Annotated in this window: 50 protein-coding genes; 31 read left to right on the plus strand and 19 right to left on the minus strand. The window is 37.3% G+C overall.

What is annotated here, in order from left to right:
* The 4 genes from ACTBZY_RS19355 to ACTBZY_RS19370 form a co-directional block, all read left to right on the plus strand.
* A partial coding sequence (locus tag ACTBZY_RS19355; RefSeq protein WP_463048015.1) for a T9SS type A sorting domain-containing protein occupies positions 1-4,946 on the plus strand: 4,946 nt, incomplete at its 5' end.
* Positions 4,947-4,994: 48 nt separating this feature from the next.
* Positions 4,995-7,214: a SulP family inorganic anion transporter gene (locus tag ACTBZY_RS19360; protein ID WP_463048016.1), complete on the plus strand. Its 2,220-nt coding sequence runs from the start codon at positions 4,995-4,997 to the stop codon at positions 7,212-7,214.
* Between the two features lies 1 nt (position 7,215).
* On the plus strand, positions 7,216-7,437 hold the full coding sequence (locus ACTBZY_RS19365) for a hypothetical protein (protein WP_463048017.1): 222 nt from the start codon (positions 7,216-7,218) through the stop codon (positions 7,435-7,437).
* A gap of 8 nt (positions 7,438-7,445) precedes the next feature.
* A complete protein-coding gene (locus tag ACTBZY_RS19370; RefSeq protein WP_463048018.1) occupies positions 7,446-7,979 on the plus strand; it encodes an NADPH-dependent FMN reductase in 534 nt (177 codons plus the stop codon).
* On the opposite strand, the gene rfbC is transcribed toward ACTBZY_RS19370, so the two are convergent.
* From rfbC to ACTBZY_RS19395, 5 genes are read right to left on the minus strand one after another with little or no spacing between them, the layout of a single operon-like run.
* Positions 7,963-8,499 (minus strand): dTDP-4-dehydrorhamnose 3,5-epimerase, encoded by a 537-nt coding sequence (gene rfbC / locus ACTBZY_RS19375; RefSeq protein WP_463048019.1) that lies wholly within the window; start codon positions 8,497-8,499, stop codon positions 7,963-7,965. The two genes, ACTBZY_RS19370 and rfbC, sit on opposite strands and share 17 nt — an antisense overlap.
* Complete coding sequence (gene rfbG / locus ACTBZY_RS19380) at positions 8,496-9,578, minus strand: CDP-glucose 4,6-dehydratase (RefSeq protein ID WP_463048020.1); 1,083 nt, start codon at positions 9,576-9,578, stop codon at positions 8,496-8,498. Before rfbG ends, rfbC begins: the two co-directional genes overlap by 4 nt.
* On the minus strand, positions 9,578-10,525 hold the full coding sequence (locus tag ACTBZY_RS19385) for an NAD-dependent epimerase/dehydratase family protein (protein WP_463048021.1): 948 nt from the start codon (positions 10,523-10,525) through the stop codon (positions 9,578-9,580). The genes rfbG and ACTBZY_RS19385 overlap by 1 nt, the downstream gene beginning before the upstream one ends.
* Complete coding sequence (gene rfbF / locus ACTBZY_RS19390; RefSeq protein ID WP_463048022.1) at positions 10,516-11,289, minus strand: glucose-1-phosphate cytidylyltransferase; 774 nt, start codon at positions 11,287-11,289, stop codon at positions 10,516-10,518. Before rfbF ends, ACTBZY_RS19385 begins: the two co-directional genes overlap by 10 nt.
* Positions 11,286-12,269: a glycosyltransferase family 2 protein gene (locus ACTBZY_RS19395; RefSeq protein WP_463048023.1), complete on the minus strand. Its 984-nt coding sequence runs from the start codon at positions 12,267-12,269 to the stop codon at positions 11,286-11,288. Before ACTBZY_RS19395 ends, rfbF begins: the two co-directional genes overlap by 4 nt.
* Positions 12,270-12,514: 245 nt before the next feature.
* Between ACTBZY_RS19395 and ACTBZY_RS19400 the strand changes: the two genes are divergently transcribed.
* From ACTBZY_RS19400 to ACTBZY_RS19410, 3 genes are all read left to right on the plus strand, one after another.
* Entirely contained in the window at positions 12,515-12,922 is a 408-nt protein-coding gene (locus tag ACTBZY_RS19400; protein WP_463048024.1) for a hypothetical protein, read from the plus strand.
* A 258-nt stretch (positions 12,923-13,180) separates the two neighbouring features.
* Complete coding sequence (locus tag ACTBZY_RS19405; RefSeq protein ID WP_463048025.1) at positions 13,181-13,477, plus strand: type II toxin-antitoxin system HigB family toxin; 297 nt, start codon at positions 13,181-13,183, stop codon at positions 13,475-13,477.
* An 11-nt stretch (positions 13,478-13,488) separates the two neighbouring features.
* Positions 13,489-13,857, plus strand: a complete 369-nt coding sequence (locus ACTBZY_RS19410; RefSeq protein ID WP_463048026.1) for a helix-turn-helix domain-containing protein — start codon at positions 13,489-13,491, stop codon at positions 13,855-13,857.
* 90 nt (positions 13,858-13,947) lie between these two features.
* Here ACTBZY_RS19410 and ACTBZY_RS19415 read toward each other — a convergent pair whose 3' ends face one another.
* Positions 13,948-15,567 (minus strand): sulfatase family protein, encoded by a 1,620-nt coding sequence (locus ACTBZY_RS19415; protein ID WP_463048027.1) that lies wholly within the window; start codon positions 15,565-15,567, stop codon positions 13,948-13,950.
* Between the two features lie 134 nt (positions 15,568-15,701).
* Between ACTBZY_RS19415 and ACTBZY_RS19420 the strand changes: the two genes are divergently transcribed.
* The 4 genes from ACTBZY_RS19420 to ACTBZY_RS19435 all read left to right on the plus strand — a co-directional run bounded on the left by ACTBZY_RS19420 (position 15,702) and on the right by ACTBZY_RS19435 (position 18,999).
* Positions 15,702-16,526 (plus strand): ceramidase domain-containing protein, encoded by an 825-nt coding sequence (locus tag ACTBZY_RS19420; protein WP_463048028.1) that lies wholly within the window; start codon positions 15,702-15,704, stop codon positions 16,524-16,526.
* A 147-nt stretch (positions 16,527-16,673) separates the two neighbouring features.
* Positions 16,674-17,594 carry a mechanosensitive ion channel family protein gene (locus tag ACTBZY_RS19425; RefSeq protein ID WP_463048029.1) on the plus strand — a complete coding sequence of 307 codons (921 nt, stop codon included), beginning with the start codon at positions 16,674-16,676 and terminating at the stop codon, positions 17,592-17,594.
* Positions 17,595-17,734: 140 nt separating this feature from the next.
* Positions 17,735-18,154, plus strand: coding sequence for an SRPBCC domain-containing protein (locus ACTBZY_RS19430; protein WP_463048030.1), 420 nt, complete (start codon positions 17,735-17,737; stop codon positions 18,152-18,154).
* A gap of 5 nt (positions 18,155-18,159) precedes the next feature.
* Positions 18,160-18,999: a VOC family protein gene (locus ACTBZY_RS19435; RefSeq protein WP_463048031.1), complete on the plus strand. Its 840-nt coding sequence runs from the start codon at positions 18,160-18,162 to the stop codon at positions 18,997-18,999.
* On the opposite strand, the gene ACTBZY_RS19440 is transcribed toward ACTBZY_RS19435, so the two are convergent.
* Positions 18,996-19,565, minus strand: a complete 570-nt coding sequence (locus ACTBZY_RS19440) for a uracil-DNA glycosylase family protein (protein WP_463048032.1) — start codon at positions 19,563-19,565, stop codon at positions 18,996-18,998. The two genes, ACTBZY_RS19435 and ACTBZY_RS19440, sit on opposite strands and share 4 nt — an antisense overlap.
* 152 nt (positions 19,566-19,717) lie before the next feature.
* On the opposite strand from ACTBZY_RS19440, the gene ACTBZY_RS19445 reads away from it, so the two are divergent.
* From ACTBZY_RS19445 to tamL, 3 genes are read left to right on the plus strand one after another with little or no spacing between them, the layout of a single operon-like run.
* Positions 19,718-20,431 (plus strand): hypothetical protein, encoded by a 714-nt coding sequence (locus ACTBZY_RS19445; RefSeq protein WP_463048033.1) that lies wholly within the window; start codon positions 19,718-19,720, stop codon positions 20,429-20,431.
* A 5-nt stretch (positions 20,432-20,436) separates the two neighbouring features.
* Positions 20,437-25,338, plus strand: coding sequence for a translocation/assembly module TamB domain-containing protein (locus ACTBZY_RS19450; RefSeq protein ID WP_463048034.1), 4,902 nt, complete (start codon positions 20,437-20,439; stop codon positions 25,336-25,338).
* A complete protein-coding gene (gene tamL, locus ACTBZY_RS19455; protein WP_463048035.1) occupies positions 25,339-27,648 on the plus strand; it encodes a translocation and assembly module lipoprotein TamL in 2,310 nt (769 codons plus the stop codon).
* A gap of 57 nt (positions 27,649-27,705) precedes the next feature.
* Here tamL and ACTBZY_RS19460 read toward each other — a convergent pair whose 3' ends face one another.
* The 3 genes from ACTBZY_RS19460 to ACTBZY_RS19470 all read right to left on the minus strand — a co-directional run bounded on the left by ACTBZY_RS19460 (position 27,706) and on the right by ACTBZY_RS19470 (position 30,947).
* Positions 27,706-29,637, minus strand: a complete 1,932-nt coding sequence (locus ACTBZY_RS19460; RefSeq protein WP_463048036.1) for a M56 family metallopeptidase — start codon at positions 29,635-29,637, stop codon at positions 27,706-27,708.
* A gap of 69 nt (positions 29,638-29,706) precedes the next feature.
* Entirely contained in the window at positions 29,707-30,072 is a 366-nt protein-coding gene (locus ACTBZY_RS19465) for a BlaI/MecI/CopY family transcriptional regulator (protein WP_463048037.1), read from the minus strand.
* 251 nt (positions 30,073-30,323) lie between these two features.
* Complete coding sequence (locus ACTBZY_RS19470; protein WP_463048038.1) at positions 30,324-30,947, minus strand: YiiX/YebB-like N1pC/P60 family cysteine hydrolase; 624 nt, start codon at positions 30,945-30,947, stop codon at positions 30,324-30,326.
* Between the two features lie 65 nt (positions 30,948-31,012).
* Here ACTBZY_RS19470 and ACTBZY_RS19475 point away from each other — a divergent pair, with 65 nt between their 5' ends.
* Together ACTBZY_RS19475 and ACTBZY_RS19480 are read left to right on the plus strand one after the other, a co-directional pair.
* Entirely contained in the window at positions 31,013-31,339 is a 327-nt protein-coding gene (locus ACTBZY_RS19475; RefSeq protein WP_463048039.1) for a HesB/IscA family protein, read from the plus strand.
* A gap of 17 nt (positions 31,340-31,356) precedes the next feature.
* Complete coding sequence (locus tag ACTBZY_RS19480; RefSeq protein ID WP_463048040.1) at positions 31,357-31,557, plus strand: PspC domain-containing protein; 201 nt, start codon at positions 31,357-31,359, stop codon at positions 31,555-31,557.
* A 119-nt stretch (positions 31,558-31,676) separates the two neighbouring features.
* Here the strand turns inward: ACTBZY_RS19480 and ACTBZY_RS19485 are convergent, their stop codons facing one another.
* The 6 genes from ACTBZY_RS19485 to ACTBZY_RS19510 form a co-directional block, all read right to left on the minus strand.
* Positions 31,677-31,898 carry a PspC domain-containing protein gene (locus tag ACTBZY_RS19485; RefSeq protein ID WP_463048041.1) on the minus strand — a complete coding sequence of 74 codons (222 nt, stop codon included), beginning with the start codon at positions 31,896-31,898 and terminating at the stop codon, positions 31,677-31,679.
* Positions 31,899-32,092: 194 nt separating this feature from the next.
* On the minus strand, positions 32,093-33,130 hold the full coding sequence (locus ACTBZY_RS19490) for a DUF4056 domain-containing protein (RefSeq protein WP_463048042.1): 1,038 nt from the start codon (positions 33,128-33,130) through the stop codon (positions 32,093-32,095).
* Between the two features lie 119 nt (positions 33,131-33,249).
* On the minus strand, positions 33,250-33,801 hold the full coding sequence (locus tag ACTBZY_RS19495; protein ID WP_463048043.1) for a DinB family protein: 552 nt from the start codon (positions 33,799-33,801) through the stop codon (positions 33,250-33,252).
* Positions 33,802-33,892: 91 nt separating this feature from the next.
* Positions 33,893-35,164 carry a mandelate racemase/muconate lactonizing enzyme family protein gene (locus ACTBZY_RS19500; RefSeq protein WP_463048044.1) on the minus strand — a complete coding sequence of 424 codons (1,272 nt, stop codon included), beginning with the start codon at positions 35,162-35,164 and terminating at the stop codon, positions 33,893-33,895.
* Between the two features lie 91 nt (positions 35,165-35,255).
* A complete protein-coding gene (locus ACTBZY_RS19505; RefSeq protein ID WP_463048045.1) occupies positions 35,256-36,212 on the minus strand; it encodes an RraA family protein in 957 nt (318 codons plus the stop codon).
* A gap of 485 nt (positions 36,213-36,697) precedes the next feature.
* Positions 36,698-37,165 carry a TspO/MBR family protein gene (locus ACTBZY_RS19510; RefSeq protein WP_463048046.1) on the minus strand — a complete coding sequence of 156 codons (468 nt, stop codon included), beginning with the start codon at positions 37,163-37,165 and terminating at the stop codon, positions 36,698-36,700.
* A 154-nt stretch (positions 37,166-37,319) separates the two neighbouring features.
* Between ACTBZY_RS19510 and ACTBZY_RS19515 the strand changes: the two genes are divergently transcribed.
* The 5 genes from ACTBZY_RS19515 (at position 37,320) to ACTBZY_RS19535 (ending at position 42,701) form a co-directional block, all read left to right on the plus strand.
* On the plus strand, positions 37,320-38,114 hold the full coding sequence (locus tag ACTBZY_RS19515) for a UDP-2,3-diacylglucosamine diphosphatase (RefSeq protein WP_463048047.1): 795 nt from the start codon (positions 37,320-37,322) through the stop codon (positions 38,112-38,114).
* A 191-nt stretch (positions 38,115-38,305) separates the two neighbouring features.
* Positions 38,306-39,217, plus strand: coding sequence for an OmpA/MotB family protein (locus ACTBZY_RS19520; protein ID WP_463048048.1), 912 nt, complete (start codon positions 38,306-38,308; stop codon positions 39,215-39,217).
* 384 nt (positions 39,218-39,601) lie between these two features.
* Positions 39,602-40,294 (plus strand): response regulator transcription factor, encoded by a 693-nt coding sequence (locus ACTBZY_RS19525; protein ID WP_463048049.1) that lies wholly within the window; start codon positions 39,602-39,604, stop codon positions 40,292-40,294.
* Entirely contained in the window at positions 40,291-41,658 is a 1,368-nt protein-coding gene (locus tag ACTBZY_RS19530; RefSeq protein ID WP_463048050.1) for a sensor histidine kinase, read from the plus strand. Before ACTBZY_RS19525 ends, ACTBZY_RS19530 begins: the two co-directional genes overlap by 4 nt.
* A gap of 134 nt (positions 41,659-41,792) precedes the next feature.
* Positions 41,793-42,701 carry an OmpA/MotB family protein gene (locus ACTBZY_RS19535; RefSeq protein ID WP_463048051.1) on the plus strand — a complete coding sequence of 303 codons (909 nt, stop codon included), beginning with the start codon at positions 41,793-41,795 and terminating at the stop codon, positions 42,699-42,701.
* Between the two features lie 506 nt (positions 42,702-43,207).
* On the opposite strand, the gene ACTBZY_RS19540 is transcribed toward ACTBZY_RS19535, so the two are convergent.
* Positions 43,208-43,843, minus strand: a complete 636-nt coding sequence (locus ACTBZY_RS19540) for a DedA family protein (protein WP_463048052.1) — start codon at positions 43,841-43,843, stop codon at positions 43,208-43,210.
* Between the two features lie 86 nt (positions 43,844-43,929).
* Complete coding sequence (locus ACTBZY_RS19545; RefSeq protein ID WP_463048053.1) at positions 43,930-45,807, minus strand: ABC-F family ATP-binding cassette domain-containing protein; 1,878 nt, start codon at positions 45,805-45,807, stop codon at positions 43,930-43,932.
* A 192-nt stretch (positions 45,808-45,999) separates the two neighbouring features.
* Between ACTBZY_RS19545 and ACTBZY_RS19550 the strand changes: the two genes are divergently transcribed.
* From ACTBZY_RS19550 to ACTBZY_RS19575, 6 genes are all read left to right on the plus strand, one after another.
* On the plus strand, positions 46,000-47,100 hold the full coding sequence (locus tag ACTBZY_RS19550) for a Fic family protein (protein WP_463048054.1): 1,101 nt from the start codon (positions 46,000-46,002) through the stop codon (positions 47,098-47,100).
* Between the two features lie 260 nt (positions 47,101-47,360).
* Positions 47,361-47,798, plus strand: a complete 438-nt coding sequence (locus tag ACTBZY_RS19555; protein ID WP_463048064.1) for a toll/interleukin-1 receptor domain-containing protein — start codon at positions 47,361-47,363, stop codon at positions 47,796-47,798.
* 339 nt (positions 47,799-48,137) lie between these two features.
* On the plus strand, positions 48,138-48,260 hold the full coding sequence (locus tag ACTBZY_RS19560; RefSeq protein ID WP_463048055.1) for a hypothetical protein: 123 nt from the start codon (positions 48,138-48,140) through the stop codon (positions 48,258-48,260).
* 2 nt (positions 48,261-48,262) lie between these two features.
* Positions 48,263-48,634 (plus strand): hypothetical protein, encoded by a 372-nt coding sequence (locus ACTBZY_RS19565; RefSeq protein ID WP_463048056.1) that lies wholly within the window; start codon positions 48,263-48,265, stop codon positions 48,632-48,634.
* Positions 48,635-48,724: 90 nt separating this feature from the next.
* Positions 48,725-49,774 carry a DUF2452 domain-containing protein gene (locus ACTBZY_RS19570; RefSeq protein WP_463048057.1) on the plus strand — a complete coding sequence of 350 codons (1,050 nt, stop codon included), beginning with the start codon at positions 48,725-48,727 and terminating at the stop codon, positions 49,772-49,774.
* Between the two features lie 220 nt (positions 49,775-49,994).
* Positions 49,995-50,402: an OmpA family protein gene (locus ACTBZY_RS19575; RefSeq protein WP_463048058.1), complete on the plus strand. Its 408-nt coding sequence runs from the start codon at positions 49,995-49,997 to the stop codon at positions 50,400-50,402.
* A gap of 46 nt (positions 50,403-50,448) precedes the next feature.
* Here ACTBZY_RS19575 and ACTBZY_RS19580 read toward each other — a convergent pair whose 3' ends face one another.
* Positions 50,449-50,946 (minus strand): hypothetical protein, encoded by a 498-nt coding sequence (locus ACTBZY_RS19580; protein WP_463048059.1) that lies wholly within the window; start codon positions 50,944-50,946, stop codon positions 50,449-50,451.
* A 415-nt stretch (positions 50,947-51,361) separates the two neighbouring features.
* Here ACTBZY_RS19580 and ACTBZY_RS19585 point away from each other — a divergent pair, with 415 nt between their 5' ends.
* The 4 genes from ACTBZY_RS19585 to ACTBZY_RS19600 all read left to right on the plus strand — a co-directional run.
* A complete protein-coding gene (locus ACTBZY_RS19585; protein WP_463048060.1) occupies positions 51,362-52,033 on the plus strand; it encodes a DUF2461 domain-containing protein in 672 nt (223 codons plus the stop codon).
* Between the two features lie 208 nt (positions 52,034-52,241).
* Positions 52,242-53,354, plus strand: coding sequence for an efflux RND transporter periplasmic adaptor subunit (locus ACTBZY_RS19590; protein ID WP_463048061.1), 1,113 nt, complete (start codon positions 52,242-52,244; stop codon positions 53,352-53,354).
* A 6-nt stretch (positions 53,355-53,360) separates the two neighbouring features.
* Positions 53,361-56,549: an efflux RND transporter permease subunit gene (locus ACTBZY_RS19595; RefSeq protein ID WP_463048062.1), complete on the plus strand. Its 3,189-nt coding sequence runs from the start codon at positions 53,361-53,363 to the stop codon at positions 56,547-56,549.
* Positions 56,542-57,026 (plus strand): TolC family protein (locus ACTBZY_RS19600; RefSeq protein WP_463048063.1); only part of this gene is annotated, 485 nt, incomplete at its 3' end. The genes ACTBZY_RS19595 and ACTBZY_RS19600, both read left to right, overlap by 8 nt.

The raw sequence follows: 57,026 nt of genomic DNA on the forward strand, positions 1-57,026 counted from the left end.
GAGAAAGTATCAACGTTTCAGCCAAAGGTTGTTTAGGGAATTTACAATGGTTTGATGGTAGTTCAGATTCCTTGCGTGTTTTCAGTCCGGCAATCACAGGATATTTAGTAGCTAAATGTTCTATAACGGGTTGTTCTACAATAGCCAAAGATTCGGTAGAAATCACGGTACGTCCTGGCATTTCTGCTCCTATCATTACGGCTACTAAAACGGAGATCTGTTATGGTGATTCGGTGACACTTAATGTTACAGCTTGCTCAGGTGATATCCTGTGGAGTTCTGGTGAAAATACTATTAAAATTATAGTAAAACCGACTTCACTCGTGACTTATTCGGCTACTTGTTCGGCTAATTCTTGTACCAGTCCAGTTTCAAATACCATTGAGGTACAAGGTTATCCAGAATTGATAGCTGGGAGTGTTTCGCAGTCCACAGATGTGAATTGTGCTGGATTTAATCCGTCTACCATTTCAAATGCAACAAGTCCTTCGGGAGGAAAAGGAGTTTTAAGTATTTCTTGGGAGATGTCGGAGAATTGTTCCAATGGTAGTTCTTGGTCTGTGATTTCAGACGAGACGGGTTTAACTTATAACCCTTCTACCATTCAAAAAACAACCTGTTACCGAAGAAAGACAGTGGATGATTGTGGTGATATTGTTTATTCCAATATATCTACGATTCAAATTGCCGATGATCCCACTATAGCAGTAAGCTCATCTGAAACTAGCATTTGTTCCAATCAAAGTTTTACACTTACTGCAAATGTTTCAGGAGGCACGGGGGTATGTAATGTCATCTGGCAGCGGAATTTGAAGTCCTCGGCTTCGGGATCTTCTTTCTGGGAGGATATACCAGGAATAGCTTTGACTAACGTTATTTCAGGTGTAGAAAATACTGAGGCAACTAAAATCTCGGTTTATTATAGAGCTATTTATGATTGTGAACTGACCAATTGTAATAAAGCCACTTCAAATTCCCTAGAAATTAAGGTAGCACCCAGTATTGTGGTCAATGTGACTTCGGACAAGCTTGATATTTGTGAAGGAGAAAGTATCAACGTTTCAGCCAAAGGCTGCTTCGGGAACCTTCAATGGTTTGATGGTAGTTCAGATTCCTTGCGTGTTTTCAATCCAACGGTTTCAGGATACTTGGTGGCTACATGTTCCACAGAAGGCTGCGATGTTACGACCAAAGATTCGGTGGAAATCACGGTACGTCCTGGTATTTCTGCTCCTATCATTACGGCTACTAAAATGGAGATCTGTTATGGTGATTCGGTGACGCTTAATGTTACAGCTTGCTCAGGTGATATCCTGTGGCGTTCTGGTGAGAATACTGCTGAAATTATAGTAAAACCTACATCACGGGTGACTTATTCGGCTACTTGTACCACTAATTCTTGTACCAGTCCAGTTTCAAATACCATTGAGATACAAGGTTATCCAGAATTGTTCCCAGGAAGTATAGATATTAATAACGAGATAAACTGTGCAGGCTTTAATCCGAGTACTATAAGTAGTGAAAGCGACCCTTTTGGAGGGAAAGGAGTTTTAACTATCTCCTGGGAGATGTCTGAAAATTGTTCCGCTTTAAGTCCAACTTGGAGTGCAATTTCTGAGGAAACAGGCTTAACTTTTAACCCTTCTACCATTCAAAAAACGACTTGTTATAGAAGAAAAATATTGGATGAATGCGGTGCTGTGGTTTATTCGAATATCTCTACCATCCAAATTGTGGAGGATCCTTCTATAGAAGTAAGCTCTTCAGAAAACATCATTTGTGCTAATCAAAGTTTTACACTTACCGGCATTGTTTCAGGTGGTACTGGGGTATGTAATGTCATCTGGCAGCGGAATTTGAAGTCCTCGGCATCGGGTTCTTCTTTCTGGGAAGATATTTCTGGTTCATCATTGACCAACGTTATTTCAGGTGTAGAAAATACCGAGGCAACTACCATCACGGTTTATTATAGAGCTATTTATGACTGTGAGCTGACCAATTGTAATAAAGCCACTTCAGAGGCTTTTGAAATTCAAGTTTTACCTTCTTCTGAAGTAGAATTGAATATATCAGATTCTACAGTTTGTGTCGGAAATTCTGTTATGCTTAGAGCATCTAGTTGTGGAGGCATTTTAACTTGGTCTGACGGAGAAGAAGGGCTAACAAGAACCATTGAAGTTACAGTTTCAGCGTCTTATATCGCTACCTGCAGTAGTGCTTGTGGTAATTACACCGCTACGTCAAATATTAATGCCATCCCAGGATATGAACCGCCGGTTAACACTACGCCAATAAGTGCGATTCAACCCGATATGCTAACGTTTTCGGCAGTTGGAACTAATTTGAAATGGTATGCTTCGGCTACGGTTGATACCAGTTTGGTTTCTGCTCCTATAGAAACAGAAATTGGCGATTATACTTATTATGTAAGTCAGTCGAATAGTACCTGTGAAAGCCCAAGAATTGAAGTCAATGCTACAGTTTATAGCCCGTTAACTATTGTGAATCAACCCATGGACCAGTATGATTGTGAAGGGAACTCGGTCTACTTTTCTGTCGAGGCAATAGGAGCAGGGACAATATTTTATCAGTGGCAACGAAAACGACCGGGAGAAACACAGTTTACGGATTTGAAAGATGATGATGAAGGAATAAAGTATACATTGACTCCAAATCTGCGAGTATCTGCGGTAGGGGATAATGATAACCCTGTTTTATCTGAGTATAGATGTAGAATGAGCGATTCTCTGAGTTATATTCAAACTTATGAACGGGTCCTTTATGCAAATGTAATTGAAGGAACCTTGCCAAATATAGAAACCTGTGTTGGTACTGATTTCGAATTTCGCTTGTACGATTATGTAAGAACTACGGGCGATATTATGTCATTTCAATGGCAAATTAGAGATGATGTGATTGATAAGTGGATTGACATTTCTGATGATTTTAGAACGACTGGTTCAAAGAGCCCAAATATGACCATCAAAAATATCCAGATTTATGATACAAGAAAGTATAGGTGTAGCCTAGTCTTTAATACAGGAGGATTTGAGTGTACCGAAAATACGGATCAAACACTTCTTAAGGTTGGCACATACCCCAATAGGCCACCTGATTTATTGGAGGAGTACTGTCAAGGAAAAACCACAAAGACACTTTCTTTTAATGGAAAGCCGAATGACGAACTATGGTATATCGCCACCAATAAGGAGGCTGTAGGATTCAAAAAAGCCCCAAAACCAAGCTCTGATGAAGCTGGAACTTATGAATGGTGGTTTACCGAGATTTCAAAAGAGGATTGTGAAAGTCCAAAAGCGAAATACACAGTGATTATACACCCTAAACCAGAGGCACCTGCCAGTACCACACCACAGTTTGTGGACGAAGGGCAGACCTTGCTTTTTGACGCCAATGGTGAAAACTTGCACTGGTTTACTTCCAGAACAGGTAAGAAATTTGAAACACAAAATCCCTATTATACGGAGATCGACGAATATAAACACTATGTTTCTCAGTCGAGTGACTTTGCTTGCGAAAGTGATAGAACTTTAATTATCTCATTTATTCGGGGCACACTTGGCTTTAAAAAGGCATTGGAAGATAGAGCCGACTGTGAGGGAAACAGTGTGAGGTTCCCTGCTAATGGAAAAGGATTAGGAAGTTTAGTGTACCTATGGGAAAGGAAAGTGCCAGGAGATTCTTTGTTTAGAGAAATGGAAGGAGAGACAAGCAGCTCGCTTTTAGTCTCAAAAATTGGTTCGGCCGAGAATCCACATAAGACCCAGTTTAGGGTAAAAGTGAGTGATTCCACCGGCATAGAAACTTCAAACGCAGCTTATTTATTAGTCAATGAAATCAAAGGCAGCCTTAATGCTCAGTACTATTGTACGGATGATGTTTGGCGAGTAAACCTTGACAGCTTGGACATACAAGGACAGGTTAAAGAGTATCAACTCCAGGTACAGCCAGAAAGGTCTTGGGTGACTTTGGATACCATCTTTAGACTTGATTCTACACGGATATTGAGCTTTTATGATTTGAAAGAAAGTATCTTCTTGGACGCTGATTACCGAATAAGGATGGTTTTTGAAGCTGAAAATGGCGGAACTTGTGCTAGAAGTACGGAAGAGTTTAATTTCAAAACTGAGGTGAGACCTCTGAAACCTGAAAAATTAGTCATAGAAATTTGTCAATACTCCGAACTTGAGCTTCCGATTAAAGACTCATTAAATTTTATATGGTTTGAAAATCTTTCGGATACAACTTTGGAGTCTAATGTAAGTTTAGAGCATGCAGGTAAGTTTGAGTACTATTATGCTTATCAGGATTCCATAACGGGTTGTATTAGCCAAAAGGATACTTTTATCTTAGAAGTCCTCGCGGTTGATTCGCTTTCTCTCTTAAGTAATGAATTTACATTTTGTACGGAGGATACGGTCTCTCCAGTAGTGATTGATGACGTGTTGAAATATACATGGTATAAAGATGATGAGGTATTTAGCATTATTGGGGACAGTTTAATGATAGATAGAAAAGAGGCTAGTACAGAATCTTTTTGGTTTAAAGTAGAGTATCTTAGCCACTGTTTTAGCCCTCTAGAAAAAATCATAGTAAAGGTGGAACCTTGCGAAACAGAGAATATTCCCGAAGAATTGGGATATGAAAATGTTGCTTTCACGGATGCCGCGTCTAAAATCAGTTGTGAGAGTTATCCAAATCCATCAAAATCTGGAAAAGAAGTGTTTGTTTCAGCCGAAAACATGGAGTTCGAAGATGTTTTCATTTACGATAACCTCGGAGTATTGGTGTTTAAAGAGCATTGGACACAAAAAAATAGTCTTCAAAAAATTAATATAAATTCGGAATTGAGCGATGGGGTTTATATTTTAAGGATTCTTGGGGATAAAAGAAACTACTGTGAATGGAAAATGGTTGTGGCGAAATAAGAAGTTATACGGAACCTAAGAATAAGTAAAACCACTTAAATTTAATTTATGACTTTAAAAAACGTTTTTGGTGAAGGCTTTGCCAATAATATTTTTTCAGGCCTAGTAGTATCATTAATAGCTCTTCCTTTAGGTTTAGGGCTAGCTTTAGCTTCTGGAGCACCGCCCATTTCTGGAGTGGTGGCAGCAGTAGTCGGAGGGGTTCTTGTTTCTATCTTAGGCGGTTCCCATGTTACTATTACTGGACCAGGAAATGGTCTTGTGGTGGCAGTATTGGGGGCTATCACGGTGCTTGGTGAAGGTGATATGTATCAGGGTTACCTTTATACATTAGCGGCTGTTATCATTTCAGGAGGACTCATTACTCTTTTGGCCTTTGTTAATTTAGGTAAACTGTCAAACTTTTTCCCATCATCCGCTATTCAAGGTATGTTGGCGGCTATTGGCGTAATAATTTTAGCAAAGCAGTTCCATATTATGATTGGAAACTTAGAAGCGTCCGGTTCTCCACTAGCTTTATTGATTTCTATTCCAAGTGCCATTTTAGAAAGTATAAAGATGCCAGAGAGGCATCCAGCCGCTATTGCAGGTATTTGTTCTCTGTTAATAATGGTGTTCTATCCTAAAATAAGGAATAAATATTTTCAACTTATTCCTGCACCTATGTGGATTGTATTTTTATCCGTAGGTATTGCTTATTTCTATGCCAATAAATTAGGAATGGATAATCCCATTTCTGATGAGTATTTGGTAAGTATTCCGGATAACGTTTTTTCTCGCTTTCCGAAACCAGATTTTGGGAAAGTATTAAGCCCAGATTTCTTACTGGCAGTTTTTACCATTACTTTAATAGCCAGTATAGAGTCATTACTTTCTATTAAAGCGGTAGATAAATTGGATCCTCAAAGAAGGCGTTCCAATGTCAATAAGGACTTAAAAGCATTAGGAATTGCGACGGTAGTTTCTGGTTTTTTAGGTGGTTTGAATGTGGTGACAGTAATTGCAAGAAGCTCTGTTAATGTGAATAATAACGCTACCAATAGAAGCTCAAATTTCTTTCAGGCAGTTTTCTTAGTATTGTTTATTTGGCTTTTTAAGGATCAGTTAGAGAATATTCCATTTCCAGCTTTAGCGGCCATTTTGGTTTTCACAGGATTTAAGTTGGCTTCGCCTACAGTGCTTAAAAGAATGTCTGAAATCGGAAAGGAACAGGTGTTGATTTTTTCTGTAACAGTGATAGTTACATTAATGACCAGCCTCACCATCGGAATAGCTATTGGTATTTTTACAACGCTGTTGGTGCACGTTTTTTTAACTAGAAGTGTGAAGTTATTCTTTTTTAATATCAAGAATAATAATGTTAGCAAATATTTAGAGGAGGATGGAAAGCAGCATATTACGGTAAAACACTTCAGTACTTTTCTTAATTTTTATAGATTAAAGAATGTTTTGGATGCTATAAAGCCAGACGAAAGAGTGGTAGTAGATTTGCTAGAGTGTAATTTCGTAGACCACACTGTAATGGAAAATCTGTGGGATTATGAGCAAGTTTTTGACAAAAACGGCGGAGAGTTTGAGGTGATTGGTTTGGATTTGCATAATGCAGAGTCTAGCCATCCTTTTGCTTTAAGAAGAGCTTTGAAATTTGTGCCCTTTGTGAATGCTCCCGATATACAGACCAAACGTCAAAAAGAGATTGGGGCTTTTACGGAAAGTATGGGCTGGTATTTCAGTTCAGAAAATGATTATCATATGTACTTTCTGAGAGATTTTAATTATTTCAGAACCAGACAGGTGGATCATCTTTATAATAAAGCTCATGATCCGGACAAAGTCTTTAAACTCTTTGATGTAGAGTATTCTGAGGGTGCTTTTATTTTAGAAGAGCAGCTTCATGCCACCATGTTATTCATCAATACTAGAAATAGTATTCCAGCTTTTACATTAGATAAAGGCGATTTTTACGAAAGAATGCACTATCTAGGAGGGTACAAGGAAATTAAGTTTAAAACCTTCAGAGACTTCGCCAGAAGGTTTACTTTAAGGGGAGATAAACTTTTAGGTATCAGAAGGTTTTTTACAGATGAACTTATTCTTTTCTTTGAGAGTAATAGTTATTACCACATTGAGTCTAATGGAAAGGGTGGTCTTTTAATTATGGATAAAGAAAGACACAGTGGAGTGGGAGAGGTGAAAGCCTTAGTAGATTTTGGTATTAGGTTAGAAGCCATTATTAATAAATCTTTAGAGATAGAACTAAAAAAATAATATGTCATTCGATTTTAAGAAATATCACGTACGAGCCATGAATGCTGCCAATGACGCAGAAAAGGCAGTGATAAACGAGGAACTTAAAGCCTATTATGCCAGCTTGCCAGAAGAAGAAAAGGCTGTATTTAATGAAGCTTTACAAAAATTTTTAATCAAGGAAATGTCTTCTATTAAGTCTGTTTATGATGGGGTTAAGGCTGGAGAACCATCTGAAAATTAAGTTAGGGAATGAAAAGAGTTTTGGCTTTTGGGGCGAGTAGTAGTAAGTCGTCAATCAATAGAACTTTGGCTATATATGCCGCTAATGCCATCGAAAAAGTGGAGGTGGAGATTTTGGACTTGAATGATTTCGAGATGCCTATCTTTAGTGTGGATAGAGAAAAAGAAGATGGTATTCATCCGCTAGCCTATAAGTTTAAGGAGCATTTAAAAGGTGCAGATGGTATTCTGATATCATTTGCCGAACATAATGCTGCTTATTCTGCGGCATATAAGAACATTTACGACTGGGCTTCTAGAATAGAAAAGAGTTTTTTCTATGACAAGCCACTTTGTTTATTGGCTACATCTACAGGAGCTAGAGGTGGAGCTAGAGTTTTAGATATAGCGTTTAATGCCTATAGCTTCGCTAATAGGAACTTAGTGACAAAGTTTTCATTACCCTCTTTTAAAGAGAATTTTAAAGAAGGCGAAGGAATTGTAAATTCGGAATTAAAGGATAGTCTTTTTGCTGAGCTGGAAAAGTTTAGGGAAGCTCTTTGAAATCAGGATAAACAGCATCCCTTTCAGACATATCTGGGTTAACAAAAGGCCATTTGATATCAAAGAAAGGGTCGTTCCATCTTATCCCGGCTTCCTTTCCTGGACTATATAACGCTGAAACTAAATAAGCTATTTCGGTATTATCTGTCAATGTGCAAAAGCCATGAGCAAAGCCTTTCGGAATATAAACCTGAAAGGCATTATCTTCTGAAAGTTCTACTGCTACATGCTGCCCATAAGTAGGAGAACCCTCTCTAATATCAATAATTACATCTAATAAAGCTCCTCTGGTACACCTCACCAGTTTGGCTTCCTCTGCACTGTCCGTTTGATAGTGCATACCCCTTAGCGTGTTTTTAGCCAAGGTTTTTGACATGTTACCTTGTACAAAAACAGTTTCTAAACCATGATCTTTAAATTCATTGACACAGAAAGTTCGGGCAAAGAAACCTCTATCGTCTTCTCTTTTTTGAGGTTCTAAAATGAACGCTCCTTTTAGTTTTGTTTCTTTGAAAATCATAAAGCCCAGCCTGTTTTATTCTTGCTAGCGGTTTCTGTGTATTCGTTTATTTGAGCCACTCGATGCTCGTAAAGATTAGGTTCCTCTTGAGCCAAATAACCTTCAACGGTAAATCTAATGGTTTCCTCAAAGTCTAATTGAGGATGCCAGTTCAGATAATTGGCCGCCTTAGTTATATCTAATTTTAAAAAATTGGCTTCATGAAATTGAGCATCGGTCGCTGTTATTTCAAAGATGAGCTCCGTAGATTTTCCTATTTCTGTAGCCACGTCTAAAACGTTATAATGCACATAGGTACTCGGGCCAAAATTCCAGCCACCGTCATATTTCTTAGCGTTTTCTGCCAATAAAGCCAACTGCATATAGCCAGAAAGTGGCTCCAAAACGTGCTCCCAAGGTCTGGTAGCTTTTGGGCTTCTTATCTCTACTGTTTTATTGGCTCTTATGCTTTTGAAAATGTCAGGTATCAATCTGTTCTCAGACCAGTCTCCACCGCCTATCACATTACCTGCCCTTACGGTTACTACGCCCACAGGAGAGTCTTTATAAAAGGATTCTCTAAATGATTTTGCGGCCAATTCTGCACAAGCTTTTGAGGAGGAATAAGGGTCTTTGCCGCCTAATTCATCGTTTTCTCTGTAGCCCCAAACCACCTCTTTGTTTTCATAACATTTATCGCTGGTGATGAGCACTATTGATTTTAAGTTTTTGCAGCTTCTAGCGGCTTGCAGCAAATTGACAGTTCCCATGACGTTGGTCATGTAGGTTTCTATTGGGTCTTTATAAGAGTCGATTACTAAAGCCTGAGCGGCCAAATGAAAAATATAATCTGGCTGAATACGGTTTAGTTCTGCTTGAATTTTAGTCAAATCTGCAACATTACCGTAGGTCTGACTGATTTTACTTTCTAGCTCGCATTTGACAAAATTGTCCATGTCTGTTTTGGCTTCTAAAGCATAGCCGAAAACTTCAGCTCCTAACTCATGAAGCCAGATAGATAACCAAGAACCTTTAAAGCCCGTATTTCCGGTTATAAATACCTTCTTCCCTTTAAATCTGTCAAATAGTTTTTTAGCCATTATTTTTTTTCTTGCTCTAAGAATTTAAAGATTTTTTCAGCCTCCTCCACAAAATGGGCTTCTGCCTTATAATTTACCAGTCCTTTTATTTTTGAGGAGTCTATATACATAGGCTCGCCAGGTTCATAGGGGTCATTGGTATTTAATTCAATTTCTAAACGTTCGCTAAATTGATTCTGATATGCGGTTTGAACAGCCTCGGCTATATCTAAAAGAGAGTAACTCTTTTCACTGCTTAAATTAAATGTATCATTAGTAGGTGTGTTTTGACTTAATTGTTCCATTACATGGCAAACATCGCCCATCCAAATGAAATCTCTAGATGCATGTCCATTTCCTTTTAAGGCAATCTTCTTTTCTTTAAAAGCCATCTTGCTAAGGTCATTCAGTATCAAATACCATTTGGAAGAATCATAGTCTTTAGGGCAGCCATAGCTGTTAGAAAGGCGAATGATGCTATACGGAATACCAAATTTTGCGTGATATTGTTTGACGTAATATTCCGCAAAAAGATGCGTGATACCATAGTCGTTCATAGGAACTGTATCTGTCCATTCTGTTATTTCACCGGCATTCTTACCATAAACATGAAAGGTAGAAAAGTATATGAAATGCTCGGGTTTATTACTTTTTAAAGCTTCCAAGATATTTCTTGTGCCCAAGGAGTTCACTAGTAAGGCATCTTTAGGATAGGCGTCATCATGGTGCTCATTCATGCTCGCACAGTGAATAACCGTATGGTACTTGTCGGTGATTTTTTCTAAACAGTCTGACAGAGAACCTATATCACAAATGAGCGTTTTGAAAGAGGCATCAAACTCCAGTTTTCGGAGTCTTTTAGTCAATACTGTAACCTTATATCCTTGATTGCAGAAATATTCCGTAAGCCAAGAACCTAAGTTTCCTAGACCGCCAGTAATGAGTATTTTCTTCTGATTTACTTCCATGTTTTCCAAGGTGCGTTGCCTTCAGCCCAAAGTTCATTGAGTTTTTTATTATCACGAAGGGTGTCCATAGCATGCCAAAATCCCTTGTGTTTGAAGGCTTTCATTTGACCAATACTAGCCAAGCGTTCCATTGGCTCAAGTTCAAACATTTGTTGATCGTTGTCAATATATTCTAATACAGCGGGCTCACAAACAAAGAAACCTGCATTTACCCAAACTTTATCGTCTTTAGGCTTTTCTATGAAACCCGAGATGTCGTTATTCTCTTCAATATTCACTATGCCATATCTTCCTACTGGCTGTACTGTGGTAATGGTCAATAATTTGCCACCTTCTTGATGAGCTTTTACTAAGGCTTTAATGTTAATGTCACCCACACCGTCTCCGTATGTGCATAAAAAAGGTTCATTGCCAATGAAATCCTTGGCTCGTTTTATTCTGCCACCCGTCATGGTCTCATAGCCAGTATCTAGCAGCGTTACTTTCCAATCTTCCGTTTGACTATTATGCACCGTGGTTTCATTGGTTTTTAGGTCAATGGTAAGGCTGCTTTGGTGCATGAAAAAGTTGGTGAAATACTCTTTTATGATGTGCCCTTTATAACCCAACAGAATTACAAACTCTTTATAGCCGTGCTCCGAGTAAGTTTTCATAATGTGATAAAGAATAGGTAGCCCACCAATTTCTACCATTGGCTTTGGTTTTACAACCGTCTCTTCGCTTAGTCTTGTGCCAAATCCACCTGCTAATATGAGTACTTTCATAATTTGTAAGTCTGTTTTTTCTTCAAAACGTAAAGTTTGTAAAATTCCTTCAACATGCCAGTACAATACGCCAGCATTAGTGTATTCGCCAATAAAACTGCAGTAAAACCTATTTTTATACGCCTATGCTCTGCAATTGCCGAAACTAAAATCAAAAAGTTATAAACTAAAAAAGGAAGGGCTAATAGTAAGGTATCCGGCGTATTGGCTACAAAAAAGAGTACCAATAGGAGGGAATAAGCACAGTAGACCACAGGTAAAAGATGAGCCATTTTAAAAGAACCTGGTATAAGCTGGCTGATGTTAATTCTAGCTCTGCCAAAAAAGTGAAGCTGATTAAAATAACCTTTCAATGTGCCTTTTCTTTCGTGATTGACGTAGGCGTCTTCTATCAAGCCTGTTTTAAAACCTGCGGCAATAATCCTTTGACTCCATTCTATATCTTCTCCCATGAATGGAATGCTGAAACCTTTCGTGGTTTCATAAACTTCTCTAGAAACGCCCATATTGAAGCTTCTTGGGAAGTATTTTCCAATGCTTGATTTTTTTCCTCTAGTTCCGCCTGTTGTCAAAAGTGATGTCATACAGAAATTAACGGCCTTTTGAAAATCCGTAGACTCAGGGTGAAGTTCGTCTGGTCCACCATAGGTGTCTAAATAGTTTACTTTCAAGCTCTCGTTTACGGTCTCTAAGTAGCTATTTGGCATTACAATGTCCGAATCCAAAATGACGAAATACTCACCTAGGGCTTCTTGCATACCACGATTTCTAGAATATCCTTGGCCATCGTTTCCTTTGAAAATGTATCGGATGTTGAGTTTATCGGCGAAAGATGCCACAACCTCGTCTGATTTAATGGTAGACCCACTTTCAATCACCAAAACCTCGAAATTATTATAGGTTTGACTGACTAAGCAGTTAAGGAGTTTTTCAATATGATCCGGGCGGTTATATACCGGAATGATGAAAGAGTAAAACATCGAAAATTATTTATTAGTATGCACGTGCTTATTAGAAAGCCAGAATTGTGCCATGAAGATACGGGATTAAAAATTGTTTTGAGTTGTAGTTCGAAGAAAGAGGCTTTTGATAATCAAATGTAAATACGAAACTATAATGGTTTAGAGTGTTTGAATGAGTGAACAGAATCCAGTCTGTTTCTTATGTTTTAGCTCTACCGATTAGATGTATTGAGTGTAGTTCCTTAAACAAAAAAGCTAGTGTAATGAAATTAATGGACTATGAAATAAAAAGAAGATTAGATATTGCTTTAGATATGCTTTATGAGAAGGAGGGTTATCTACTGAAAAACGCTGCTCATGAAAGAAGTATAACACATAAACTTGCGGAATGTTTACAGGTCTTATTTCCAGATTATCACGTGGATTGTGAATATGATTTAAATATAGATAATGTTGATGGTTGCTTTAAAGGGAAAAAGGAAATTCAAATACTTAGAAACGAACTTTTAAAAGTAAAAAGGCATGTGGCCTCAGGTAAAGGTGTAGTACAAGAATATGGAGAAATATTAATTCCATTAAATATATATCCAGATATTGTCATTCATCAACGTGGAACCAATGAGCGGAATGTTTTAATTATTGAAGTCAAAAAATCAAACAATGCGAGTTAGAAAGCCATAGAGCTGGATGAACTGAAATTAAAAGCTTACACTAGTCAGGAATTAAAATATCGTTTAGGGGCATATATTACTATTTTCGTTTTGGAAGATTGTAGGCAAAAACTTCTAGAAATTACTTTTTATAAGGAAGGGGGAAGAGTTGATGGTGAGGAACAGTCTTGTTGAATAAAGAATAAAAGTCTGAATAGTTTTTATAATATAAGTTCTCTTTTTGAGAACTTATATTATCTTTGTGTTCAGATATAGGGTATGAAAAGAATCATTGCTAAAAGAGTACTTAAAGAGTTTTGGGAGAAGCATACGGATACGGAGCCATATTTAAAGACATGGTTTGAAACGGCGAAAAAATCCAATTGGACTTCGCCTAATGACATTAAACAAACCTATGTAAGTGCAAGTGTATTAAAAGATAGCCGAGTGGTGTTTAATATTAAGGGAAACTCATATCGTTTAATTGTGAAATTCAACTTTGAGCGGCAATGGGCTTTTATACGATTTATTGGAACTCATGCGGAATATGATAAAGTAAACGCGGACACTATTTAATAAATGACATTATGAATATTAGACCAGTAAAAAACGACGAAGATTATGAAAAGGCCTTGGAGAGGTTAGAGGTAATTTTTGACGCTATACCCAACACATTGGAAGGTGATGAAGCAGATATATTATCTATGTTGATTGATAATTATGAGAATCAATATTACCCAATAGAAGCTCCTGACCCAATAGAAGCTATTAAAATAAGAATGGAAGAATTGAATCTTAAACAAAAAGATTTAGTGGGTATAATTGGAGGAAAAGGAAGGGTCTCAGAAGTGCTGAATAAAAAGAAAAGACTTACTGTTGATATGATTAGAGAGTTTGAAAGGATTCTAAATATTTCGGCTTCCGTTCTGGTAAATAACTATCAGCTTTTAAAGTAAAGTTTCTTCTTAAGTCTGAAAGAATAATACAAAATAAAGGAAGGGCAAAACCCTTCCTTTGTAAGTCATCTCTAGTAAAAAGGAACAGCCTTACTTCCCTACTGCAGTTGGCCTAAAGTTTTTGTCCTTATACATTTGCATGTATTTTTTGTCTAGGTCTTCGGAGTCTTTGTATTTCACTCTTAGGTCTGCTAGATCAGATTTTAGCTTGGTTAGCGTTTTGGCATATGCTGGGTCATTATAGACGCTTTTCATTTCTTGTGGGTCTTTCTTACGGTCGTAAAGTTCCCATTCGTCCACGTCGTCATAGAAGTGAATCAATTTATAATCTTCTGTCACGATACCATAATGGCGTTTTACCATATGTATCGCTGGATATTCGTAATAATGGTAATAAACAGCCTCCCTAAAGTTTTTAGTTTCTCCTTTGAAAAGAGGAACAAGGCTTTCGCCTTGCATGTCAGATGGAGCCTCTATTTGAGCGGCAGCCAAAATGGTTTGAGCAAAATCCAAGTTCTGCACCATCTGCGTATTGGTAGTTCCGGGCTTGATTACGTTAGGCCATTTTACTAAAAGTGGCGTTTTAAATGACTCGTTGTATATAAAACGTTTATCGAACCATCCATGCTCTCCTAAGTAAAATCCTTGGTCAGAAGTATAAATCACAATCGTATTTTCTGCCAATCCGCTTTCTTCCAAATAGTCTAACACTTTTCCTACACCCTCATCCACAGAAGCGATACTTCCCAGATAATCTTGCATGTATCGCTGATAACGCCACTTCATTTTATCGGTTTGTGTCATGTTTGGGTATTGTTTTTTGAACTCCTCGTTCATAGGTCCATAAACTTTATCCCAAGCAGCTCTTTGCTCTGCATTCATGGCACCCACTTCTCTTTCGAAAGCAGCTTTGTCCCAACCAGCAGTTTCTGGAATGCCTAATTCGTCCATCACATCAGGATAAATTTTGGAATCGCCAGCCCAGTTCATGTGCGTCAATAGATTCATTTCTGCCTCTTTTGCAGCAGAGCCTCTGCCTTCATAATTGTCGAAAAGTGTAGCAGGTTCTTTAAAAGTTTTCTTTGTAAACGCTTTGTAATGTCTTTCTGCTGGTAGCCATTCTCTATGCGGGGCTTTATGAAGATAAGCCATAAAGAAAGGTTTTTCTTGGTCTCTTTCTTTGCTCAGCCAGTTTATAGTTAAGTCCGTAATGATGTCTGTTACATAACCTGTGATGGTCTTTTTACCTTCTTTCTTAGTAATAAACTCTGGGTTATAATACCTGCCTTGGCCTGGTAGAATTTGAAATTCATCAAAACCTTTTGGGTTGTTTCCAAAGTGTAGTTTCCCGAACATGGCTGTTTGATAACCATTTTGCTGGAGCAACTGTGGGAAGGTCATTTGAGTGGTATCAAAAGGGAAATTGTTATCAATTTTCCCGTTTAAATGGCTGTGTTTACCTGTAAGGATTACGGCTCTAGAAGGAGCACAGATAGAGTTAGTAACACAGGCATTGGTAAACAACATGCCTTCATCGGCTATTCTGTCAATGTTCGGCGTTTCTATCAGCGTGTTATCATAAGCAGAAATAGCCTGATAGGCGTGATCATCCGACATGATAAAAAGGATGTTGGGTCTTTTAGCTTTTTCGGGTTGGCATGAAGCTAGTCCCAAAATAGTAATGAGGACTAAGGCGAGTTTTTTTTGCATAAGGGAATTGGATATTGAGGCCAATTTCAGAAAAAGCCTCATGTTTTACAAATTCCTTGTGTTATGTAGTGGTATTTAGTAGACAAATAAATCATATCTTGTTTTCATTATTGGCTTATAAAAGTCAATGTTATATGAAACGCATGGATGTTTTAAGAATACTTGGGCGTGCCTTGTTGGGTACTGCCATGTTATTAATTCTTTGGAAACTGATCAATTACCTTTTAACCGGTGAGGTTTGGAATGGCATGGTTTTGAGCCATTCGGCTCTTGTGAGTGAATATTGCGAATGGAACAATGAAGCCGCTTTCTTTCATCAATCCATGAACACCTATTCCAATCTTTCCTATTTCTTTTTCGGGCTGATTATTTGGCAAATCGGCGAATTTGATAAGAAAAACTTAACCGGAAGTTTTAAAATTAAGTTGATATCATTTCCAGCTTTAAGTATGCTTACAGGAGCCATTTTTATGTATTTGTGTTTTGGCTCAGCTTTTTTTCATGCATCACTTACCAGGCTATCTCAGTATGTGGATATGAATGGTACTTATGGCATTACCGCGATTTTAATTGCAGTTGGTGCTTATGACGTGTTTGTTGGAAAGCCTTTATTGGCGAATCAGCGAAGAAATTGGATACTGATTATTTTGATTGTTGTTCTGGCATTTTATCAACTGTATTTCTTATTGCCAAGCGGTAAATTACTTCCTTTATTAATGCTCAGTTCTTTGATTTTGACAATTATCTCTATTGTAAAAAGTTACCCGAGGAAAAGGATATTTTTGATGATTTTAAGTGTCGGTTTGCTGGTTTGGGCTATACAAATTAGGACTGCTGATGTTCAGAAAATCGACTGCGATCCGCTATCTATTTGGCAGGGGCATTCTTTCTGGCATTTGCTTACATCCGTGAGCAGTTTTTGCACTTATTCATTTTATAGGTTTCAAAAATCGCTTTAAGGGATAGTCATTCTAATCGTCGGTATTGATAAGTTAATAAAGATGAGATTGTGTTTTTAGAGGGGATTTAGGGAATTGCTCTTTGACTAGAAACTTCAAATTCTCAAGAACCGTTTTCTGTTTTTAGTACAATTCCATAAATTTAAGATGATGACAAAAACGAGAAATAGCTTTTATGTCAGTGTGGCATTCACTTTGATAGCGATATTTTTAAACCCCCTATTGAATGTTTTCTTAAGTTATGAAAGTCTATTCATCTCTTTTATAAAAGACTACAGTTATATATTGATAATTGTGGGTGGTACTTGGTTTATAATTGAGCTTGTAGCTCGGCTAAAAGCTTTATTGCTTCGCCAATATGATATAGAGCAAGAGAATAACCTGCAGTCTCGTAAAGTGTTTACACGGCTTAATCTACTAGAAAAGCTAGCCAATTTTATTGTTATTTTATTTGGGGTTGGCCTCATATTTCTCTCTTTCGATAAAATTAGAGAGTTAGGCATAGGCCTGTTTGCTTCTGCAGGTGTAGCAGGTATTATTTTGGGTTTGTCTGCTCAAAAAATTATGGGAACACTTCTGGCGGGAATTCAATTGGCCATTACACAGCCATTTAGAATAGAAGATGCCGTTTTTGTAGAAGGGGAATGGGGCTGGATTGAAGAAATAAATCTCACCTATGTTGTGGTTAGAATTTGGGATAAGAGAAGGTTGGTTTTGCCATCTACTTACTTTTTAGATAAGCCTTTTCAAAACTGGACAAGAAACTCTGCCGACATCACAGGCACCATATTTCTTTATACAGATTATAATGTACCCTTTGACGCCCTCAGAACGGAATTGACGAAGCTTTTGGAAAGTACAGAATTATGGGATGGTCATGTAAACGTACTTCAGGTGACCGAGGCCAAAGAGTTTTCGGTTGAAATTAGAATTTTGGTAAGTGCCAAAAACTCACCTACAACGTGGGATTTGAGGGTTTTTATTCGCGAAAAAATGATATCGTTTATTCAAAAGAACTATCCCGAAAGTTTACCAAGAACTAGGATTGAATTAAAAGAAAGCCTTTAGAAACTAATGGCTTGCCGGCATTGGCGAGCTGATGATTTATATTCAAGCTAAATATGTCTTTAGCGTGCTGGGAAAAGAATTGCTTTTTTGAAATAAAGGAAAACGGTTACCTTTATAAAGGATAAATAATTCTGTATGAAATGAATAAAGACAGCATATTGATTGAAACTGTAGTTCATATTCCCATAGACAGGGTCTGGGAAAGCTGGATGACACCAAGCCATATCATGAATTGGAATAATGCTTCGGATGATTGGCATACTCCTGCTGCATCAAATGATCTTAAAGTCGGTGGTAAGTTTAGCTACATCTTGGCTGCCAAAGACGGGAGCTTTAGCTTTGATTTGGGAGGTATTTACACATCCATTACTGAGAAACTGTTATTGGCTTATGGTTTAGAAGATGAAAGGAAAGTGAAGGTTGAGTTTATGTCAACTGATCAAGGCGTTAAAGTCATTCAGGTTTTTGAGACCGAAACAGAAAATTCTGCTGAGATGCTAAAGACAGGTTGGCAGGCTATTCTGAACAATTTTAAGAAATATACCGAAACCCTAGTTTAAATATTATGAATCACGAAATAAGTCCATGTTTTTGGTTTGACAAAAATGGAAAAGAAGCCGCAAAATTTTACTGCTCCCTTTTTCCAAATTCCGAGATTATAGCGGATGCAGGTGTTATGGTGGTATTCAAATTAGCAAACCAACGCTTTTTAGCATTAAATGGTGGGCCATTTTTCAAAATGAATCACAGTATCTCCTTATTTACGATTTGTGAAACAGAAGCCGAAACGGAGGATATTTGGGAAAAATTATCAGAAGGAGGAAAAGTCTTAATGCCTTTGAATAATTATCCATGGAGTGAAAAATATGGTTGGATTCAGGATAAATATGGGCTTTCTTGGCAAATCACCCTTGGTAAAGTTGCTGATTTCGGTCAAAAAATAACGCCTGCTCTGATGTTTACAAAAGAACAGTTCGGCAGAGCGGAAGAAGCAATAGGTTTTTATAGTGAAATTTTTCCTAAGTCTGAGACACACTTGATTAGTAGATACGACGAATCTGACAAAGTGCATGCAGGTAAAATTAATCATGCACAGTTTAGCTTAGCAGGGCAGAAATTTATTGTAATGGACAGTGGTTTGGAGCAGGAATTTACTTTTTCAGAAGGTATTTCGATTGTTTTAACATGCGATACCCAAGATGAAATTGACCATTATTGGAATCACCTTACAGCTGGTGGTCAAGAAGGTAACTGTGGGTGGTTGAAAGATAAGTTTGGCGTGAGCTGGCAAGTGGTACCGTCTATTTTGTCAGAACTCATGACCGACCCAGAAAAAGCTTCAAGAGTTCAAGCGGCTTTTATGAAAATGAAAAAGTTTGACATCGCTGCTTTGGAAAAAGCTTAATAGACCGCCCTTACCTCAGCTCGTAATGCGGGTAATACATCCGCTGCAAACCACTCATTCTTTTTCATCCAAATGTTATTTCTCGGTGATGGATGTGGAAGTGGCAGGTATGCTGGCAAATAGGCCTCAAAGTTTTTAACAGTTTCAGTCAATGTTTTCTTGGTTCTGTTTCCCAAATAGTGCTTTTGGGCGTACTGCCCGAAAAGTAAGGTTAACTTAATATCCGGCATAAAGTCCCAGAGTTTATCGTGCCATAAAGGAGCACATTCGAGTCTAGGTGGTAAGTCCCCACTTTTGCCTGTTCCGGGGTAGCAAAACCCCATGGGTATGAGGGCGAAAATATCTTTGTCGTAGAATGTTTCTTTAGAAACACCCAACCAAGTCCTTAAATTATCCCCGCTTTTGTCGTCCCACGGAATGCCGCTGTCATGTACTTTTCTTCCTGGAGCCTGTCCAATAATGGCTATTTTGCAGCTTTTCCCAGCCTGAATGACTGGTCTACAGCCAGTAGATAAATGATTTTCACAAACTCGACAATTTGATATTTCTTGGAGGAGTTTTTGCATATTTAAATATATAAGGTAATTAACACTTCCTTTGCATCTTTTTATAGCAAAAGAACGTTTTTAAAGTATTGGTAGATTGGGAACGATTTGTTTCAATCTGTTATGTGATAAAACTTTAAATATTTAATTTGAACTTATAAATCCTTTTAACAATGAAAAAACAGGCATTCTTTATACTTACGCTAACTTTAATATCGCTCGGGTCTTTTGCCCAAAACGTAGATTCTCTTTTCTCTAAATACATAAACGCCACGGGTGGTGAAGATCTGTATAGTAAAATAGAATCTTATGAGGTTCATCAGACAGGAGACGACTCCAAGGTGCCCTTTGAATCTAATGTGGCAGTTTCTGTAAAAGACAAAAAGGTATTAAGAACTAGAACAGTACTTTCTAGAAACTTCCTTTATGAATTGAACGGAACGGCAGCGAATATGCACATACCTACTGGCGGACTTAATAGAGGAAACTCTTTCCAAACCCAAAAATTAAGTGATTTCGAAAAGTCTAAGTTGGAACTAGAATTGTCTGATGAGTTCTTGCCATTTATGAATTATAAGGCCAAAGGTTATAGAGCTAGAGTGATAGGTCCCAAAACGGTGAATAATGAAAACACGGTGCAGGTAGAGTTATCAAAAAGTGGTTTTACGAGAAATTATTATTTTTCTACCAAAACAAACTTACTGGTTCAGGAAGATTTGACCTACTCAAACGGAGATAAGCTTATTTATCAACACAGCAAATATGATAAAGTAGGTGGCATCATGTTTCCTTCAGAAAGTATTATGACTGAAGCTGGCAAGGCAAAGAATATTAAGACAGAATTGAAAATTAATAATATTCCAGACGAAGAATTCGAGGTAAAATAAATTTTATGACCAAAGCTTTAAAAGTATTGGCATGGCTCATAGGCATCAGTGTTTCACTGATGCTTTTGCTGTTTTGGTACGTTGGCACAGAGGGCGGACAAAAGTTAGTAACCACAGAGGTTAATAAGTTTCTAAAATCTAAAATAGACACTCCTTTTAGTATTGGAGCCATCCGATACGAAATTCCCGATTATATCAGTGTGGCGGATGTTTATGTAGAAGACACACAGCAAAACACATTTCTAAGAACCAAAAGATTTAGAGTGGATATTTCCATGTGGGCTTTGGTAAGGGGCATTATAGATATAGATCAGGTTTTAATAGAAGATGCTACTGTAAATGTATATCGAAATGCTCCTAATGAGGATTTCAACTATCAATTCTTAATGGATGCTTTTTCTTCTGATACCACCACAGTTGTAAAAGCGGTGGACTACAGTAAAGAAGAGCCGAGTACTGGTCCATTTTTTTCCTTAAATCAGGTAAAAGCCAATCGTCTATCCTTAGCATATAAGGACGATTTTGGAGGAGTGAACTTTAAGGGAAAGTTGGATGAAGTAAGAGTGAGCTTCAATGAAATAGATCCTAATGCAGATATCTATCACATCAATAATATTGATTTGAATGACGGTTATGCCGTTTTAAAAACATTTAAGGGTGAGCCACTCAGTACTATAGAAGAAGCATCTGCTCCTTTAGATATTGATTTGAATGGCTTACGAATTAATAATGTAGGCTGGAAGTTAATAGGCGACGACCTCGGCATAGATAATACTGTAATATTCAAAAACTTCAATCTGGAGTTCGACAAATTAGATTTGACCCAAAATTTGGTTCAAATAAAAAGTGTAAGCTTACAAGATAGTAAGGTCCAAGTAGCTTTAAGATTTAAAGCTGCAATAGAACCGGCGGTAGCATCAGAAGAAGCTTCTCAAGCTTGGAAAATCACCTTGGCAGATTTGTTGGTAGCTAATACACATATTGTTTATGATGATAATACTACACCTCGTTTAAGCAAGGGTTTTGATTATAACCACATAGATTTTAGACAAACCAAAGTAGATATTTCGGATTTAAGCTATGGTAAATCTGGAATCAAACTCAATCTTAGAGATGTTAATTTTAGAGATAAATCTTCCTTAGCCTTAGAGAAATTTAAGGCTAATATTGTTTATTCAGATAAAGGAATTAGCGTAGAAAATCTTGACCTGCGAACGCCAAATTCTGAGATAAAATCTGATTTAAAGCTTAGCTATAATAGTATAGATGATCTGAGCAACGATTTAAATAAAGTCAATTTTGATTTAAAGTTGGATAACAGCTTTTTAGCTGTTAAGGATATTCTATTGATAATGCCCAATTTGGATTCCAGTAAGTTTTTGGCAAAGGAAAAGAATCGGAAAATAAAGTTTAAAGCAGATATAAAAGGAGGAATGAGTAATCTACAAATTAACTCACTCCAAATGGAAGGCTTGCAGGATACTAAAATTAATCTTACCGGGAATCTGGCTAGATTAGATAATCTTGACTTTTTAAAGGCAGACCTCAATATTAAAGAAATAAGTATTCATGCTAGCTTAGTGGATTTACTGGTTCCTGACGCCACCATGTTGGCCGATTATAATATTCCAGAGCGACTTACGCTGCGTGGAAAAGTGCGTGGAGATGCTAAGGTTTTAAATATTGATACCGATTTAACGAGTACGCTTGGAGATTTGAAACTAAAAGGTATTGTAAAGAACTTGAGTGATGAAAACCTCATTTCTTATGAAGGAAATCTACATACGGAAGACTTGGCTGTAGATAAATTCTTTAAAGAACAGCTAGACTTAGGACTACTTTCAACCGATATTTTTCTAAAATCCGATGCCACATTTCAAGATATAGAAGCGAAGGGAGAAATCCATAAGTTAGTTTATGGTGGGTATACTTACCGAGACGTAGAAATTGACGGCAGTATGGCAGACAGCGTATTAGTGCTTAAAGGCTCTTCCGAAGACCCTAATGCTAGGTTGAACACTGAAATGACGGTAGACTTACGTTCTGGTAAATATCCGGTAGAGGGTAATGTTTCTATTACTAAACTTAATTTGGCGGCTCTTGGTTTGTCAGATTTTGAGGAAGATATAGAAGGGGTATTTGATTTAAATATGTCTTCACTTTTGCCTCAAGAGTTGGTAGGTACTTTCAAAGTACAGCAATTGGCCATTGGAAACTTATCGGTAGGAGATGTAGCAGGAACATTTCTGAACGAAAAAGATAAGCATATAGCTAAAGTAGAGTCCCCGTTTTTGAAAGTGAATTTAGAGGGGCAGTTTGACTATTATGAACTGCCTGATATTTTGATGTCTGAGGTCAATAATTACTTTATGCAGGATTCTATAGGCTTACAAGGCCTTACAGGGAAAAAGGATTTTATGTTGACGGCACAGGTTTTAGATCACCCTATTTGGCAAGTATTTGTGCCTGAATTGGCATTTGATAAAAGTATAAACCTTAGTGCCAAATTGAATGAAGAGAAACTTCAGGCCGAGATGAGCTTTTCCAATTTAGCTTATGGAGAGATTCTTCTGAAGGATTTTAAATTTGATATGACCGGTAACGGAAAAATACTAGAAGGAGAAGCTAAACTGAAAAATTTGAGTTCTGGAAGCTTTATTTTGCCTAAAAATGAACTGAAAATTTCATTGTCCAATAGTGTTCTTTTGGCAGGTTTTGTCTCAAAGGATAGTCTTTCGGAGAATAAAAAGCATGCGATAAGCATGAGATTAGAAAAAGAGGGTGAACTGTTTAAGATTAACCTTAACGAACTCTTGGTGGATAAGCAGGTCTATGAAATCAGTAACACAGCCATCTATTATGGAGATGATGGCATACTTATTAATGGTTTGACCATCTCGAAAGATAAGGAGCGGCTTACATTAAATGCGACGAGAAATCAACTGAATGCAAAAGTGGTGGATATTACCATAAATCCATTTGCCAACTTTGCTGGATATAAATCTGAGGAAGTAAAGGGGCAATTGAATGGAGACTTAGTGGTGGTAGATTATATGGAAGATTATAATGTTACTGGAGCATTAGCAGTGAATGGTTTTGAGGTTGGAGGGATTAAGGGGGGTGATTTAAAACTAGATATAGAAGAAGTTAATGCTAGAAATGCCACTTTTAGTGGAGGTTTGGATGGCACCGAAAGCAAATTAGATTTTAAAGGGAATATAGGCCTAACAGATGAGGTTCCTATAGATTTTACGGCTAATATCACCAAAGTAGATGCCAAATTTATTCAAAGTTTAAGTGGAGGAGAGCTCACTAAATCCAAGGGGTTTGTAACAGGCAAAGTGAAAATTACAGGTAATGCAGACAAGCCTTTTGCTGACGGTAGGTTGTCTTTTGTAGATTATAATTTCACGCCCTATTATCTTGGAATTCCTTTGAAAATTGAAGACCAACAAATTTATTTCAAAGGAAACGAAATCAATTTTGAGAATTTTGTGGTCAAAGATTCTTTGAATCAGAAAATGGCTGTGAATGGAAAATTGGATTGGTCAAATACAGATAAAATATCTTACGACCTTAAGGTAGACACTAAGAATTTTCTACTAATCAATACCGATAGAAGTGCTAATGATCTTTTTTATGGTAAGGCTAATATAAATGCCAATTTGATTGTTTCAGGAATTGGAGCTAGTCCAAATTTGAGTGGAAAAATCAGGGTGAATGAGCAAAGTAATATAACGGTTATTATGCCGACTGAGGTAGAAACAGCGGAGTCAAATGGTGTGGTAACTTTTGTATCGCCACCCAAAACAGAGGAAGAGTTAGCGAGTGGCAATTTAGTCATACCTACCACGAAGCTCGAAAAAGGAACTGGATTAGATTCGGAAGTTATTCTAGACATAGAAACAGACCCAAAAGCAGAGTTAAATATCCTTATTGACGAGCTTACTGGAGATAAACTTACGGTAAAAGGATCTGCCAATTTAACGGTAGGTATTTACCCTACAGGGGAGATTTTCTGCATTGGTATTTACGAAATTGCTTCAGGGTCTTATAATACTACGATGGTGGAGGTCTTGAAAAGGAACTTTCTGATAGAGCCGGGTAGTGTCATCATTTGGTCAGGCGATCCTATGAGAGCATCGCTTCAATTACAAGCGGTATATCAAGTGAAAGCAGATTTAAGTTCATTAGATACTAGGGGAGACCTTAATTTAAAAGATTTGGGCAAGGTACCCATTGACGTGATTCTGAAAATAGATGGAACTATTCAAAATCCACTTATTACTTTTGATATAAAAGTGTCTGATAAAGCAGAAAGTACGGCCAAAACAGTGCTAGAGAATACTGAAGTTTTTACTTCCTTAAAGAAAGATGCCAATAAAATGAATCAGCAGGTTTTCTTTCTTTTGGCCACCAATCAATTTTATTCTGATGGTAATTTTGATATAGGTTCCGTACTAGGGAATCAGTCGGCCCGTCAAAGCGTGAGTAAATTATTGACAGAACAGCTGAATGTATTAGCAGGAGACGTTTTGGGTTCTGTAGGTTTAAATTTCGGATTAAACTCAGAACAAACCGGTGTAGGTGGGAGTAATTCTTACCGAACGGATCTTAGCGTGGGACTCAAAAAAAGTTTCTTAAACGATAGGGTGAAGATATCGGTAGGGAAAAACTTTGAACTTGAGAATAGTTCAGGCATTGATCAGAATTCAGCGGAACTTTTAGATAATATTGAAATTGGATACAACATAACTGCGGACGGGCGTTATGCCGTAAAAGTGTATAGAACTAGTCAGTTTCAGACTGTTCTGGAAGGTTTTGTCTTAGAAACTGGAGTGAGTTTTGTTTTACAGGCGGAGTATGAAAAAGTTAAGGATTTGTTCAAAAAGGGGGTAAAAGAGTAAATGAGGAATTTAGGATTATATATTGCCCTGATAGTTTTTCTGAGCGGATGCAGTTTGTCAAAAAAGCTACCGGAAGGGAGAACAATTTATGGCGGCGGATCGGTAAAAGTAGCGGGAGAAACGTCCAAGAAAAATCAGGCCAATCTAGTAGCGGATATGGAAGAGGCTCTTGCTCCGAGAACCAATAGTATGGTCTTGGGTTTTCCTTATAAAGTTTGGCTATACTATAATATTGGTGAACCTAAAAAGCCCAAAGGAATTAGAAATTTCTTGCAAAACAAAGTAGGTCAGAAGCCAGTGTTTTATGAGGAGGGCTATCCCAAAATAAACCGTGCAAATCTGGTTAATGTAGCAGAAAATAACGGTTACTTTAAAAGTACGGCTACCAGCGAATCGGTCACGAAAAAATATAAAACCAAAATAAAGTATCAAGTGGATTTGGCACCGCAGTACTTTATCCAAGAGGTTGGTTTAGATACCGCAGATTTTCAGATTTTTGGTAGAGATACGCTTGGGCTTAGAGCAGGTACGGTATTGAAAGTTGGAAATCCTTATAATTTGAATGAACTGATAGCTGAAAGAGAACGAATTAGTAATTTCTATCAGGAAAAGGGATATTTCTACATGAGCCCTAGTCAATTTGTGTTGGAGGTTGATACTAACTTAAACTCAAATAAATTAAACATTAAAACCAAACTCTCCCCGGAATACAGTAATGCTGCATTAGATAAATATTACATCAGAGAAATTAATGTGCTTAGCTCTTCTAAACAAGGAGGAAATGAAACCAAAACTTCATTTAATAACTTAGAAAGAAGAGGACTTGCCATCGCTGAGGATGATAAGTCTTATAAGCCTAAAGTGTTTACCGAATCCATTATTTTCAGACCAGGTGAGCTTTATAGTCGGTCAAAACAGGAGGCCAGTTTGAACAGACTATCGAATCTTAAGAATTTTCAGTACATAAGAAACAGGTATGAACCCTATAGGGCTGCTGATTCCATGTATTTAGATGTTAATTATCTTTTGACACCCATAAAAAAGAAATCTATTAAAGGACAACTCAGTGGCTTAACCAAAAGTAATGGTCTCTATGGTTCTGAAGCTAATGTTTCATGGCAAAATAGAAACGTCTTTCACGGAGCAGAAATTCTAAAGTTTGAGCTGAATGGAGGTATTGACCTTCAGTTTGGTCAAATAGAATACGGTAATAATTACCGCAGATTAAGTCTATCTGGTGACCTTACATTTCCACGTTTCTTGATTCCTTTTGTGAAGCAAAGAACCAAGGTTTCATCAGGTGTGCCTAAGACCAATATTAATATCTCTTACGAGATTCTCAGAAGGAAGGACTTTTATACATTGGCCAGTTCTAATGCTGCCTTTTCTTATTTCTGGAGGAAAAATGCAGAATATGAGCATACACTTACACCCGTTTACTTTAGCTTAATTAAAGCCAGTAATTTTTCAGATAATTTTATCAATCAAATCTTTATCAGTCAAAACCTCAGTGATTTAGAAAGGTATTTTCAGATTTTGGAAAACAAACTCTTGCTGGGTTTGCAATATCAGCTCGGTTATACACCTACATTACTTCAAAATTCCAGAAATAGGGTTTCTTTTAGTTTTGGATTTGATGTTTCGGGTAATGTGGCTTCCTTAATTGCTAAAAAGCCAGAAGAGGGTGATGGAGGATATCAACAGCTTTTAGGCGTACCTTATGAGCAATTTGCCAAATTTGATTTTGAAGGTAAATACTTTAAAACCATTGGTAAAACGACATGGGCTAATAGACTCTTTACAGGTTTTGGTATTCCTTATAAAAACTCTATTATGCTCCCTCAAACCAAGCAGTACTTCTCAGGAGGAACTAATGGGCTTAGAGGTTTTAGAGGAAGAAGCCTAGGGCCAGGAAGGGTTTCTCCCGAAGATTTCACTGCAGAATTATTTGGTGCCAACTCCCAAGGAGATATAAAACTGGAATTAAATACGGAATTGAGATATAAAGCCTCTAGTTATATAGAATTAGCTGCTTTTGTAGATACAGGAAATATCTGGACCTACAGAGATGACACTTTTTATGGAGAGAAGGCTAAGTTTACCAGCGATTTCATAAAAGATTTAGCGGCCGATATCGGCGTGGGTCTTAGGTTAGATTTTACTTATCTGGTATTAAGAGGAGACATAGCCATCCCTGTTAGAAAACCATGGTTGGATGACCCTTGGGTGCTTAACGATATAAGATTGGGAAGCAAGGACTGGAGGACTGGAAATCTGATTTTTAATCTGGCCATTGCTCATCCATTTTAAGAAAAAACTTTAGAATGAAACTCCCCATGCTCATAAAAAAGTATGGGGAGTTTTTCTTTAGTCTACAATTGGTGGAGAAGGGGCTTCAATGACAGGTTTTATTGGTTTGGCTGGTTTTGGTGGCTTAGCAGGTTTTGCGGGCTTTTCAGGTCTTTCGGGGCGTTGATGTAGATTCACACCTAAATGGTCTCTAACTTCCTTTGGAAGCATGTCTATTATGGCTTCATGATGCTTTTCCATTTCATCGGCGTGTTTATCTATAATGATTTCCTTTTTCTCCAAAATAACCTCTATTTCTCTTACGGGGATTTCAAATTCCCTTTCCATTTTTACTTCAAATGCCTTCATCTTAGATTCAAAGCCCTCCATGTTGACTTCCATTTTTTCTATCTTCTGTTCATGAACCTTTACTTTGTTTTCAAATTCCCTTTCAAGTTTGTTCACATCCGCTTTATAGGTTTTAGATCTGTTGTCTAATTTAGAAAGATCGTTTTGAAAGGTGTTGGCATACTTTGCAATCATCTCCGACTCTTTTTGAATACTTTCTAAAGATTTTTGGAAACTTGGGTCGTTCTGAGGATTGAAATCTATATCGCCCATCACTTTTTGTTGAAGCGAAGTCATTTTCTGAACCTCAACATTCATTTCCTTAGAAACGGCCTCAACATGATGACTGGCTTTCTGCATGCCTAGAAAGTGAGATTTTAAGGCCATCTTTTCTTGGGCAGTCAAAGTTTGTTCTTTACCATTAATTATAATTTTGTCAGGATTAATATGGATCTTATATTTGTTGGTTTTAATATTAAGCTCTTGGTCACCTAAATCATAGTTGATATTTTGTTCGATATCAATGTCCCCAGAATCTTTTCTTGTTTCTGAGCTTGTCATCGAAACAATTTCTGTTTCATAGATATCTGCTTGATTTAGTATGATATATTTTTCCGGAATTTGCATTAATTCAATTTCCATTTCTTCATCAGCGGTGTTCTGAGCTTGTACTAAACCGAAAGTACACATCGCAGTTATCATCAAAAATAGAGCTGTAACTTTTACTTTCTGGCCTTCAGGATTAACGCCTAAAAGTCTTTGAATCCTACTCAACATGGGCATCTTCTTTTTTCCGAAAGCCATAGCTAGGGTAGGTTGGTGAGCAGAAAGCTGTATTTGTGCCAGTGTTTTGGCTAACAATACCCGGTTGCCCGTTATTTCTGCTGCATAATCGTCACAGGCATGTTCACGATTTTCTCTTATTTGACTACTTACGATCCAATAAACTGGGTGATAAAAGAATAGATTCTCTAATAAGGTTTGAATGAGATTAATTAAAAAGTCATTTCTTTTAATATGGGCTATTTCGTGAGCTATAATCAACTCCAGTTGAGCAGTACTTAATCGGCTTATCAGAGCAGAAGGGATAAGGATTACTGGCTTGAATGAGCCAAGTACCATGGCTGTATTTACTTTAAGAGACAACAATGCTTTAAAGTCGGGTATTTTTCCTTCTATTTTTTCTAGAACATTACTCAAAGCTATTTTTGCTTTTTCTGGAAGTTCAAAAGTGCCAGAACTCTTTAGGAATTGAACATAAACCAGCCCTCCTATCTGTCTTAAGAATAGAAAGCTGAAGCCAATGACCCAGCCTACAAAAAGCCAATGTGCATTTTGTCGAATAAGTTCAAGATAAGACTGAGAGTTAGCAGTGTTTACCAGTTCCGTAAATGGAATTAAGACAGAAGGGTTGGTTGATTCTGCAAAGACAGTTTCATCAGCAGAAGAAGGTCGGAGGATTAAAAAAGTAATGATGGATGCGAAGAACTGCAAGCAAAACGCCGATAAACCAGCCCATACTTTATTATAAGCAGATTTAATAAGTCTATTGGCAATTAAATAAAGGCCAACGATAAGTACTCCTTGCCAAAGGGAATGGAACATGGTCTGCCCAAATGTGCCGGCCAGTGGCGTGTTAAAGAATGATTGTAGGTTGTTCATAATGTATAGCTTTTCATAATTTGTGTTAGTTTCTTGCTCAATGCTATTTCCAGTTTATTGAAAACTTTTTCAGGATTCAAGACCTTCTATGAGCTTTTTTATTTGTGCCAATTCTTCCTTTGATGCTTTATGATTTCCTAAAGTCTGCATCACCATATTCATGGCTTGGCCACCAAATGCCGCATCCACAAATTTGTTTACTAAATGCTCTTGCATGCTTTTCTGAGAAACTACGGATTTGTAGATATGAAATCTACCTTGCTCTGTTCTGCTCAGTAATCCTTTGCCCAGCATAAGCTGCATGATTTTCAAAGTAGTAGTGTAACCCACTTCTTTGTTGATATTTAATTCATCATTAATTTCTCTTACAGAAGAAGGTCCTTTTTGCCATAATATTTGCAAAATTTCTAATTCCGAATCTGTTGGTTTTTGCATTGCTTTTTCATCTACGATTGATTTCGTAACAAATATAGTACGAACTATTTCGTAGTCCCAAGTTTTGTCTACGATATTTTTCGTAGATAAGGATTTTACTCTTGAGGTTAAGTGAAAGGTTTGATAATTAACTTATTGAATATAAGTATATTGGTGCTGTGTTTTGCGAATTGTTAAATATACTTAACGCATCAAAATTAAGGATTGAAGATAGGCGAGGGTTACTTTGATTTTCTTTTTTGATAAGATACTTAAATCAACGAACCCATCATTTTCACCTCGTCTAATCTCCAAAATGCACCAGGGCTAATGAAGTAGCCTCTTTCTTTTGGAAGGCGAATGCCGGCAAACTTAAATGCCTCTAGGATAAACTCTGCACAGGTAAACTTATCATCATGAAAGATTTCCTTACTGCCGAGTAATGTTCTCCAGAGTATTCTAAAGTACTCCCAGTTGTCGTATTGTTTGGTGAGGTTATCTAAACAAAATTCCTTTATAATTCTTGTTTTTATCTCGTCTTGGCTCAGGTTAGTATGTCTGGCCCAAGCTACTCGCCCGTCATAAGGCTCTTGATTGCCACCATAATCATTAAAAACATTAGAGAGGGGTACCATTCTAACGCCATTTCCAAGGATACTTTCTACCAAAAACAACCTGTTCATTTCTTCTAGCTTTATCACAATACCCACATGACTCCATGCAGATCGTGACCGACCTCTTATCAAGCTTGAAAGCCAATGGTCGCCAGAAAAAAATAGAAGATCGCCTGATTTAAATTCAGTCCTAATCTTGTTGTAATTTTGTAAATTAGTTTCGCGGTCTTTTCTGGCGAATAGCTTTTCTAACTTTCGCTTATTATATAAAGGAATTGCCATGAAACTTTTAAAGGTAATGAAGGGTTATTTTTGTACATTAGATTTAACAGCAAATTAGTTATTTTATGATAACAGTAACAGAGCAGGCAAGGAATAAAATCACGGAGCTCAAACTTAAGGAAGGTAAAAGCGAAAGCGAGGGGATAAGAGTAGCCGTAGAAGGCGGTGGATGCTCAGGTTTGATGTATGACCTGGAATTTGACGCTACTCAGAAAGATAACGATCACGTTTTTGAAGATAACGGCGTCAAGGTTTTTGTGGATAAAAAGAGTCTTTTGTACCTTATTGGTACGCAGTTAGACTTTTCTGACGGCCTAAACGGTAAAGGATTTCAATTTAAAAACCCGAATGCTTCAAGAACTTGTGGCTGCGGAGAGAGTTTCTCCGTTTAAAAAGAAATGATATAATTATGAGTACATCTAAAAAACTTAGACGAACAGTAGGAAGCGAGGCCATGTTACTTGGAATTAGCGGGGGTATGGCTAAGTTTTTCAATCTCGATGTTTCATTGATAAGAATCTTGTGGGTGGTGCTAACCTTTTTGGGGGTAGGCTCGCCTATTCTTATTTATATTATTATGGCATTTGTTGTTCCCAAAGAAGGTAATTAATAGGATTTCATTACAAAAAGTAAAAACCTGTCAGACATCGTCCGACAGGTTTATTTTTTTATCTATTCTTCTAAAAGAAACCTAGATAAACCCTAATCTAAAAAACTTTTTAATTAATCTTAAGCGTGCATTTCAGTAGTTTGACTTAGCTGATAGGTATGCTCGGCAGGCATAACCACCCATAGAATAAGATAAATAATAACTACAGGCACTGGGGTGAAAAAGCCAATGGCTAATAACACTCTCACCAAAGTGGCGTCGATATCGAAATAATGACCTAAACCCGCAGCCACACCACCTAACATTTTTTCTGAACCTTTAATTCTAAATAGCTTTTTCATAATAATATTTTGTTTTGTATAAGTTTTCAATTTTTATCATTTTGGTCAACACTGTGGCTGACTTGATGATACAAACCTAAACTAAGACAAGGTACTTTGCAATGCATAGTACATGAGTGGTTTTCTAAAATGAAGAATGGTAATTTTCGCTTGGGTTTTGGACGGAGCTTCTTAAGCGGCCTTTTAAGGCTTGTTTAAAGCTTGATTCGGCTATCTCGAAGTTCGGTTTTACGCTCCGCTTCAGATATGAGTAGGTTGAAATCTTTTTGCGTAATTACCCTGTGGAACTCTTTAGGCAATACTCGTTTCACTGGAAATTTACTGTTCAGCTGTATGCTTAGCTCATAAAAGTTTTCTAAGTCAGTGCCATCAAGGGTTTCCGTTGGCGGGCAAATCTGTAGTTTATCACTAGATTCATTTTTAGTATCTTCTATTAACCAAGGGGTCAGACAGTTCTCAATTTCAAACTCCCTTTGTAATAAAATGTTTTTGCTAGGTAGTTTGGCTTCTCTGGTCCACCAAATGTCTCTAACGACCTCCATGGCTTCTAAAGTGCCGTCAATGCCTGATACGGCATCCAATTCTGCCAATTTTTCACTTAAGAGCATACTCATAGCTTCCTCAAATGGTAGTTTACTTTGAAGGGCTTTCATTCCCAACTGAACTCCTAAAAGGTTAGAGTAAGCATCTTCCATACTAAAGGCCGAATATCTTTCTGGCACCATTGGAATATAGGAAGCACCAAAAAAAGTGGCTATTTCATGCCAAACAGAAAGGTTATAAGCTATTTTTCCTGCAAGGGCAATTTTGTCTGCTGTAGTTTCCAGTTGACCAGGATAAATTTCTAGTTTCTTTTGACCTCCTTCTCTACCGAGTTCAATAATAAAATCTTGATTATTGGCTTTAAGAATTTTTTGGTACAAATAGGCCGTCCAATCTGCTTGATCTCTTAGGTGACCAATGTCAATAAAGCCACCTTTATGAGTATAAATGATACCATTATTTTCTGTTTCGTTACCTAAGTAGGTATGAGAACCTAATTTTTCAACACTCGTAATATCAGAAATTTTTAGAAAAGGTATGCCAGTGACTTTAACATCTGAGCCAAAAGAGCAGCATGTTCTAATGATTCTTGGTGGAGGGTTATCTCCCATTTTATCGCCGATAGCGAGCGGAAGAGCGGCCTGAGCAGCGAATGATAACGAAAAAATAATACTGAAAAATAGTCTCACTTGTGTCCTTTGTTTATAGAAAGGTAGCAGTCTAACGTAAAATGTGTTCGAATATGTTCACACTAAGCAAAAAAAAACTCAAACCGTTTGGCTTGAGTTTTTGTAGATATAATTAATCCTTAGAATAACTTTTCATTAGGAGGCGTAACACCTTTTAGTCTTAGGTAAATAGTCGTTTGACCTCTATGATGTGTAGCATGCTCAAAAACTTTCGCCAATCCCTGGGCTTTAGTCAGTTCAAAGGTATTGAAAAGCTTAACTGTTTCGCTTAGGTCTTCATCGCTCATGCCGTTTAGTGTACTTATGATGTGGTCATAACTTTTCGTTACGGCCTTGATAACGGCCTCTTTGGACTGAGAAGCTTCATTTCCTTCTAGCTTCTTATCAGCCATTGGATTTGCCACGCCAGCAATCATAGATGTTAAACCAAAGTTGGCGTCTGCCATATGCAAGAATTGATCTGCAAATGAACGAATGTCTTCGGTTGGTTTAAAAGCGTAACCATCTGCTGGCATTGCTTCCAGGTACTCTAAAGAAAAAATCTTAGCCCTTTCAAAGTCCGCTGCCATATCAGATTTCGAAGTCTTAGGGGTTTCTAGGGCCATAGCACTAGAAAATGACGCTATAAAAAGGGCGATTAGAAGGTTTAGGGGTGTCAATATTTGTTTCATCGTTTAATAAGTTTAGGTTAAAAAATTAGGTCTTTATATTAACAGTAACTTCTTTACAGAAGTTCGACCTATTTCTATACCAAGACGTTTCTTATTCAAAAAATGGGACACCTTCTGGTGCATATTTTCTCATTGCCTCCTGATTTATCTCCACGCCTATACCAGGAACATCCCTAACTTTTATGAAGCCATTCTCTACAGCTTCACCTTCAAAACTTACTATTTCTTTATACATAGGGTCTTTATGGAAATAGATTTGCCATTCCATAATCATAAAATTCGGTACAGAGGCACAAACATGTGCAGAGGCCATAGCACCTAAATAAGATGCCACCATATGAGGTGCAAATGGTACATAATAAAGATTGGCCAAGTTGGCTATTCTTTGGGCCTCGCCCAGACCACCACATTTTTGTAAATCTGGCATAATGATGTCTACCGCACCGCTCTCTAATAATGGACGGAAGCCATGAGCCAAATAATGATTTTCTCCGGCACAAATAGGGGTAGAGGTAGAAGACGTTATTTTTTTGTAGGCATCGGCGTTTTCAGCAGCTATAGGTTCTTCTAACCACATTAGGTTTAACGGCTCTAGCATTTTAGCTACACGCTCTCCGGTGATAGCGTCATATTTTCCATGCATATCTGCACAGATGTCTATATTTGGGCCTACTGCAGCACGTGTGGCAGCCATTTGGTCATACATCCGTTGAAGTTCTGCAGGACTAGCCGTCCAATTAAACTTGTCGTATTTATTTGGGTCGTTGGCCTGGTCTAAGTCAAATTTTACGGCTGTAAAACCCATATCTACAGCTTCTCTAGCAGCTTCTGCAAAATCTTCTGGTTTCGGTAATCGGTTTTGATACAGTGCGGTGTCCATGTAAACGCGTACCGAATCTCTAAATTTACCTCCTAAAAGTTGATAAACGGGTAGGCCTAAAGCCTTGCCTGCCAAATCCCAAAGGGCGGTTTCTACGGCCGTCAATACGGCAACATACATTCCAGACTGTGCCCCTTCAAAAAAGCCAGATTTTCTGATTGTCTCAAAAAGCTTATGCACATTTAATGGGTTTTGACCTTTAATTCTCTGGCCCATTATTTTTACTAAATGATAGGTTCCTGGTGTGGCGTCTACACCTTCACCATGACCTACTATATCTTGATTACTGTAAATCTTCACAAATAAGCTGTGCCCGCCTCTAATATAGCCACATTTGATATCCGTAATTTTCAAATCCGACGGCATGGAACTTTTTGGGGTGCGGTCAATGGCTGTTTCATATTCTCTTGCGAAGTTTAAAAGGGGGGCGGCCGTAAGTGCTGATGTGAGTGCGGCTTTGTTTAGAAATGATCTACGTTTCATTTAATGATGATTTAGGGTTGTCCTACTGGTAGGTAATTAAGTATATTTTAAAGAAAGAAATAAGCTAGAAAATGTGATGGTCATGCTCAGTTTACCAAGTTCTTTTGCTAAGTATTTCTTGAATTTGTGCTCTAGAAACAGGTAGGGCGTCGATATGCTCATTTAGCCATCCTGAGAAGTCTTTCTCTATGACGTCAGACCATCTCATGTCTATTTCACCTGGTGTATATTTTTGTTCTCTTAAACGCTGATGGCCAAACATGTCTCTTAAGCGAACCACTTCAGACACTTTAACCACCTCTTCAGCCAAGTGAGGCGGAATAAATACCACACCGCCATCTCTTCCTAAAACCACATCGCCGGGCATACAGGTGGCGGCTCCAATTCTTGTTGGATGATTTATGGCCACTAAAGTGGTATTAAGATCTTTTTCAGCGTTATTGAGATGGTGAGAAGGGTGATAGCTTCGGAAGAAAGAGGTAAAACCTCCAATGTCTTTCAAGCCCCCAATGTCTCTTATGGCCCCATCATATACGATGCCGTTTCCGCTTTTGGTAAAAATGGAGTTGCCGAGGTTGTCGCCAATGGTAGGGCCATCTTTATAAGAACCGAATTGGTCTGCCACGTAGACATCGCGTTTTTGTAAAAGGTCAATGGGCCAAGAGTTTTGGGACTGCACACGACCGTCTTTGTTATGGCCTTTATCATCTATGGCTTTTTGAATGTCTGGTCTGCCTGGCATGAAAGTGGCTGTTAAAGCTCTTCCTACCATCACAGAGTCAGGGTTTATGAGTTGCCAATTACCTTCAAACTGCTGTTTATAGTTATGATTTCGCAAAACTGCCCATGCTTCTTCTAGGGTTACCAACTTCATACGGTTCAAGATGTCATCAGAAACTTTGGGTCTACCATCGTTAAATCTTTCGCCTTTCCATTCTCTGGTGAGGAGCAGTAGGTAGTCTTTTGAGATTTGCTGGGAGTACCCAATTTTTGGGCAGAGCATAAGTGCTCCAAGGCATAATAATGCCAAATAGTTTAATTTTTTCATATAGGGTTCTTTGAATCTTTGACAATTTAAACAATTCATTAAGACTCGGACCGCTTTGAGCCAGGAAAGATATGGTCAAATAGACAATAATAACTTTTTTAGTAGACCCAAGCCCCTTTTTTGAGTTTTAGTGATTCTGCAGTCAGCTCTTCTTTTTACTTTAAAAAACTTCCTCATCAATCAGAGCAGACTTAAAAAGGTAAGGCTTAAGAAGGGGTGCATGCATTTCAAAAGACACGGAAATTTCTTGGTGAATATCTGTTTATACGTTTCTTTGTTAAGATAGATGGATTCGTCTAAAAACAAATTGCAAATGCAAAATTAAGGTTAAAGTCGTCACGGGTTTTCTTTCAAGTGCGGCAATATATCTAAATAACAAAGTGCTTAAAACGCAGAAAATTTGTGTTCTTCTTTAGACACAGAATCCAGTATTTTCAGACATCAAGCAAAGAACTATATTCTGTTACATGATGCCTGATTACTAATCAGTTTAGCCACCAAATGGCTGCATTAAGACAACTGGCGAAAGACACCCAGAGTAGATAAGGTATTTGAATATTTCCGGCGGTTCTATTCACTTTTCTAAAGAATACTATCATCATTAAAATAGCCATCCAAAGAATAGAAATTTCAAGGAGTGCAAAGCCTGGGTTTTCGAAGAAGAAAAACAAGAAACTCCAGATAAAGTTAAGAGCCAATTGTATGCCAAAAATAGTCAGAGCATTGGTTCTTTCTAGGCTTTTAGGACTTTGCCAGATCAGGTACAATCCAACACCCATGATGGCATATAAGGTGGTCCAAACTGGTGCGAATATCCAATTGGGAGGGTTGAAGAAAGGTTTATTAAGGGTGCTGTACCAAGACGTTATTCCCGTAACCGTGGCAAATCCAGAAATGCCTCCTATTGCTAAAGGGATGGCTAAACAAAGAATAAATGATAGTATCTTTTTCATGTTGAAATTGCAATGGCATGAAGCTTAAAAGCGATGTATTTAATGCTAAATTAAATACGAGAATCGGCATAAATGGTATTCATCGTGAGATTAAAAAAATGTGGATTTCATTTTGCTCCTAATGATTCAAAATTTGGGCTAACTTTGCAGCCGCATGAAAAAAGATATTCCTCACATAGACCTACAAGTTGGCAAAAAGCTCTATTTCGCCTCAGATTTTCATTTGGGAGCTCCAAACCATGAAGAAAGTTTGGTACGTGAAAAGAGAATAGTTTCTTGGCTTGAAAGTATCAGAACCGATGCCCAAATAATTTTCTTGGTAGGGGATCTATTCGACTTTTGGTTTGAATACAAGCGTGTGGTTCCTAAGGGGTATATTCGTTTTTTTGGTAAACTAGCCGAACTGGCAGACGAAGGAATAACCATTAAAATATTCACTGGAAATCATGACCTCTGGATGGCAGACTATTTTCAGAAGGAGATAGGAGCATCCGTTTGTTTTGAGCCTCAATCTTTTTCATGTGTTCATCATACTTTTTATGTAGGCCATGGAGACGGACTAGGCCCTGGCGATAAGGCCTATAAATTCCTTAAGGCTTCGCTTTTCAATAACCCCGTTTGTACTTTCCTATTTGGTAGGTTTATGCATCCTAATTTGGGAATGTCATTGGGTAATCTTTGGTCGTTAAATTCTTGGAAGAAAAACAGAAGTGAGGATGTAGTTTTTGAAGAAATTGACATTAACGGAGAGTTTCTTTTTCATTACATTTTGGAAATGGAGAAAAAAGGAAACCATCATGATTTCTATATTTTTGGTCATCGACATATTGCTCTGGAACACCCCGTTTCAGAAACCACTAAATATATAAACCTTGGAGATTGGATTAGGTTTAATACGTATGGTGTTTATGATGGCACTTCTATGTCTTTGCAGACCTATCAAATCTAATGATTTTCCTGTTGAGTATTTTCTACACTTCCCAGTTGACGTATTCGTGTTAATATTGTATCTTGTCTATTAAGTTGTTGACAGTAAGTTTGATATAGATTGTTGGAATTAGCTATACCAGTACCGGAACGAATATTTAGGTTTACGACTTTATAAATCAATATTTTAGAGAAACCTTAACACAAATAAGTATGAATAATTTTAAATGGATTGTAGTATCTATGCTACTCATAGGGGCTTTTACATCGTGCGTTAGTAAAAAGAAATATGTGGATAGTCAAACAAAATGGCAGTCCGCATCAGACAATTTAATGAAATGTAATGATGATTTGATTTCGGCAAATCAAGATATATTAAAACTAAAAGGTGATTTATCTTCTGCTCACATGGAAATGTCAAATACTGCTAAGTTTAGAGAAGAGCAGCTTAAAGATTTAAGAGGCCAAATTACCGATTTACAAAAAAATAGAGACCAGCAGGTAACGCAAGTGGAGGGTCTTACAGTACTTTCAAAAGCGGCGAGTGATAACGTCGATAAAACACTTACTCAGCTGGGTCAAAAGGATAAATATATTAACTTATTGCACGCAGCTAGAAACAAAGTGGACTCTATAAATTTGGCTTTAGCTGTTAACCTAAAAAGTAGTTTAGGAATGGACCTTAACGATACCGACGTGGATATTAAGGTAGATAAAACGGTGGTCATGATTAACCTTTCTGACGCCATGATGTACAGTACAGGTAGTTATAAATTAACACCAAGAGCTAAAGAAGTTTTAGGGAAAATATCTAAAATTATAAAGTCTAGACCTGAGTTAGAAGTGATGGTAGAAGGTTATACAGATAATCAGCCTATATCTGGAGCAATAGAAGATAATTGGGAGTTAAGTGTGAAAAGATCGACTGCTGTAATTAGAGTTTTACAAGGAATGTATGGTGTGAATCCTGACAGATTAATAGCTGCTGGTAGAGGAGAATATAATACACTGGTACCTAATAACACAGCAGAAAACATGGCCAAAAACAGAAGAACAAGAATAATTTTGATGCCAAAATTGGATCAGTTTTATGATTTATTGAACCCTGACTTGGCGGGTAAATAAACTTATTTAACCGTAAAAACCGCCTTGTGAGTAATCATAAGGCGGTTTTTTTATGCTCAGGTGTCGGGAGGGTATGAATGCCTAAATTTTATACGTCATTTAACCCGCTTTATGCATTAGGCAATCTCCAGATTTTATCGGGACCGGAGCTAAATTGCTTTAAATCAGTACGTAAACCCATTTAAACTCAATCACCATAGCAGTGCTATGCTAATTTCCCTTAATTGTCTGATTTATTGTATTTTAAAACTCATTACGATTCCCCAAGGCATAATACGGGTTTAAATAATATTTTAAACTCAAAAATATTGTTGAGATTTGCTCCGCAATATTGACTCTGGTTTAGAGTTAGTAATGATGCTTAAACCAACAATTACCTAAAACATGATGCAAATCAATACACTCTTACTGGAGGATGATAAAACGCTTGTAAAGGAAGTAAAAAGCTTTTTGAACTCCAGAGATATTAAGTGTGATGTGGTTTTTGATGGAGAGACACTCTTCAGGCAAATTCGCCAAAGTTCGTATGATGTTCTTTTGTTAGACATCAATGTGCCATTATTGAATGGCTTGGAGGTTTGCCAAAGGCTTCGCAAAGAGGGAATAACCACACCCGTAATTATGCTGACTGCTTATGGGGATATTCAGGATAAAAAGGATGCTTTTAATTTTGGGGCAGATGATTATCTGGTCAAGCCTTTCCATTTTGAAGAGTTATTGCTTCGCATCAATTCTATTCTTAGAAGAGGAAACACTGAAAAAATTCACGCAGAAGTGCTCTCTGTGGGCGATTTGGAAATAAACCAAACCGACATGGTGGTGAAAAGGGCTAACACGGTTATTGAACTGACAAAGAAAGAATATCAGCTATTGGTGTTTTTGACCAAGGCAAAAGGTAGGGTGGTCTCTAAACAAACCATTGCAGAACAAATTTGGGATATTCATTTTGAAACCAGCCTTAACACCATTGAGGTTTATATTAACTTTCTCAGGAATAAAATTGACAAGGGTTTTGGTCAAAAACTTATACATACCAAACCAGGTTTTGGGTATTACCTTACGGCAGAAGAGTCATGACATTAAGAAGAAGAATATCCGTAGGTGTGTCTTCTGTTTTTTCGGCATTTTTGGCTTTGGCATGTATTTTAATTTATAGCACATCGGCTCAGTATCGCAAAACAGAATTTGTTAATAGACTACAAAATAAGGCTATAACAACGGCGAAATTACTTTTGGAAGTCAAAGAAGTGGATAAGCAGCTCTTAAAACGCATTGATCAAAATACCATTTATAAGCTATTTGACGAAAAGACCATTGTTTTTGACGACAGTTCTAACCTCATCTATAGTAGCCTTGATGATGCAGAAATTCATTGGAACCAAAATGACTTAGAGCTTTTAAAAGAGAAAGGCTTTTTTTACAGAAATGAGAAAGAGAAGGAAGTGGTGGGTATGTATTACGATTTTGAGCAGCGAGATTACTTTGTGATTACTTCTGCTAGCGATAAATATGGCCGAAGGAAATTGTCTTATCTGCTTTATATTCTGCTTTTTACATTTTTTGTAGGGAGCGTTTTAGTTTGGATATCTACACTTTTTCTTATTAAAAAATTACTGCTGCCGCTGGAGAATTTCAAATCTCAGATTGTGGATATCTCTGCCAATAAACTAAACCATCGTATCACAGGAAACAATAGAAATGACGAAATAGAAACACTGGCAAATTCATTTAATAGCATGATAGAACGGATAGATGGGGCTTTTGAGTCGCAGAAGGAGTTTACGGCCAATGCTTCACATGAACTTAAAACACCGTTGACCAGAATAGCTTTTCAGTTGGAAGGTATGATGCAGAATTATACACATCCTCCAGAGGTTTTGGAATATTTGAAGAATATAAAAAACGACGTACATCAAATGTCAGATTTGATCAATACGCTGCTTTTACTATCTCGTCTTGAAAAACAAGAAAAGGGTAAAGATTTCGAAAAAGTACGTGTGGATGAATTGATTTTTGCAGCTTACGAAGAAATGAAAAAGCTGGATCCAGAGTATGATATGAAATTTGAGATAGTAGAATCCCTTGGCGGTGAGTATCAAATGGAAATTATGGGCATAAAGCCCTTGCTGCAGATAGCGGTCAGTAACCTCATTAAAAATGCTTTTCTATACGCTTCCGACAACGCCATTCAGGTCAAAATCATTTCGGAGCCTAAAACTGGAATTCAAGTTTTGATAGAAAACGACGGTCAAACCATTTCAGAATTTGAACAAACACGACTTTTTAGTTCCTTCATGAGGGGCAGCAATGCCACCAAAATAAACGGTTATGGTTTAGGCCTTAGAATTACTAAGCGTATTCTTCAGTTTCATTCGGCAGAATTGTCTTATGAAGCACCCTCGGCTTTTCTGAATCGTTTTAGAATTGGCTTTAAAAATTAAGTTTCTTTTAAGCCTCACTTAAGTTTTAATAAAGAATTTGCTGATTATTTTGTTTCGTCAAATAGAACGCAGAATTATTAGAATCTGACCTCTATTTTGATTTTCAAAAACAATTAAAATCAAAAAAAACGAGAATGAAAAGCTTAAAATGGATAATGGTTTCGCTCTTATTTGCCGGAACTTTTGTTTCATGCGTTAGTAAAAAGAAATTTACAACGATGCAGTCCAAATACAAGACGGCGGATGCAAGTTTGATGAAATGCAGCGACGAGCTGTTGGTCGCCAAGCAAGACAATCAAAAACTAAGAAGTGATTTGGATGCCAGCAACATGTCTTCTTCCAATACTTCAAAACTTAGAGAGGACCAATTAAAGGATTTAAGAAGTCAGATAGCCGACTTACAAAAAAACAGAGACCAGCAAGTTATGCAGGTAGAAGGTCTTACGGTGCTTTCAAAAACAGCTAGCGATAACGTAGACAAGACGCTCACTCAGATGAGCCAAAAAGACAAATACATTAATTTACTACAGTCGGCTAGAACTAAAGTAGATTCTATCAATTTGGCACTGGCGGTTAACCTAAAGAGTAGTTTAGGAATGGACCTTAACGATAAGGATGTAGACATTAAAGTGGACAAAACAGTGGTTATGATTAACCTTTCTGATGCCATGATGTACAGTTCTGGAAGTTATAAACTTACGCCAAGAGCCAAGGAGGTTTTAGGTAAAATAGCTAAGATTATTAAATCTAGACCAGAGCTAGAAGTAATGGTAGAAGGTTATACTGATAATAAACCTATTTCTGGAGCTATAGAAGACAACTGGGAGCTTAGTGTAAAAAGGTCTACTTCTGTCATAAGAGTTTTACAAGATACCTATGGTATAAACCCTGATAGGTTAATTGCCGCTGGAAGAGGAGAGTTTAACACTTTGGTGCCTAATAATTCTTCTGAAAACATGGCTAAAAACAGAAGAACCAGAATAATTTTGATGCCTAAATTAGATCAGTTTTATGATTTATTAAATCCTGATTTGGCTAAGTAGTTTGTTTTAAGGTGCTTTCACGAATGTAGATCACTTCTCGAGCTTTTGCTTGGGGAGTGATTTTTTTTAGTGGTTTTCTATCTCATTTTTGGCTGCGAATATCCTTTTATCGCGGTAACCCGTTCTATGCATTAGGCAATCTCCCGATTTTATCGGGACCGTAGCTAAATTGCTTCCCATCGGCAAGCTCAGGGTAACACAAATCAGTACGTAAACCCATTTAAAATCAATCACTTAGATCAAAGTAAACGCTATGCTGATTTCCTTTAATTGTCTGGTTTATTACTTTAAAACTCATAAAGGTTCCCCAACGCATGATCCGGGTTAAAAGCTGTAATGCCCAAGAAAAGAATAATAATGTAATGGATGTAGTCTATTATCCATGGGAAATGAACTCTTAAATAATGACCTCTTTCAACCAATACGACCACCCGTATGGCTGCATCCAAAATATGATAAGCCCAATGTAAACTACTTCTCGGGCTTTTGCTTGGGGAGTAATTTCTTTAGAGTTCTTCTATCTCATTTTTGGCAGAGAAATATCCTTTTATCACGGTAAAAGATGTAACAGCCAAGAAAATAATGATAATGTAATGGACGTAGTCTATAATCCATGGAAAATGAACTCCAAAATAATGACCGCCGCCAACCAATACCACCACCCATATGGCTGCTCCCAAAATATTATAAGCCCAAAACGGTATGGTTCTCATCTTAACCAAGCCCGCCATAATAGGAGCAAAGGTTCTAACAATAGGTAAAAAGCGGGCTATAATAAGGGTTCTGCTGCCGTATTTCTCAAAATACTTTTTCGTTTTTTTGATATGCTTTTTCTTAAAGAAAAGGTTTTCTTTTTTAGCCTCTAGGGCTTCGCCAAAGTAATAGCCGGAGATGTACCCCGTAAAGGAACCCAACACGGCAGCTAAAAAAACGCATAATATTAATAAGAAAATATTAACCTTAAGAATGGCTAATCCGCAGAATACACCAGAAAGGAAAAGCAGGTAGTCGCCAGGCAGAAAGAATCCAAAAAATAAGCCATTTTCAATGTACACAATCAGCACTATCGCTATCAAACCACCCGTCTGAATGATTTCTTCAGAGTTAGTTAAATATTGAAAGAATTCTGTAATTTGTTCCATTGTGCTCTGCTTAGGGCGTAAAAATAAAGCTTATAGGGTTAAATGAAAATGCTTTCTGTCATAATAAGATTTTTTTAGGAATGCTCTTAACCTTCTATTTCCGACAGTTCTAGCCATCTTAACTCTTTTTCCTCCAAATTAGTTTTTATTTCCGCTAATTCTTGTCCTAAAGCAGTTAGTTTTTCAAAATCACTTTCACCACCATTCATTAATTCAATAACCGTTTCTTTTCTTTTTTCTAGCTGTCTCATCGCCTTTTCTAGATCTTCAAACTCTTTTTTTTCTTTGAAGCTCATTTTCCTTTTGTCAGCAGCTATTACTTTCGGAGGTTCTACGTACTCTTCTTTAGGTTTTTCTTTTTTTTCAACAAGAGCAGCTTTTTCTTCTTCGTCTTTCCAAAGCCTATATTCTGTATAGTTTCCAGGGAAGTCTTTGATGTAACCTTCGCCTTCAAAGGCAAATACATGGTCAATAATCTTATCCATAAAGTATCTATCGTGAGATACCACTAATAGGCAACCGCCAAAGCTCTCTAAGAATTCTTCTAAAACATTTAAAGTGTCAATGTCCAAGTCGTTAGTAGGCTCATCCAAAATCAAGAAGTTGGGGCTTTGAACCAATACTTTCATCAGTTGCAAACGTCTTTTCTCTCCTCCAGAAAGTTTATAGATGGGGTTGTACTGTACTTTTGGCGGAAACAAAAACATCGTCAAAAAGGCTGATATAGACAACTCTCTGCCATCACCTAACTTCACAAACTCCGCATATTCTCTAATGGCGTCTATTACTTTTTGGTCCTCACTGAAATCCAATCCCCCCTGTGAATAATAACCTATTTTTATAGTTTCACCTTTTACCACAGAGCCGCTGTCTGGTTTGGTAATGCCCATGATAATATCCAGCATGGTGGTTTTCCCCATACCATTTTTACCTACAATGCCAATCTTATCTCCACGTTTAAAGGTGTAGCTAAAATGGTCTATAAAGGTAGTGTCGTTATAGGCTTTGGTGATGTCCTGAATCTCCAATATTTTCTTACCCATTCTTTCGGTACGGACATTCAGCTCTACTTTATCATCTTTCTTAAATCCTGCCGCCGTCTTCTCTTTCAAATCATGAAAAGCATCTATTCTATATTGTGCTTTGGTGGTTCTAGCCTTAGGCTGTCTACGCATCCATTCCAGCTCCTTCTTAAGCAGTTGTTGGTTTTTCTCGTGTACCACGGCATCATTGGCTTCACGAGCGGCTTTCTTCTCCAAGAAATACGCATAATTACCGGTGAATTTATGAATCTGGTTATTAGCCAACTCCATAATACGGTTAGAAACTTTATCTAAGAAATATCTATCGTGAGTAACGAGAAATAAGGTGGTGTTAGAAGTAGAAAGGAAACCCTCTAACCACTCAATGGTTTGTAAGTCAAGGTGGTTGGTAGGCTCATCCAGAATTAAGAAATCAGGATTATCTATCAAAACTTTGGCTAAAGCCACACGTTTTTTCTGTCCACCAGAAAGTTGAGAAATCAACTTGGTGAAATCATGAATACCTAGTTTCCCTAAAATCTGCTTTACTTTAGCTTCGTAATCCCAGGCTTGAAGAGCATCTAATGTTTCTATGGCAGAAGACATCAAATCAATGTCGTTGGTTTCCATAGAAATCTCATAATTTCTAATGGCCGTTGTAATCTCATTTTCAGCATTAAAAATGGTTTCCATGACCGTAAGTTCATCTATAAGTTCTGGCTCCTGCGGTAAGTAACCCACACGGATGTCGTTTCTTAAAGAAATTTCACCACCGTCTGTCTCGGTAATTCCAGCCACCATATTTAGTAATGTCGTCTTTCCAGAGCCATTAGAGCCAATTAAAGCTACTTTTTCTCCTTGAAGTATGCCAAAGGTCAAACCTTTAAAAAGCCAATGTTCACCTAGGTCTCTGCCTATATTTTCTGCCGATAAATAATTCATGCCGCAAATTTAGTTGAGCTATTAGTATAAGTAGCCTGTTAGGTGGTATTTAATATGATCGGCGTGAAATTGTGAAGGAGGCGTAGGTTCTGAAAATGCGGAGAATGTCCCGTTTATTCACCGTATATTTTGCGGTGAATAGGATTGTATTGCGGCGAATAATGTATATATTCGCCGCATATAATGCGGTGAATGAAAGTTTATATCTATCAAAAAGAGGCTTGGCCTAAGTTTACGTGGGACAGCGAAGAGTTATTTTCGTTGGTAGCGGAAGTACGCCATTCTCAAGGGAAACTTGTGGGTAAGATGGAGTCATTGGGTTTTGATTTAAGAAACGAAGCTACTTTGGAGACTTTGACTATGGATGTGCTGAAGTCAACCGAAATAGAAGGAGAAATTCTAAATAGAGAGCAGGTTCGCTCTTCTGTAGCACGTAGGTTGGGGCTTGATATTTCAGGTTTAATACCCTCAGATAGAGATGTGGAGGGTATAGTAGAGATGATGCTAGACGCTACCTTAAATTATGATTTGACATTAAATAAAGAACGTTTGTTTGATTGGCAAGCTTCGCTTTTTCCTACCGGAAGAAGTGGCTTGTACAAAATTAAGGTAGGAGGGTGGAGAGACGATTCTACAGGACCCATGCAGGTAGTTTCTGGAGCCTTGGGAAAAGAGAAGGTGCATTATCAAGCCCCCGATGCTACTGTGATAGAATCAGAGATGAAACTTTTTTTAGATTGGTTAAGTACAAACCATAATGAAGATAGCGTCATAAAAGCGGGTATTGCTCATTTATGGTTTTTAACTATTCACCCCTTTGAAGATGGAAATGGAAGAATAGCCAGAGCAATAACCGATATGTTATTGGCTAAATCTGACGGTATGCCACAGCGTTTTTATAGCATGTCTTCTCAAATCAATAAAGAACGAAAGGGCTATTATGAGGTTTTGGAGAGAACTCAAAAAGGAACAATGGATATCACAAAATGGCTAGCGTGGTTTTTAAATTGTTTAAAGGAGGCATTAAGCTCTTCGGAGATTGTGCTAGAGAAAGTTATTCAGAAACATGAGTTTTGGAATAAGAACGCTTCAAGGCTCCAGAACGACAGACAAAAGCTCCTACTGAATAAGCTTTTAGATGGTTTTGAAGGCAAATTAAACTCTTCAAAATGGGCTAAAATAGCAAAATGCTCATCTGATACGGCCTTGAGAGATATACAAGATTTAATAAATAAAGATATCTTAAAGAAAAGTGAAAGTGGCGGCCGAAGTACTAGTTATGAGCTGGTTTAAATGAAATTATTAGGCTTTCCAAATATTAGACACCTAATAAATAGCTATTCTTTACATATTTTTTTAGCCTAATTTTCGAAGGATAAAGGTTGGTCTGTAACTTTCGTTTGCTAAAGCAAATCCTTGTTGGTTATTATTAGCTATTTAATGTCATCAGAGTAGCTGGTTTAATAGGGCTAATATGTTAATTTGAATTCAAATTCACTTCCGAGCTAAGAATTAAAAGCAAAAAAAACAAAATATGAAACATCGCTTTTTTTATCAGCCATTTTAACCAGGATAAAGAAATTGCTGACATTTTTTCAAGTACTTTAAACCGAATTACACTTAAGCAAATAGTTCCTTGGTATTCTTCGGACAATAAGGGTAATAATGGCCTTATCCCTGGCGATATTTGGTTTAATAAAATATTAAAGCAAATTACCGAAAGTCAAGCTGTTATAGCCCTTTTGACTCCCAATAGTATTAATAGACCATGGGTTTATTTCGAAAGCGGCATGGGACAAGCCTTAGAAAAGTGTGAAGTTATTCCAGTATGCTTTAAAATTAAAAGACAAGAGATTTCTCCTCCTTTGAATCTATATCAGTGCTATGAAATAGACGATTTAAATTCTTCAATGGAGTTTTTTTCGAAATTGTTAAACTTGTTTTCAATTGAATTAGATTCTAAAATGTGCAACCAATTATTCTTGAAATGATAGATAAGCTCGATAAAATTGATTTTAATCTTTCAAAGAATTAAAAAAAAAAGGAGATTTACGGAGCAAAAACGACAGTTGAGGAGTTAATTGAGAAGAACATAGTCTCAGGTAGATTAAAAAATATATTATATGATAATTTTGATGTGGAAGAGGTTTTTATAGAAGATTTAAAACCTAGACACTTCGAAAAACTAAGGAATTGTGGACCTAAATCTGTGGAGGAATTTCAAATAATTAGAGGGTATTAAATCCTTACGTTTCAGAGTAGGCTAAGCTCCAGAGGAAACCTAGTTATATTTTTCCAAAGAGAGGTTATTAATAAACTGGAAGTTAAGAATGGAAAACTTATCAAGTTTGAATATTGGTCACACTGCTAATTACGCAGGGCAGAAAGTATTTTCAAACCTTGCTAAATTACAAAAAAAACAAGCAATCTTTGCGGAAATTTATTTGAATTAGATATGGAGCAAGCGGAGTTTTTAAAGAAACATGTATTTGTAGGTTTAGAAAATCTGAACGACGGATTTGACGATAGTGCCATTCACTATTTTTCTCAATCTGATTTTGAAAAGGTACTGGAGCAAGTTGAATATTTTGGAATTGGTGTTTATCAAATTTCTCCAAGACTTAATGGCGAAGCATACGATACGGCCATGCATGAGACTTTTAAAAAGAAAGCGACCGATGCAAAATGGTATAAAAAAGCATTTTCAACTTTTACGCATCGTCAGGAGGGTTTAGCCTATTCTGCCTCATACAAGGTTTCTGGTAAACTTTTGGCAAGATACGGTGCTCCTAAAAAAGAGGATATAGATTCTGAAATGGAGGATTAAACCATTTACTTTAACATAACTTTGTTATATAAAATACGGTAGTATTTGTCTGCCACATAGTTACTTTTGTTCAACAAAAGTAATTTCTTTATGCTCATCACGCCCGCTGATATCTCTTCTTGGGAAAATAAATACAAACTAAAGTTTATCAATTCTCTTTCTGGTTATAAGGGTGTTCATTTAATAGGAACGCGTTCGTCAGACGGAATAAGCAATTTAGGTCTCTTTAGTTCCATTGTTCATATTGGGTCTAATCCTCCTCAGTTGGGTTTTATAATGAGACCGCTAACGGTTGAAAGAGATACCTATCATAATATCAAAGAAACGGGTGTCTTCACTATAAACCATGTTCATAAATCCTTTCTAAAGCAGGCTCACTACACATCTGCAAATTTTGAAAGCGATCAATCGGAATTTAAGGCATGTAACCTGAAAGAGGAGTATCTTGCTGAATTTCCTGCTCCATTTGTTCAGGAGAGTACCATAAAATTGGGATTAAAGTTGCTGGAAGATATAGCCATCAAATCTAACGGGACACACTTAATTATTGGGGAGGTTCAGGTCATCAGTATAGAACAGGCATACCTAGAGGCGGATGGCCAATTGGATTTAGAAAAAGCTCATGACATTTGTGTAACGGGGTTAAATCAATATTCTTCGGTTGGCAAGTTTATAAACTACCCTTACGCCAGAGTGGAAGAGGTTCCGAATTTTTATACCAAAGAACGTCCAGACAATGTTTCTTTTGATAAGACCAGTCAAACATATAATTCCAGTCTTTTACCCTATGGAACCAATATTGGTGCACCCAGTATTCAGACCACCCAATTGTCCAGCTGGAAAAACAGCAGTATCAGCAGTTTTAACCATACGTTTAACAGTAAGATTGAAAGCATAAAAAACAACTATCAAAAGCTGATAGATGAGTATAAGGTAAACGAGTTGCTCTATAATGCCACAATGGGTTCCGAACCTATCATAGGAAAGGTGTATCATTTATATGCTAAAGCCAACGAAGACGAACAGTTTTTGTCGCTTATACCACCAGGAAGTTGGCGTAAAAAGTATTTGGGATCGTTTAAGCTAAATAGTGATAAGGTTTGGGAAGAGGTAGAGTTCAATGAAAATGAAACGGAATAATTCGACCGAACATTAGAGAAATAGGTAAGCGGAAGGCAAAATAACGGAACAAGCATTTAAAAATGCTAGGCTTTGACCTATTCTCCTAAAGTATTAAATGATAAATCGCTAAAAGCCATTTCTTAAGAGATGTCAAAAGCTGTCTAATTTGTTTTATAGTTTGGTATGATTGCTTTTCTAAACGTCTTGTATTAAATTAGTTAATCTAATTTATGGGTTTATGAAAAAACTAGTCATACTATTTTTATTCTCTTTTCCTTTTCAATCTATAGCCCAAGAGCCAAAAGAGATAATGCGAAGTATCTATTTCGGAGGAGGAAGCTTCTTAATAGACAAGGATCAAAAACTAAGTTTAAAAGAGCTTATTCAAAGTATTCCGAACCTAGAATTCTATGAGATAAAAATAACCAGTCATACAGACAACATTGGAGGGAGAGAATTTAATGAATACCTGAGCCGAATGCGTAGTGCATCGGTTATTGAAACACTTGTCAATCTCAGGGTGCCACAAGAAATCATTAAGTTCAAAGACTTCGCTTTTGATGCTCCTGTATTTGATAATAATACAAACGAAGGCAGGATGCGAAACAGGCGAGTAGATATTCTGTTTATTCCCATTCCGTTATGAGGTGATCAACATTTATGGCTTATTGAAAAGTGACCATTTTTTCATGTTAGCCTATTCCTATCTTTGTTTCTAAACATTCTTCTAAGAAATGATGGATTCTAAAGGTTTGTTCTACACCAAGTTTCTGACCTGTTTGAGAGGCCATATAAAGCCCAAGAATAAAAAGAAACAAAATTGGTAATGCCCAGAGAATTTGACTCTCTTGATTTAGGCTTAATTTAACTAAACCAGCCATTGCGGTAAATAAAAATGCAATTCCAAGACTGGAGTAGCCGAATGTGAAAATTGCCCAGATGGTTGGTTTTGGACCATATTTGCCTCTAAGAATGGTTCCGTCATCTGAGTTTTCTAATGTGACATTCAAATGAGGCGACCAAAAATGCTGTTCCTTATTGACGATTTCCAAATGAAAGTGGTGGCTAAAAACACCACCTTTTACGCCCTGAGAGTTATCTTTCAGTTTAGAAGAAATCTTAATCTTTAAATCTTCTTCACGGAGTGCGATGGTTTGTTTAAAACGTGGTCTGCTTCGTATGCTGGTCATTATTATTAGGCTTAAGTTACCGTCAAGTTAGATTTTAGTTTTATATAATAATATGATCTTTGACAGATATAGCCTTTTAAGTGATACATGTTTATAACAGCAGGAATAGTAGTTACGCTCAAGTCAATTCAAATGAACCGTTAAATCGGCTCATATTTTTAGGTATGAGGCTAGCTTATCATATACAACAATAAACTTTAGATTCATCATGTGGTTTTATTTGGGGAAGAAAGAGGTTGTTATATTTTGGAGTTAAGTATTTAAAATGGGCGAAGGTGTTTAAAACAGACCTCACAGTTTTGCTCCAACTTCAGCGAGAAGGTAATTCCCTCTTGCTTGCAATTATTATTTCTTACATTTATTCGAGAGTCAAATCGTAATTATCGGATGAATTTTTAACCTTCAAGTTTTTATCATGACAGCCATTTCAAAAGACACTTTTCAGTTTTTAAAAGAACTAAAAGCCAATAATAACAAAGAATGGTTTACGAATCATAAAGCCAGATACGAGGTAGCAAAAGCGAACTTTGAAGCTTTTATGGATGATTTAATCAAAGGGATCTCCAAGTTTGACCCAAGCATAGCTCATCATACCGGAAAGAGTTGTGTCTTTAGAATTTACAGAGATGTCCGTTTTTCAAAGGACAAATCGCCCTATAAAACCCATATGGGAGCTCATATTACTTCTGCCTTAAAGAAATCGGATATTCACTCACGTTCTGGTTACTACATACATATTGGTGAAGGTGAATGCATGTTGGCAGGTGGAGCATATCTGCCACAGGGAGAGTGGATAAAAGGTATTAGACAAGAGATAGATTATAGTGGAGCTTCGCTTGTAGCTGTCCTAGATTCTCCAAAATTTAAAGAAATCTTTGGGACTTTAATTGGTGAAAGCCTCAAAAGACCACCCAAGGGTTTTGGCGAAGACCATAAATACATTGATTTATTAAAAAAGAAGAGCTTTTTGGCTCAACATGATGTAAAAGATGCTGAAGTGACCGAAGATAGTTTCTTGCCCCACGCCATAGAAGTTTTTGAAACATTGAAACCTTTGGGCGACTTCCTGAACAGTGCTGTTTCGTAGTACTTAGTCTTCTCTAAGTGTTTTTTGGTATATCTGAACCATCGATTAAACCTCGAAGGTTATCTAGAATATAGGGCGATTAATCAATAAGTTCGCTTTTTTTAACTTAAAAATAAGACCTTTGATAATATAGAGACAACTGTCTGAATCATCCGAGATGCATTTAGGTCGGCAGTTGCTTAAATTTTATCATCACTCAAAAAACTAAATGAGACTAATTGTTAGTATTATTTTAGGCTTGGTTTTACTCATCGGAGCCTACTTTCTTTCTCAGGAAATAGCAGACAGTAAACAAGCCCCTAGAGGCAAAAATCAAAAAACCACCAACACCGTTTATGCAGACGTAGTTGCCAATAAAGACACCCCTGTTTTTATTGAAACCAACGGTACCATTAGAGCTCAAGAGAGAATTGAACTTTTCTCGGAGGTTGGGGGTGTTTTTAAACCTTCCAAAACAGCTTTCAAGCCAGGCCAGCGATATGCCAAAGGTGAGCTATTATTAGAAATGGATTCTCAGGAGTTTTATTCTAGTTTGGTGGCTCAAAGAAGTGTGCTTTATAATAACATTGTTTCTATAATGCCTGATTTGAAATTTGACTTACCAGAGTCTTTTCAGCACTGGCAGTCTTATCTAGATCAGTTTGATATCCAGAAAACGGTCAAGAAATTGCCAGAAGCAGTAAATGAGAAGGAGAAATACTTTATCAATGCCAAGCAGATTGTATCTACTTATTATTCCATTAAAAATTTGGAGGAGAGACTAACCAAGTATAAGATATATGCTCCTTTCGGTGGTATACTTACTGAAGCTCTGGTAGATCCCGGAACGCTGATAAGAACGGGTCAGAAATTGGGTTCATTTATTAATCCTTCTGTTTTTGAGCTGGAGGCTAACATCAATGCCGAAAACCTTAAATTCTTAAAGGTTGGCAAGCGGGTAGATGTGAAAGATCTAAACGGAGAGCACACTTGGATGGGATTTGTGAAAAGAATTAATGGGGTTATAGATCCTACCACTCAAACGGTTCAAGCTTACATTCAGATAAGCGGAAGTAACCTTACAGAAGGAATGTTTCTAGAGGCTTCTGTTATGGCCAATACAGAAAGTAATGTATTGGAGATTGACCGCTCCTTATTATCTGGAGATAATACCGTTTTTATTATAGAAAACGACTCCATTTTAAGTACTCAACCTGTTCAGGTGGTACATCTTTCAGATAAAAAAGTATTGGTAAGAGGCTTAATGGATGGCTCTATACTGCTAAGTAAATCATTACCAGGTGCTTATGATGGCATGATTGTTAAAGTTTCAAAAGATTAAGTTTAGATGAGAAAAGTAATAGCGTATTTTATCAAATACCCTGTAGCAGTCAATGTAATTATAGCCGCTTTTGTCATTTTCGGGATAATTGGTATTAAAAGTCTTAAGTCTTCTTATTTCCCATTAGTAGAGTCAAGGATTATAACCATTTCCGCTATTTACCCTGGGGCTTCTCCTCAAGAAATAGAAGAAGGGGTCGTGCTCAAGATTGAAGATAACCTTAAAGGCTTGGTGGGTATTGACAGGGTGACCTCTGTGTCTAGAGAGAGTTCGGGTTCTGTAGTGGTGGAAATAGAAAAGGGTAGAGATATTAATATCATTCTAGCGGAGGTTAAAAACGCCGTGGATAGGGTACCGTCATTTCCCAGTGGGATGGAACCACTGGTGGTGGAGAAAACGGAGAATATAAGAGAAACCATAAATTTTGCGGTTACAGGTCAAAACCTGCCTTTAAAAACTTTAAAAACCATCGCCAGGGGTATTGAAAACGACCTTAGAGCCATTGATGGTATTTCACAAGTAGAGCTTACAGGATATCCAGACGAGGAAATTGAAATTGCTTTAAGAGAAAAGGATATGTTAGCTTATGGCATCACCTTTCAGGAAGTGGCTCAGGCGGTTTCAAGGGAAAACATCTTAGTGACTGGGGGTAACATCAAAACATCACAAGAAGAATATTTGATTAGAGCAAATGGTAGAACTTATAATGCCAATGACCTCGACAAGTTAATTGTTAGGAGTAATCCTAACGGTAAAGTGATTCGCCTTAGAGAGATAGCAGATGTAAGTGATAGGTTTTCCGAAACGCCAAATTCTAGTTATTATAATGGTAGCCTTGCGGTGAATATTGCCATTAGTAATACCAATGACGAGGACTTGGTCACTTCAGCAGATAATATTAAAGATTACATAGCAACTTTCAATGCCAATAATGAAAATGTGCAGCTTGCTGTTTTAAGCGATGCTTCCATTACATTGAACCAAAGAACGGAGCTTTTGGCAGAAAATGCCGCGATTGGAATGTTACTGGTACTGGTGTTTTTGTCTTTATTTTTAAATACCAGATTGGCATTTTGGGTAGCTGCGGGTTTACCCATTTCCTTCTTAGGGATGTTTATTTTCGCTTCGTTTTTTAATGTGACCATTAATGTGCTTTCCCTTTTTGGGATGATCATCGTTATCGGTATTTTGGTGGATGATGGTATAGTGATAGCTGAGAATATCTATAACCATTATGAAAAGGGCAAGAGTAAGATAGATGCGGCCATTGATGGTACGCTGGAAGTGATACCGCCTATTGTGTCTGCCATTATTACCACCTTATTGGCATTCGGAACCTTCTTGTTTTTAGACAGTAGGATAGGAGAGTTTTTCGGCGAAGTTTCTATCATCGTTATTCTTACGCTTACGGTTTCCCTATTTGAAGCACTTATTATTTTGCCAGCTCACTTGGCACATTCTAAGGCATTGGAACCACAAGTGGAAAGCAAGACTAAAAGTGGATTAGGTTTGGTTTTCTCCAAACTACGTTACATCAATAAGTTCGGAGAAGCGTTTATTAACTTTTTGAGAAATAAAGTGTACATGCCTGTATTGAGGTTTGGCTTGGCATATAAATTCTTAATGGTGGCTGTTTTTATTGGTCTTTTGATTTTGACATTTGGAGCTATAAATGGAGGTATTATTAGAACTACTTTCTTCCCTAATGTTGCGTCAGATAGAATTAGCATTACGCTAAAAATGGAGGAAGGAACCAATGTGGCTATCACAGATTCTATTTTATCTATGATAGAAGAGAAAGCTTGGGAGGTGGGTAAAGAATACACAGATGCTCAAGGAACGGGAGATGAGGTTTTTCAAAATATTATTAAAAAGATAGGTGCTGGCTCTGCCAATGGAGGTTTAACCATCAATTTACTTCCGGGAGAGAAACGATTGTCTTCTTCTATAGAAATAGCCAATGACATCAGAGATAGGGTAGGACCGGTGTATGGTACCGAACTGTTGACTTTTGGCTCTGGTGGAAATTTTGGAGGAAGCCCTGTTTCAGTTTCTTTATTAGGAAGCAATATTAATGAGCTCAAAAGTGCCAAGGAAGAGCTGAAGGCCACCATGTCCAATAACCCTACCTTGAAAGATATTTCTGACAATGACCCTAAAGGTATTAAAGAGATAAAAATCAAGTTAAAGCAAAGTGCTTTTCCCTTAGGTTTAAATACACAAGACGTGATGTCGCAGGTCAGGAGTGCATTTTTTGGCTTTCAAGCTCAACGTTTTCAGCGTGGACAAGATGAAATCAAAGTTTGGGTGAGGTATGATTTAGAAAACCGTTCTAGCATCAACAGTCTGGATAAAATGAAAATTTTAACACCAGATGGGCAGAGAGTGGCTTTTAAGGAAATAGCAGATTATAGCATAGAAAGGGGAGAAATAGCAATTAACCACTTGGATGGCAGAAGAGAAATTCAGGTTTCTGCAGATTTAAGAGATAGCAAAGCCTCTGCCACAGATGCTCTTCAAGATTTAAAGGATAATGTAGTACCGGAGCTTCTGGCTAAATACCCTACCGTTACGGCACTGTATGAAGGACAAAATAGAGAATCTGACAAACTAGCGAATTCGGCGGCACTTGTGATTCCTATTGTTCTTTTCTTAATGTATGCTACTATAGCCTTTACTTTTAGGTCTTATGGCCAGCCTTTCTTATTGTTAATTATGATTCCACTAGCCTTAATAGGCATTGCTTGGGGTCACTGGCTGCATGATTTCCCTATCAATATACTTTCCGCTTTGGGTATCATTGCCCTCATCGGAATTATGGTGAATGACGGCCTGGTGCTGATAGGGAAGTTTAATAGTTTCTTGAAAGAGGGTTTGCCCTTTGATGAAGCTCTGGTTGAGGCAGGCTCTTCCAGGTTTAGAGCTATTTTCTTAACATCGCTTACTACCATAGCAGGTTTGGCTCCACTTATTCTAGAAACCAGTAGACAAGCCCAATTTTTAATTCCAATGGCCATTAGTATCGCTTACGGTATAGGCATTGCCACTGTGCTTACCTTATTATTTTTACCGATTTTATTATCTACCAGTAACAGTTTGAAGGTAGGTTTTAAATGGCTTCTTACAGGCAGAGACATCACCAAAGAGGAAGTAGAAAGAGCGGTAATTGAACAAAAAAATGAAATTCATGCGTAGTAAAGGATTTATCATATTAGTAACTTTTTTCAATTGTTTTAACGCCCACTCTCAGCTTTTACTAACGAAGGAAAAAGCAGTGGAGATGGCTCTCGAGAAAAATTTTAACATCAAAATTGCAAATAATAACATCAGTGTCGCTGAAGGTAGTGCCTCCAGAGATAATCTGGGTTTTAAACCTACCGTAACTGCTACAGCCGGGGCTAATTTTAATCTGGACAACACCAATACTGTTTTTCAGGATGGGAGAGAAGCCCAACTTAATTTTGCAGCGTCTAATAGTGCCAACACCGGTGTGGGAATTAATTATGTGTTGTTTGATGGTTTTAATAGACAGTATAATCTAGAAAGGAATTTACAGAGTCTTACTGCTACGCAACTGAATGCCAGGGTGGCTCTGGAGAGCGTGCTTTTACAGCTTTTTAATGCCTACTATGAAATAGCTAGAATAGAGCTGGATTATGAAAACTTACAAGA

This window comes from Arcticibacterium sp. (assembly GCF_055134445.1).

Excerpts from the sequence above, each read along its gene's own strand:
- ACTBZY_RS19360 (WP_463048016.1), top strand. The coding sequence starts at position 4,995 with ATGACTTTAAAAAACGTTTTTGGTGAAGGCTTTGCCAATAATATTTTT.
- ACTBZY_RS19500 (WP_463048044.1), bottom strand. The coding sequence starts at position 35,164 with ATGAAACGTAGATCATTTCTAAACAAAGCCGCACTCACATCAGCACTT.
- ACTBZY_RS19510 (WP_463048046.1), bottom strand. The coding sequence starts at position 37,165 with ATGAAAAAGATACTATCATTTATTCTTTGTTTAGCCATCCCTTTAGCA.
- ACTBZY_RS19370 (WP_463048018.1), top strand. The coding sequence starts at position 7,446 with ATGAAAAGAGTTTTGGCTTTTGGGGCGAGTAGTAGTAAGTCGTCAATC.
- ACTBZY_RS19450 (WP_463048034.1), top strand. The coding sequence starts at position 20,437 with ATGACCAAAGCTTTAAAAGTATTGGCATGGCTCATAGGCATCAGTGTT.
- ACTBZY_RS19475 (WP_463048039.1), top strand. The coding sequence starts at position 31,013 with ATGATAACAGTAACAGAGCAGGCAAGGAATAAAATCACGGAGCTCAAA.
- ACTBZY_RS19410 (WP_463048026.1), top strand. The coding sequence starts at position 13,489 with ATGAATATTAGACCAGTAAAAAACGACGAAGATTATGAAAAGGCCTTG.
- ACTBZY_RS19405 (WP_463048025.1), top strand. The coding sequence starts at position 13,181 with ATGAAAAGAATCATTGCTAAAAGAGTACTTAAAGAGTTTTGGGAGAAG.
- ACTBZY_RS19505 (WP_463048045.1), bottom strand. The coding sequence starts at position 36,212 with ATGAAAAAATTAAACTATTTGGCATTATTATGCCTTGGAGCACTTATG.
- ACTBZY_RS19480 (WP_463048040.1), top strand. The coding sequence starts at position 31,357 with ATGAGTACATCTAAAAAACTTAGACGAACAGTAGGAAGCGAGGCCATG.
- ACTBZY_RS19525 (WP_463048049.1), top strand. The coding sequence starts at position 39,602 with ATGATGCAAATCAATACACTCTTACTGGAGGATGATAAAACGCTTGTA.
- ACTBZY_RS19540 (WP_463048052.1), bottom strand. The coding sequence starts at position 43,843 with ATGGAACAAATTACAGAATTCTTTCAATATTTAACTAACTCTGAAGAA.
- ACTBZY_RS19570 (WP_463048057.1), top strand. The coding sequence starts at position 48,725 with ATGCTCATCACGCCCGCTGATATCTCTTCTTGGGAAAATAAATACAAA.
- rfbC (WP_463048019.1), bottom strand. The coding sequence starts at position 8,499 with ATGATTTTCAAAGAAACAAAACTAAAAGGAGCGTTCATTTTAGAACCT.
- ACTBZY_RS19485 (WP_463048041.1), bottom strand. The coding sequence starts at position 31,898 with ATGAAAAAGCTATTTAGAATTAAAGGTTCAGAAAAAATGTTAGGTGGT.
- ACTBZY_RS19385 (WP_463048021.1), bottom strand. The coding sequence starts at position 10,525 with ATGGAAGTAAATCAGAAGAAAATACTCATTACTGGCGGTCTAGGAAAC.
- tamL (WP_463048035.1), top strand. The coding sequence starts at position 25,339 with ATGAGGAATTTAGGATTATATATTGCCCTGATAGTTTTTCTGAGCGGA.
- ACTBZY_RS19470 (WP_463048038.1), bottom strand. The coding sequence starts at position 30,947 with ATGGCAATTCCTTTATATAATAAGCGAAAGTTAGAAAAGCTATTCGCC.
- ACTBZY_RS19465 (WP_463048037.1), bottom strand. The coding sequence starts at position 30,072 with ATGCAAAAACCAACAGATTCGGAATTAGAAATTTTGCAAATATTATGG.
- ACTBZY_RS19585 (WP_463048060.1), top strand. The coding sequence starts at position 51,362 with ATGACAGCCATTTCAAAAGACACTTTTCAGTTTTTAAAAGAACTAAAA.
- ACTBZY_RS19430 (WP_463048030.1), top strand. The coding sequence starts at position 17,735 with ATGAATAAAGACAGCATATTGATTGAAACTGTAGTTCATATTCCCATA.
- ACTBZY_RS19435 (WP_463048031.1), top strand. The coding sequence starts at position 18,160 with ATGAATCACGAAATAAGTCCATGTTTTTGGTTTGACAAAAATGGAAAA.
- ACTBZY_RS19495 (WP_463048043.1), bottom strand. The coding sequence starts at position 33,801 with ATGAAACAAATATTGACACCCCTAAACCTTCTAATCGCCCTTTTTATA.
- ACTBZY_RS19415 (WP_463048027.1), bottom strand. The coding sequence starts at position 15,567 with ATGCAAAAAAAACTCGCCTTAGTCCTCATTACTATTTTGGGACTAGCT.
- ACTBZY_RS19515 (WP_463048047.1), top strand. The coding sequence starts at position 37,320 with ATGAAAAAAGATATTCCTCACATAGACCTACAAGTTGGCAAAAAGCTC.
- rfbF (WP_463048022.1), bottom strand. The coding sequence starts at position 11,289 with ATGAAAGTACTCATATTAGCAGGTGGATTTGGCACAAGACTAAGCGAA.
- ACTBZY_RS19530 (WP_463048050.1), top strand. The coding sequence starts at position 40,291 with ATGACATTAAGAAGAAGAATATCCGTAGGTGTGTCTTCTGTTTTTTCG.
- rfbG (WP_463048020.1), bottom strand. The coding sequence starts at position 9,578 with ATGGCTAAAAAACTATTTGACAGATTTAAAGGGAAGAAGGTATTTATA.
- ACTBZY_RS19565 (WP_463048056.1), top strand. The coding sequence starts at position 48,263 with ATGGAGCAAGCGGAGTTTTTAAAGAAACATGTATTTGTAGGTTTAGAA.
- ACTBZY_RS19580 (WP_463048059.1), bottom strand. The coding sequence starts at position 50,946 with ATGACCAGCATACGAAGCAGACCACGTTTTAAACAAACCATCGCACTC.
- ACTBZY_RS19550 (WP_463048054.1), top strand. The coding sequence starts at position 46,000 with ATGAAAGTTTATATCTATCAAAAAGAGGCTTGGCCTAAGTTTACGTGG.
- ACTBZY_RS19365 (WP_463048017.1), top strand. The coding sequence starts at position 7,216 with ATGTCATTCGATTTTAAGAAATATCACGTACGAGCCATGAATGCTGCC.
- ACTBZY_RS19560 (WP_463048055.1), top strand. The coding sequence starts at position 48,138 with ATGGAAAACTTATCAAGTTTGAATATTGGTCACACTGCTAATTACGCA.
- ACTBZY_RS19425 (WP_463048029.1), top strand. The coding sequence starts at position 16,674 with ATGATGACAAAAACGAGAAATAGCTTTTATGTCAGTGTGGCATTCACT.
- ACTBZY_RS19535 (WP_463048051.1), top strand. The coding sequence starts at position 41,793 with ATGAAAAGCTTAAAATGGATAATGGTTTCGCTCTTATTTGCCGGAACT.
- ACTBZY_RS19420 (WP_463048028.1), top strand. The coding sequence starts at position 15,702 with ATGAAACGCATGGATGTTTTAAGAATACTTGGGCGTGCCTTGTTGGGT.
- ACTBZY_RS19545 (WP_463048053.1), bottom strand. The coding sequence starts at position 45,807 with ATGAATTATTTATCGGCAGAAAATATAGGCAGAGACCTAGGTGAACAT.
- ACTBZY_RS19590 (WP_463048061.1), top strand. The coding sequence starts at position 52,242 with ATGAGACTAATTGTTAGTATTATTTTAGGCTTGGTTTTACTCATCGGA.
- ACTBZY_RS19575 (WP_463048058.1), top strand. The coding sequence starts at position 49,995 with ATGAAAAAACTAGTCATACTATTTTTATTCTCTTTTCCTTTTCAATCT.
- ACTBZY_RS19440 (WP_463048032.1), bottom strand. The coding sequence starts at position 19,565 with ATGCAAAAACTCCTCCAAGAAATATCAAATTGTCGAGTTTGTGAAAAT.
- ACTBZY_RS19520 (WP_463048048.1), top strand. The coding sequence starts at position 38,306 with ATGAATAATTTTAAATGGATTGTAGTATCTATGCTACTCATAGGGGCT.
- ACTBZY_RS19400 (WP_463048024.1), top strand. The coding sequence starts at position 12,515 with ATGAAATTAATGGACTATGAAATAAAAAGAAGATTAGATATTGCTTTA.
- ACTBZY_RS19395 (WP_463048023.1), bottom strand. The coding sequence starts at position 12,269 with ATGTTTTACTCTTTCATCATTCCGGTATATAACCGCCCGGATCATATT.
- ACTBZY_RS19460 (WP_463048036.1), bottom strand. The coding sequence starts at position 29,637 with ATGAACAACCTACAATCATTCTTTAACACGCCACTGGCCGGCACATTT.
- ACTBZY_RS19595 (WP_463048062.1), top strand. The coding sequence starts at position 53,361 with ATGAGAAAAGTAATAGCGTATTTTATCAAATACCCTGTAGCAGTCAAT.
- ACTBZY_RS19445 (WP_463048033.1), top strand. The coding sequence starts at position 19,718 with ATGAAAAAACAGGCATTCTTTATACTTACGCTAACTTTAATATCGCTC.